Raw genomic sequence first — 57,671 nt, 5'->3', positions numbered from 1 at the left:
GAGCAATCATAGCGGAGGAATACAGGGCGGTTTGAGCAATGGTCAGGACATTTATTTCCGTGTTGCCTTTAAGCCGGTTGCTACTCTGCTGATGGAGCAGAATACGGTAGATTTGGAAGGAAATGCCACCACGCTGACTGCCCGCGGCCGTCATGATCCATGCGTTTTGCCAAGAGCCGTGCCAGTGGTTGAAGCCATGGCTGCCATGGTTATCCTGGATAACTATCTCTTGAATAAAACAGTCAGAATCAGTTAATAGTTAATAGTTTATAGTAAATAGGGCTTTCTTGCGACAAGCAGAGTTCTTATTTACTATAAACTATTATTTTTTATCAGTTTCCCTCTACTTTAAGCTAGTTTGCTATACGGCGAAGCCGCTATAAACTATAAACTATTAACTATTTCTAAAGTTTACTGTCCTTTAATAGTTTGGGGCAATAGTCATTAAAAAAGCATTTATCGCAGAGCGGTTTCGTACTCTTGCAAATATATCTGCCATGCAGCAGAATCCAATGATGCGCATTCGGAATATCCTCAGCCGGAATGTGTTTCATCAGATAATCTTCTACTTTTCGGGGCGTATCTGCCGTTTTCGGCACCAACCCCATACGATGACTCACACGGTAAACATGCGTATCCACCGCCATCGTAGCATGACCGAACCATACGGCACGAATCACATTCGCCGTCTTGCGCCCCACTCCTGCCAACTTCTCCAAATCATCCGCAGCCTCAGGCACCTCACCTCCGAACATATCAACCAGCTGGCGAGACATTTCAGCCAGATGCTTCGCCTTGGCATTCGGATAACTCACCGAACTGATCAACTCATAAATATCTTCCTCACTCGCTTGTGCCATGTGCTGCGCATCAGGATAACGGGCAAAGAGAGCAGGCGTAACCATGTTGATGCGTTTGTCGGTGCATTGCGCAGAAAGCAAGGTAGCCACCAGAAGCTGAAATGCGCTACCGAACTGCAACTCGGTAGTTACATTCGGCAGCGCACTTCTGAAATGATTCAATATAAAATCGTATCTTTCCTTACGAAGCATTTCTCTTACTTTTTAGCAGGAGCAGTTTCCTCTTTCTTCAGCTTACCCTTGTAAGCCTTGTTCAAGCCGGAAATCACCTCTTTTGTAATATCGTAAGCCTTGTCAGCATAGAGCAGATTATCGCCGCTCTTAGAGAAGATGATGCTGTACTTCTTGTCCTTGTTGTAGCGGGCAAGATAGTTAGCAATGCTGTCGTGGAGCGCCTTGTTGTACTTCTCCTGCTCAGCAGCAAACTCGTTGCTCAAGCGCTGCTGCAAGCCCTGCAGGTCGTTGTTCTGCTTCTGCAGTCCAGCCTGAATAGCCTCAGCCTGCTCGCGGGTGTAAGCATTCTGCTGAATCTTCTGCTGGAAGTTGGCTGCTGCAGCCTGGAGCTGCTGGCCCTTCTGCGCAATAGTAGCCTGAATGTTCTGACCCTTCTTCTCCAAGATAGAAGAATACTCCTTAGCAAAGGTATACTGAGTCATGATAGAGTCTACCTCTACATAAGCAATCTTCAATTCAGCAGGAGCCTTGCTCTCTGACTTAGCCTCTACCTGAGGCTGAGATTTGTTGCATGATGCCAATGACAGGGCAGCAACAGCTGCAATTGCCACTGAACTCAAAATGTTCTTTCTCATTTTTTCTATCATATTATATTATTACTATTTTCTAATACGCCTTGTTGGCTTCCCTTGCCTCGCGGTCCTGATCCACCACACAATGAATGCCCTGCTTGCGCAAGCCCGGATTGTCGTGCACATGCTGGGAAGAGAACTTGCCGTTCTTCTTAAAAATCAACTTTACGCAAAATAATGCCATGCAAATAGCAATTATTAACACGCTTAATAACATTAATTTTATCATTTTTATTACCTTTGCAGTGCCTTAGTGCACTTTTGGGTGCAAAGGTACTATTTTTTTGGGAATAACCAAAACAAAATAGCAGAAATAAATGTTTTATCAAAACAAAATAATAGAAAATAAATGAATAAAAGTGAATTGAAGCCTGCTCTCGTGTTCGAGCAGTTCGCAAAAATCAACGAAATACCTCGCCCTTCCAAGCACGAGGAGAACATGATTGAGTTTTTGAAATCTTTCGGTGAGGCTCATCAGCTCGAAACGCTGGTAGATGAAACCGGTAATGTGCTCATCCGCAAAGCTGCCACTCCAGGCTACGAGCATGCTGAAACCATCATCCTGCAGAGCCACATGGACATGGTTTGCGATAAACTGGTAGATGTTGATTTCGATTTCCACAAAGACGCCATCCAGACTTACGTTGACGGAGAATGGCTTAAGGCAAAAGGCACTACATTGGGTGCTGACGACGGTATAGGCTGCGCCATCGAACTGGCTATCCTGGCAAGCAACGATATTGAGCATGGTCCTATCGAGTGCGTCTTTACACGTGATGAAGAAACCGGACTGACCGGTGCTCACGGCATGAAGGCGGGCTTTATGACCGGAAAGATGCTCATCAACCTCGACTCAGAGGATGAGGGCGAAATCTTCGTATCCTGTGCCGGTGGTCAGACAACCCATGCCACTTTCCACTTCTCACGCGAAGAGGCTCCTGCGGGTTATTTCTTCATGGAAGCTTCGCTGAAGGGTCTCAACGGTGGTCACTCGGGTGATGACATCAACAAGAAGCGCGCCAATGCCATCAAGATTCTTGCCCGCTTCCTCTTCCTCGAAAATGAGAAACTGGATGGAAGCCTGCGCCTCGTAAGCTTCAACAGCGGCAAAATGCACAATGCGATTCCTCGCGACGGAAAGATTGTTTTCGCCGTCAAGAATGCTGATAAGGAACAGGTTCGTGCCGACTGGAACATCTTTGCATCAGAAGTAGAAGATGAATTCCACGTAACCGAACAGACTATGCAGTTCAATATGAGCAGCAGCGATGCTGCACCTGTCATCGAGAAAGCTGTAGCTGACAAGTTCGTAATGGCTCTCCAGGCTGTAGACAACGGTCCGCTTACTACCTGTCAGGATGAGGCGATTGCCTGGATGGTAGAAACCTCAAGCAATGTGGCAAGCGTGATGACCGATGAAAGCAGCATCAACATCGTAGCTTCTCAGCGAAGTAACGTGATGAGCAATCTGGCGAACATGACCAACACCGTAAAGGCAGCCTTCCTTCTGGCTGGCGCCGAGGTAACTGTAGGCGACAAGTATCCTGCCTGGAAGATGCGCGCCAACAGCGAGCTTACCGACCTGGCTGTGAAGGCTTACGAAAAGCTCTTCGGCAAAAAGCCATTGGTAAAGGGTATTCATGCCGGTTTGGAGTGTGGTCTTTTCTCAGAGCGTTATCCTGAGCTCGATATGGTAAGTTTCGGTCCTACCCTCCGCAATGTTCACACCCCAGACGAGGCTCTTCTCATTCCTACTGTAGAGATGGTTTGGGACCACTTGCTGGAGATTCTCCGCAGCGTGGCTAAATAAGCAAGCGTGCTAAATAAAGCAGCGCGGCTTAATATAAAGAAGATGTCTATGATAAAGAAAATGATGTTTGTCATGGTTTCAGGACTTGTGCTGATGTTCACCTCGTGTGGCGATCAGCACAAGGCTCAATCTCTGGTCAAGGATTTTCTTAATGAAAACCTCGTTGATCAGGACTGCAGCTATGAGCGGTTCTCCCGCCTCACTCCTACCGCCATGATCAGTTTCGGCCAGATGAAGGAGATGCGACAAAATGTCAGCAAGCTGCCTTACGTCAAGAAGAATATTGATTATAATGATGCAGCTTATCCCGACACCTTATTATATTTAAGGGCTACATACAAGCTGACCAACCATCAGGGCGAGAAGCAGGAAGTAACCCAAACTTTTTATCTTGATAAAGGTTTGACAAGAGTAATCGGGTTTAAGGAAAACTGAAAAATAGTAAAGAATTGCCTTTCAGCAAGGCAGTAAGAATAAACAGAAAGAGTTGACTAGCATTTTAACTAGCCAACTCTTTTTTCATATAATCTCTTATTTCTTTTCTAGCCAGAGTCAGACGATTCTCAGCCGCTTTATATCCGAGGTTCAGACTTTGGGCAATCTCGCTCACCTGCATTCCTTCGAAAAGGTTCAGGCGGTAAACCTTGCTTCTCTTCTCCGTGAGCCTGGCAATGCCACGCTCCAGAATCTCGTTGGTCTGCTGGGCAGAGAAAACAGATTCGCCATCAACATCATATCTTCCCATCCAGTCGGTAGCTCCCAGGAAGTGTTCATACTCCTCAATCTTATGCTTGCGACGGTAATAATCGATAATCAGATTCTTGGCAATGGTGTATACAAAACAAGGTAAAGTAACAGGCGTAATCATCTTATCGCCTCGAAGTAATCGCACAAAAGTATTCTGCACGATGTCTTCAGCCTCGTCTGCCGGAAGCGAACGGGACATGACATACAACTTCAGCTCGTTGTAGTGTTCAGAGTAATAATCAGCAATAATGCTGTAATTTGAATTTGTTTGTTCCATGATGGCGATTTTTTTAATCATGTTTTTCGTTTATCGATATTGCAAAGGTAATAAAAAAAAGGAAAGCCACCAAAGGAAAGCGAAAAAAAATGTGCTAAATGTTCGTTTTGAAACATTTAGCACATATGATAGAAACAATTTGTAACATGAAATGTTACGCATCGCAAAGTTTTATTTCTTAATTCAAACTTTTTTACAGGTTGGATTACTTAATCATGTCAACGCTTCTCTTGAGGAATGCGTCGAGCGAAGCACCCTTCAACATACCGTTCTGAAGAAGGGCGAGGTCGATGAGCTGGTGAACAATGTTGTTGTTCTTAGCATAACCCGAGATGATTTCGTTGCGTTTAGCCTTCTCATCGCTGATGGCCTTCTCTGTGTTGTGAACATCATCCTTCTCCTGCTGGGTAATCTCTTCAGGCTTCTTCTTGTTCTGCTCCTGATGGAGTACGGCAAGGCGAGCTTCCTGACCCTTGATTTCTGCAAGGATTGGCTTCAATGTTTCAGCAGTGTTGGCCTCAGCATCTTCCAATACCTTCTTTACCAGAGCATGGTCTGAGTTCAGTACTATGTTGTAGCTGTCTGGCATCTGACCGTAGAAGTTCATGCCTGCCTGGAACTGGCTCATCGCCTTCATACGGCGCATGTACTCGTTCTGAGTGATGAGCACTGGCTGGTTCTGTTCGCCCAAAGCCTGAATCTCAACAAAGAATTCTGTCTTGTCGAGTTGAGGCATCTGAGAGCGGAATACTTCTGTCAAGTTGTCAGACTGCTCTTTGCTCAAATCGGTCTTCTTAGCATCTTCCTTCACGATGAGGCGGTCGATAATGTCGGCGTCAACACGTGTAAAGCGGCACTTCTCCAACTTCTGCTCCAGCATGTTTACCATCGGCGTATCGAGCTGACCTTCCATCAGGAGTACAGAATAACCCTTCTGCTTGGCAGCTTCGATGTAAGAATACTGCTCTTCCTTATTGTTGGCATAGAGATAAACCAGGTTGCCGTCCTTATCGGTCTGATTGTCCTTAATCAGCGTCTTGTACTCCTCGAAAGTAAAGTACTTGCCCTCAACATCTTTCAGAAGTGCGAAGTCCTTTGCGCGCTCGTAGAAATCTTCCTGAGAGAGCATTCCGTAGTTGATGAAGATCTTGAGGTCATCCCATTTCTCTTCAAACTCCTTGCGGTTCTCCTTGAAGATAGAGTTCAGACGATCGGCTACCTTCTTGGTGATGTAGGTAGAAATCTTCTTCACGTTGCTGTCGCTCTGCAGGTAGCTTCGGCTTACGTTCAGCGGAATGTCCGGTGAATCGATTACACCATGAAGCAATGTGAGGAATTCTGGTACAATGCCTTCTACCTGGTCGGTTACGAACACCTGGTTGCAATAGAGCTGAATCTTGTTGCGCTGCATGTCGATGCTGCTCTTGATGCGTGGGAAGTAGAGAATACCCGTGAGATTGAATGGGAAGTCTACATTCAGATGAATCCAGAACAACGGGTCGTCCTGCATTGGATAAAGGGTGTGATAGAACTTCTTGTAGTCCTCATCCTTCAAGGTGCTAGGAGTCTTGGTCCAGAGAGGCTCCACATTATTAATAATGTTATCCTCATCAGTCTCCACATTCTTGCCGTCCTTCCACTCGGTCTTCTTGCCGAAGGCTACAGGCACTGCCATAAACTTGCAGTACTTGTTCAGAAGTTCCTCAATCTTGCTCTTCTGCAGGAATTCCTTGCAATCATCAGCAATATGGAGGATGATGTCTGAACCACGCTCAGCCTTGTCTGCATCTTCGATTTCGAAAGCAGGTGAACCATCGCAGCTCCACTTTACAGCCTTGCTTCCCTCTTTGTAGCTCTTGGTAATGATTTCTACCTTGCTGGCTACCATGAAAGAAGAATAGAAGCCGAGACCGAAGTGGCCGATGATGGCGTTGGCATTCTCCTTATATTTGTCGAGGAAGTCAGTTACGCCTGAGAATGCAATCTGGTTGATATATTTATCGATTTCCTCCTCAGTCATACCTATACCATGGTCGCTGATAGTCAAGGTTCCAGCCTTCTCATCGAGATAGACACGAACGGTTGTGTCGCCTATCTCGCCCTTGAAATCGCCCTGAGCTGCAAGAGTCTTCAACTTCTGTGTAGCATCTACGGCGTTTGAAACCATCTCACGGAGGAAGATGTCGTGATCTGAATATAAGAATTTCTTGATAACAGGGAAAATGTTCTCTGTCGTTACACCAATATTACCTTTCTGTGCCATAATATAAAATGTTTTTATTCGTATTTACTTTATTATTGTTTGGCAAGGGGGCTTACAAATAGCGTGCCAAAATAAAGGGGAAGAACAGAAAGGCTCAAAATACAACACGCCCAGCAAGAGCAAAAGCTTCATTGCATTAGGAAATATACAAAGCTTTATGCTATTGCAGGGCGTGCGAAGTAAACTTACGAAAATTGAATCTTATGATTAAATATCTCTTGGAAATCCCTTTGCCAAACCGCCTTCGCTTGTTTCCTTGTAAAGCGAAGGTAGGTCATGACCCGTCTGTCGCATCACTTCAACTACACGGTCGAAAGATACGGTATGATGGCCATCTGAGAAGGAAGCGTAGAGGTCTGCATCCAAAGCTCGGGCGGCAGCAAAGGCATTTCGCTCGATGCAAGGAATCTGAACCAGTCCGCAAACCGGGTCGCAGGTCATTCCGAGATGATGCTCCAATCCCATTTCGGCAGCATATTCTACCTGAGCCGGACTGCCTCCGAAAAGCTGACAGGCTGCAGCCGAAGCCATGGCGCAGGCAACACCTACCTCGCCCTGGCAACCTACATCAGCACCACTGATAGAAGCATTCTGCTTTACGATGTTGCCCACCAATCCGGCTGTAGCTAAGGCTCTCAAGATGCGCTGTTCACTCATATCATGAGAAGTAAACATGTGGTAGAGTACAGCTGGCAATACACCACAGGCGCCACAGGTAGGAGCTGTAACAATGGTGCCACCCGAAGCATTCTCTTCGCTCACAGCCAGCGCATAAGCATAAACCAAGCCGCGGCTCTGCAGGGAAGCACGGTAACCCTTCGCCTTTATATAATAGGTGGCAGCCTTACGCTGTAGCTTCAGCGGACCAGGCAAAACACCTTCATGGTCTAAACCATTCCTGATGCTCTGCTTCATCGTTTGCCAAACCATGTCGAGATAATCCCAGATATCTTCCGATTCGCATTTCTCAACATACTCCCAGAATGAGCGTCCGTTATCATAGCACCATTGCTTGATGTCGGCGAGCTTGTTCAGATCATAAACATCCTTGGCGCCCAGCTCTTCGTTGCCGGCAGTACCATCTGATATGGCTCCACCACCAATACTGTAAACGGTCCATTCTTCAATAATATCACCGTTCAGATCCTTGCCCACAAATTTCATTCCGTTGGGATGATAAGGCAGGAAAGTCTGTGGCTGCCAGATAATATTCACAGTTTTATGAGGTTTGAGCACTTCTTCTATTGCCACATCAGTCATGTGTCCCTTACCTGTAGCTGCCAGACTTCCATAGAGGGTTACTTCATAATAAGAAGCGTTAGGGCAACGCTCCAGAAAAAGTTTGGCTGCACGCTGAGGTCCCATCGTATGACTGCTCGATGGTCCCTTACCTATTCTATATAATTCCTTTAATGACTTCATTTTTCTCGTATTTAATATTTTTACTTATCGATTTTTCCCTTTTAATGGGCTCAGTTACTTATTTCTTCAGTTTACCATCCGAAAGTTACTTCATCTGCTTGGCTTTCAGGATGATGACATCCGTGAGAGGTCTGTCGTTGTTCGCCTTATCGGTAGCCACATTCTGAATCTTATCAACCACATCCATGCCTTCAAGCACCTCTCCGAAAACAGTGTAGCCGTTGTCAAGGTGAGGAACACCACCATGCTTGATGTAGCCCTTCTGCAACTGTTCAGAAGGAATGGCGTAATACTTGCCGTCCCGTTTCAGTTTTTCTACATAATATTCCATCTGCCGGGAAGAAAAATTTCTGCCCCAGGTGATGTAAAAATCAGTAGACGCCGAAGCTTTGGTCGGATTTTCATCATCTCCTTCGCGAGCAGCACAGAGCTGTCCGCGCTTATGATAATATTTAGGATAGATGATTTCTGCCGGAACCGTATAGTTTACATCAAACTTCTGCGGCTTTTCCATGTTCACCTTTCTGCATGAATAATCGCCACCCTGAATCATGAAATTCTTGATGACACGCTGAAAGATACAACCGTCATAATAGCCCGAATTGACAAGTTTCAGGAAATTATCCCGATGCTTGGGAGTATCGTTGTAGAGAGCCACGAGAATGTTGCCCATCGTAGTTTCCAGCAACACCTGAGGGCAAGTTGGATCGTGCGGTGTTTCCCAGTCGAGCAGAGAATCGGGCTTAGACGCCACAACTTTTCCGGCTGGTTCTGATGTGTTCTGATTGCCTTCACTCTGAGCGAATGTCGTAACAGGCACCGTAAGAAGAGCGAGTGTCAATAATCTGATGATCTTCTTCATATTTTTGTATAATTTTACATCTATTTATGTTATCGGATGCAAAGATAATGATTTTATTCTAAAAAATTGATTTTTTATGCGGGAAAAGTTCCTTTGTTTCATACATTCTTCATATCTTTGCACCAGAAGACAGAAAATGCAATCAATTATGAAGAAAAAAATATATATTATCATCGCTTTTTGCACTTTCCTCACTACAGAAGCAAGTGCACAGCAACAGGTAAGCTTCGGACCATTGCACAGTCCGGACAGTCCGCGCGAAGAATGGTTGCTGCCTGGCGATACGGTTTACCAGGCAGGAAAACCTATGATTTATCAGGGAAAACCGGTGAAGAATGCATATATGACTCCTGCCCGACTATCTGATAAGAAAGAAACTCTCGGCAAAAACGGATTGCTGGGTGATGCTTCGCTAGACAGCACCTATTATAATAATCCCATCTCCAACCTTACCAACAGTTTGAGTTATCCGTTAGGCTATGGCTGGGGGCTGCACAAGGGATTGAATCTCTCGGTAGATCTTTCTGCCTTTGCCACATTCGGCAAGAATGTGCCTCACAGAGGTGGTTTCACTCAGACGATCGATGCAACCTACCTAACGCCACTCACCAAAGATAACAAACTTTGGTTGGCTCTGGGCACTTATATCAACAACGTAAACTATGGTGGAGACAGTTATCATGACGGTGGAGTCTACGGCATTCTGGGCTACCAGTTTAATGAGCATTGGGAGGCTTACGTTTACGGTCAGCTTAGTGTAGCCAACAATTACAATTCTCTCTACGGCCGTTATGGCGGTTATGGCTATGGTCCCTACGGCTATTCGCCTTGGGGCTACGGAATGTATCCTTGGGGTATGGGAAGAGGAATCATGCCGGGTGGCTACGGAATGGGAGTACCTGGCGCCAACGTTTTAGGAGCCGGTGTAAGATACACTAATTCCAAAAAGACTTTCTCTATCGGCTTAAACGTAGAAGGAGTATGGTATGATAATAAGACACCGTCCTATTTTAAGCAATACGACTATCCTGTGCCAAAGGCGCCTGAAAAAGATTAAGGAAAAGGATAAAGCATAAAAAAAAGAGGTTCACTTTTCAATATAATCATATTGAAGTGAACCTCTAAGTTTATTCTGAAAAGAATCAGTTTACATAGCATCATCTCTCTCCATGAGATTATACCTATGAGTTTAGAATCTATTCAGCGAGAATCTGGACTATTCTTTCTGCTGAGCGGCCATCCCATCTGTCAGGAATGCCCGCTTTCTTCCATTCACCCTTCAGAAGTTTCTGCATAGTTTGCTTCAGTAACTCCGGATCTTCAGCAACCAGTTCGTTTGTACCCACCTTTACGGTTTCAATATGCTCAGTATAGCTGTTGAGCGTAATGCAAGGAACCCCATTGAAGGTAGCTTCTTCAGCCACATTACCCGAATCGGTAATCACACCTTTGGCGTGAGTTGTAAGATAAGCAAACGACAGATAATCGAGCGGCTGAACCACCTGGATTCCACTCTGATGATTACTCTCTTCCTGATAAGCCTTGAATGCGAGCACGAAGCCCAAGGCTTTACCTCGAAGCGGAGCAATCACCTTCACTCCAGCCTGGCGCGCCTCTTCATCTATGACAGAAATGAGCGATTTCATCTCATCAATGTTATTGACGATGGCCTTGCGGTTCAAGGTCAGAACCATATATTCGCCTTCTTTCAGGTGATATTCGTCCATGACTTCCGGACGCTGCATTTTAGACTGAAGGAAACGGATGTTGTCGATAAGCACATTTCCTACCATATAAACCTTAGACAATTCTGCACCTTCCTTGTTGGCGATGCTGTTGTTTGAAATGCCAGCGGTAAAGAGAATATCTGACAAGCCATCAATCACCAGACGGTTGATTTCCTTTGGCATGGTAATGTCAAAACTGCGGGTTCCGGCTGCAATATGAGCAAGCTGCACACCCTGCTTCTTGGTAACAATAGCCACAGCCATGGTTGAAGCCAGATCATCTACCACAATGACAACATCTGTAGCATTCTGCTGCAGATAGCGCTCAAACTGACCCATCACCTGTCCGGTAAGTTCGTTCATGTTTGGACAGTCTACGCCGAGATAAGCATCCGGTTTCTGAATGCCTAAGTCATCGAAAAGAGAAGATTCCAATGTCGGGTCATCCTCTTTTCCTGTGTAAACCAACTGATAGCTGATTTCGTTACCAGCTTCCTGAGCATTACGAATTGCTCTAATTACGGGCGCAACCTTGATAAAGTTAGGTCTTGCGCCTGCAACGATACAGATTTTCTTCATTTTTATCCTGTTTTATATTTTTTACTTACTGAACTTGCAGTTTACTGATATTCAGAGTGCTTTATTTCTTGAGTCAAAAGGCATTATCCCTTGACTCAGAGGTCTTTATCCCTTGAAAAGGTCTTTGATTCCTCCTATAGAACCCAAGAGATTGGTTGCCTCGTATGGCAGATAAACCACCTTATTATCCTTACCCTGTGCTACTTCCTGCATCATGCTGATGTATTTCTGGGCCAGGAGATAGTTGGCTGGATTCGTACTCTGTCCTACAGCTTCCGTAATCTTCTGAATGGCAATAGCCTCGGCCTCAGCCTTACGGATGCGGGCAGTAGCCTCACCTTCTGCATTCAGGATAGCCTGCTGTTTGGCAGCCTCAGCCTTGTTCACGATGGCAGCCTTCTCACCTTCTGAGAGCAGGCGCTGCTTTTCCTTCTCACCTTCAGAAGTCAGGATGGTAGCTCGCTTGTTGCGTTCAGCCTGCATCTGCTTTTCCATCGCCTGGAGCACACTCTCTGGAGGTGTAATATCCTGCAACTCTACTCGGTTTACCTTGATTCCCCACTTATTGGTTGCATCATCCAAAACTGCACGGAGTTTGGTGTTAATCGTATCGCGGGAGGTAAGAGTCTGGTCAAGTTCCATCTCACCTATTATATTACGCAAGGTAGTTTGTGTCAGTTTCTCTATGGCGTTTGGCAGATTGTTGATTTCATACACACTCTTGAATGGGTCCACAATCTGAAAATAGAGCAACGCATTTATCTGCATCTGGATATTATCCTTAGTGATTACATTCTGACGGTCGAAATCGTAGACCTGTTCACGAAGGTCGATGCTGTTTGTATAAAGGTATCTTCCGTTTCTCATCGCCACAATATCCTTGGCATGGTCAATGAAAGGAATGATGATATTAATACCCGGCTTGAGCGTAGCAAAATATCGTCCGAGACGCTCTATGATTTTCGTCTCACTTTGAGGGATGATGACGATGGTTTTCTTAACCACTACGAGTGCAAGTACTACTAGAGCCACCAGCACATAAATTCCTATGTTCATGATGTTTATACGATTAAGTGAATAATGTTGAATTTAAACTTTTCCTACCTAAACTTTTTCTACCTTGAGGATAATAGATTCGTGACCTAAGATTCGAACCTTATCGCCTACAGCAAGCGGTTCGGCAAGATGCGGAGCTTCCGCTTTCCAATCATCTCCATCCAGCTTCACTCTACCATATCCTCCGGCAGGAATCATCTCGGTCACTTCCCCAATCTGTCCTGCCAGCGCATCGGCGTTACTGCGGCGGTCTTCCCCACCCTTGTGTAGCGATTTCAGCAGATGCGGACGAACCAACCAGATGCTAAGCATAGAGCAGATAGCCCAAACCACTACCTGCACCCAGAAAGGTGCTCCTACTAATGCCACAGGAATGCTGATGAGCGCACCAATGGCAAAACAAGTAACATAGAAATCGCCCGAAGACAACTCTAAGATGAGGCAGATGAACATCACCGACGTCCATACCAGCCAAAGGTTATGAGATAAATACTCCATACTTAACTATTTTAATTTGATTCTTCAGATTCGAGAGATTCGAAAGAGAAGATGAATTCATTTCTTCAGATTCGAGAGATTCGGAAAATTCCTTATCTTCTGCGGGTTGTAGTCTTCTTTTTGCTACTGGTCTTCTTGGTTGTAGAAGTCTTGCTCGTAGAACCTACCTTATAAATTGTCTGAGGTTTATAATACTTCAGCGCAGTAGGCATTTCCTTCTGCAAGGCAGCAATACGCTTGGCGTCTGAAGGGTGATCACTGAAAATATCGCTCTGATTGCTGCTAGAGCCCTGCGACATTCTCTTCCAGAAAGGAATGGCCTGCTGAGGATCATAACCAGCCATGGCAGCGAAGATAAGCCCCATGTAATCTGCCTCGGTTTCATTATCACGGGAATACTTCAGATTGCGGAATGAGAAATACTGTCCGGCAACTGCACTTGCCACATTACCTACACCATTACCTACTGTCTGGTTCAACACAGTTCCCAGGATGCTTGTACCGGTTTGCTGATTCTGCTGTTTGGTGAGCTGCTCAGCACTATGTTTAGCCACAGCATGAGCTATTTCGTGACCCAAAACGATTGCCAAACCGGTATCATTCTGAGTGTAAGGCAAAAGTCCTTCATAAACCACGATTTTACCGCCAGGCATACAGAATGCATTGGCAGACTTATCTTGTACCAGGTTGAATTCCCATGAATAATTCTTCACGTCGGCTTCAAATCCATTCTGCTTCAAATAGAGTTCAACAGCATTGGCAAGTCTTTTTCCTACCCGCTGAACCATCGCCGTATTGGCTGCATTGGTCGACTTCTTGGCAGAAGCCATGTACTTTGTGTATTCCTGATTAGACAGACTGAGAACCTGCTCATCGGATACAGAGATGCGATGAGTGCGACCGGTCAGAGGCACCGTCTGAGTAGTGCCGCAAGATGACAGCGCAAGGACTGCCACAACCGTCAAAACTAAAACCTTAAACTTTTTCATCTTAACTTACTTATGTATATTAAATATGTTTATTCATTAAGTTTATGTGCTGTTTGAAACACATTTTCTCTGCAAATATACTATTTCTAGTTGAAACCACCAAAGAAAAATGAGAAAAACATGAAATATAACCTAAAAATAACACAAGATAACTGACAAAAAAGGGGTGTACGAAAAAAAGATGGCAAAAAAATAAGGTGTGGCACAATCTTTGCAGTTTCGCAAAACCGTCAGACTGCCAGATGGCAGCTGCCCGAGAAAGCAGCATTATCAGCAGACTGGGTTTAAGAAGTATAACATTAAAATATTTTAATATGAACGCAAAGAAGGAAGTGCCTGTATTGCTCTTGACAGGCTACCTGGGTAGTGGAAAGACAACCCTTCTCAACAAGATTTTAGCTAACGAAAAAGGTATTAAGTTTGCCGTCATCGTCAACGATATTGGTGAAGTCAATATTGATGCAGCCCTGATAGAAAAAGGTGGCGTAGTAGGTCAGAAAGACGATTCGCTCGTTTCTCTCCAGAATGGTTGCATCTGCTGCACATTGAAGATGGACCTGGTAGAACAGCTCAAGGAAATCGTAGACATGAAGCGTTTCGATTACATTGTCATCGAGGCTTCCGGAATCTGCGAGCCTGCTCCTATTGCACAGACCATCTGTTCTATCCCATCCCTCGGTCCTCAGTACATCGAGAATGGCATTCTGCGCCTTGACAGCATCGTTACCGTAGTAGATGCTTTGCGCATGAAGGATGAATTCTCCAACGGCAGCGACCTGATGAAGAAGAATATGGATGAGGAAGATCTGGCTTCGCTCGTCATCCAGCAGATTGAGTTCTGCAACATCATTCTTCTGAATAAGGCTGCAGAGGTTGAGCCTAAGGAGCTGGAGCACCTGAAGCAGATTATCCACGCCATCCAGCCTAAGGCAGAAATCTTTGAATGCAACTATGGTGACGTTGACTTGAATCTGATCGTCAACACTAAGAAGTTTGATTGGGAAACCGTATCCACTTCAGCCGGTTGGATTCAGGAGATTGAATCAGAAAGAAACGAAGAGCATGAAGAAGATGAAGATGATGACGAACATGAGCATCATCACGATCATGACGAGGAAGACGAACATGAGCATCATCATCATGACCACGATGACCATGACCATGACGAGCATGAACATCATCACCATCATCATCACCACGATCATGACCATGATCATGAAGGCGGAGAAGTTGAGGAATACGGAATCGGCACCTTCGTTTACTACCGCCGCAAGCCTTTCGACCTGGGTCTCTTCGATGATTTCGTAGCAAGAAAATGGCCTAGAGACGTGGTTCGCGCCAAGGGAATCTGCTATTTCGATGATGAGCGCGACATGTGCTACGTGTTCGAACAGGCTGGCAAGCAGAAGACAGTAAAGCAGGCTGGTCAATGGTTGGCTACCATGCCGAAAGACGAACTCGCCCAGGTCTTGATGAATAATCCACAGCTGCAGAAGGAATGGGATCAGGAATTGGGCGACCGCATGATAAAAATCGTATTCATCGGTCAGCATATCAAGGAACAGAAAGATGCTATCATTGCTGAGCTCGACAAGTGCTTGGCGTAGAAGCTTATTCACCCGGCTTCCTAGCATAAAGCAAAGGAAAAATAGCTCAAAATGAGCAGAAAACAAGAAAAACGGAGGAAAACGAACAAAAAAGTGAAGTTTTTCCTCCGTTTTTTAGTTTAATTCGTTTTTTTTTGTTAATTTTGCACCCGAATAATAAAAGCGTAATTAATATGAAGACAAACTTCAGACCGGCGTATATTAAGGACTTTGCTGCTTGCTGGAAAGTCATCGACCAGGCTCGCCAAAGTATGATAGAATCGGGACGTCATCAATGGACTGAGGAATATCCATCAGAAAAAGACATCAGAAAAGACATAGAAAATGGCAACGCCTTCGTTCTGACAGTAAACGAAGAGGTAGTTGTCTATGGAGCAGTCATATTGAATGGTGAACCCAAATATAAGAAATTAGTAGGCAACTGGATTACTGATGGCGATTATTATGTAATACATCGCTTTGCCACGTTGCCTAGTTTCCAGCGTGAAGGTTTGGCGCGTATTTTCATCAGTAAGGTGAACAGCATGTGCGAGGTAGAAAAAATACCTAGCATCAAGGTTGACACCAACTTTGACAATACGCCGATGATTAACCTTCTGTCTTCGATGGGTTTCTGCATCTGCGGACGTGTAAACTATGGAGGAAACAGAGGTCAGCGTTTCGCCTTTGAAAAACTCTCCATAGCCATGGAACCTGCAGATTAATTTCTGACCATCGAAAAACACAACATTTGATTAATATCCTCAAACATTCATTATGGAAGAGAAACTATTGCAGATGAAGAGCTTGGTTGAAAGACTCAACCAAGCTTCGGATAGTTATTATAACGGAAAAGGCGAACTCATGACCGACTATGAGTGGGACGCCCTTTTCGACCAGCTCAAGAGATTGGAAGAGGAAACAGGCGAAATTCTGCCTGACTCCCCTACTAATCGCGTGTCAGAAGATTCTATCGTAGGAAAGAAAGAGGAGCATGAATTTGCCGCCCTCTCTCTGGCAAAGACCAAACAGGTAAGTGATCTTGTTAAATGGGCAGAAGACCGCCCTATCTGGATTTCATGGAAACTGGACGGACTGACCCTCGTAGTAACCTATGACGGCGGAAAACTCACCAAAATCGTTACCCGCGGTAACGGACACATCGGCACCAACATTACCCACTTGGCTCCAGCCATTTCAGGCATTCCTGCTACCATTTCAGAGAAAGGACATCTTGTAGTAAGAGGAGAAGCCGTCATTTCGTATGCTGATTTCGAACAGTTCATCATCGAAAGCGAAGGCGATTACGCCAATCCACGAAACCTCGCTTCAGGCTCACTCACGCTGAAGGATATTGATGAGGTGAAGCAGCGCCACATCCAATGGATTCCGTTCACCTTGGTTTATACTGAGCGGGAACTTACCTCATGGGGCGAACGCATGCAGATGCTGAAAGACCTGGGAATGAATCCTGTAGAACGTGAGCGTATTGACCACCCTACCACAGAAAATATCCAGCTGGAAATAGACAAGTTTACGGAGAAGGTGACAAGCAAGAAGAATCCTTTCCCGGTAGACGGACTGGTGATTTGCTACGATGATACGGCTTATGCAGCTACGGGGTCGGTTACTGGCCACCACGCTACGAGGGCAGGATTTGCCTTTAAATGGCAAGATGAACATGCTGACACCGTACTCGACCACATCGAATGGTCGTGCGCAGCCAGCACCATCACGCCTGTAGCTGTTTTCAAACCGGTAGAACTTGAAGGAACCACCGTGCAGCGTGCCTCGCTCTGCAATGTAAGCGAATGCGAGCGTCTGGGCATTGGCGACAAGGGAACCAGACTGCAGGTCATCAAGGCCAATAAGATTATCCCGAAGGTAATCAATATTACAGAGGTTGTGGGGAGTTTTGTCATTCCCAACGAATGTCCGGTTTGCCATGCGCCAGCCGTAGTGCGCGAGAGTGAGAGCGGCACCAAGACTCTCCATTGCACCAATGCAGCCTGCCCAGCCAAACAACTTAAGAAATTTGCCCGCTTCGTCAGCAAGGAAGGAATCAATATTGACGGAATCTCAGAACAGACTGTCTGGAAATTCATCAATCATGGTTTTATCAGGGAATATGCAGATTTCTACAAACTGAAGAATTATGCGTTCGAGATTTCCTGTTTCGAAGGATTTGGCAAGAAGAGCGTAAGCAATCTTCTGGAGAGTGTAGAGAAAAGCCGCCATACTGATGGCCGTCATCTGCTCTACGCTTTGAATATTCCGCTCTGCGGCGGCGATGTGGCTAAAAAACTGCTCAGCCGTTACAAGGTAAAGGAACTGATAGAAACGGCGCGTCTGAGCATGTTCGATGATGAGTTTGCAAGCATTGATGGTATTGGACCTGAAAAGAGTGCCAAGTTTATCGCCTGGTTCAAGGATGATGTTCATTTCCAGCATGTGCAGCATCTGCTGTCCGAGCTGATTATCGAGGAGCAGGAGCCTGTAGAAACGGGAAATAAATGCCAGGGACTGACTTTCGTCGTAACGGGAGATGTGCATCATTACAAGAACCGCAACGAGCTGAAAGCTTACATTGAAAGCCAGGGCGGCAAGGTTACGGGAAGTGTGAGCAAGAGTACTAACTTCCTGATTAACAACGATGCTGCTTCGCAGAGTTCGAAGAACAAGAAAGCACATGAACTCAATATTCCGATTATCACAGAGGATGAGTTCATTGAAAAGTTTCAGGAGTAAACAAGTGAATTAAGCGAAATAAAAAGCGAAAGCCAGATTCCGGATTACGGACTTGGCTTTCGCTTTTCTAGTTTTAAGAACCTGCAAATTCTCTGTTATTATTCTCCCAGGAACTGACCCATGAATAGAATGGCGCCACTATTACGTTCTGTAATGAAATAAACGAATGGACGGTTGGCATGAAATTCTACACGCTTCATCTCGTGAGGACCTAGTGAGGTCAGCATCACAGCAGCTGTTACGGCAGCAGCCTTTGTTCCACGCTCGCTTACCTCAATCTTTGCCTTCTGCAACATCTTCGATACGTAGAAGCTGCCATTGGCAAAACGGCTGAAATCTGCCGTGCCTGACTGGAAGATGCTTGGAGCTCCCAATTTACTGATAATCTGGTTGAGCGACAAATCCATCTCTGTGGTAAACTTAGGGAATTTTAAATCTACCTGGCAACGGTCCATGTCATTACTCAACTTCTGAAGTTTATCAGCATCCATCTCCTTCATCACCTCGCTGATGCTCTTGCCAGCCTTAGGAAGAAGAACGGTCATCTGATAACTTCCATTTCCGTATGGCAGCTCTACAGCCTGCAACATATCATTTTCAGTATAGGCAAACTTCTTGTTCTGGTGCATCATGTTCACCTTCTTAATATCGCGGGTGTAACCGCTGAAGTTCTCGAAGTGGGTATTCTTCGCATCAAACTTCTCCTGCCAGGTTCCATTAAAATAAATAGCATTCAGGAGGTAAGAAACAGCTGCAGGGTCTACCTGGTCGATGATGCTAGGAATCATGCCTTTAGTCTGCTTCTTGCACCAGTCATTAATGCGAGTGGCAGATTTAGAATTGGTAAAGTCCATGCTCTCAACGCCAGCCTGATAAGAATCGGCTACGGTGTGAGCGAAATCGCTGTTCAATGTGAAATTCTTATTGATGGCAATAAAGTTGGCAATGTTTACGGTTGTCTGCTTGTCGAGCTTGCCAGCCGAAAGCATCAGCGCCTTATAACAGTCGTTGAGTTCCTTCACGCTCACGCCCTCGCAACCGATTGCCTTCAGAATCTCCTGCTGAGTCTTGCCGTCGGCACCATTTGCAAGCATTCCCATCAGATAGGCGATACTCATTGGCGAAACCACCTCAGAATCCATGCCGCTAATCTGCTGATAGAGTCTGAAAGCGAAATCGTTGTTCTTCTTCACGATGTTCTGCTGAGCCTCTGAGAGGACAAGATAACTCTCGTCCATTTCCTCATCTGCCGACGGACGGGCAGCCTCTGCCTCTGTTATCTTCTCAGCCTTTGTTGCGTTCTCATTTTGTGCATTCTTGCTTGAGCTGCAAGAAGTCATTGCCATTGCAGCTGAAGCTAAAATAGCTGCACTAAATACTTTCTTGTTCATATTTCTCTAATTTATTGGTTCATTTTAATGACTCAACGCTCCTGAACCCAAAGGGACTGTTCCTCTTTAAAAGGCTGTTCCCGAATCGGAATCAGAATCGTGAGTTCTGAAGATAAAATGAAAAATAGGCTAATCCTTGCATGGGAAAAGCCGATTTTACTATTTCTTAACAAAAAATATCGACCTGTACGGTTTAAATTACCCAATACGCCCTGAAAGGGCAGAAGCTCCTAGCCCAGGGCATCGCCCTGGGTAATTATGAGCGCAAACCCTTCGCCCTGTAAGGGCAAAAGCTTTAAAGAACCAAGCAATAAACAAAGCTTTTGCCCTTACAGGGCGTCTTATTGATTGCTATTATACCCAGGGCGATGCCCTGGGCTAAGAGCTTTTGGGCTTTCAGCCCGTTTCAACCATACAGTTAGAAAAAAAAACTATGTTCTTTACAAAAATAATCAATGCAGCGGTGCCTCTTCCGAAGGTCTGCCAGGCTTTATTCTGAGATGATATCTGTTTCCATCATATTCCACGCGCATGATGTTCGTCCTGTTGGTCTTCATCTCATCGCTCGAATTAGCCACAAGATGTTCGTATAGATCGATTGCCACATGACCCATCGTTCTGCGCAGATTAATTTCGATGCAAGGAACCACGCCCAGTCCGGTTCTGTTTACGTCCTCACCTTCCTGATTCAGCACAGCCTCGCAGAATTCATCCTTCTCCCCTTTCGTGCAGATCATCATGTCAACGCCGAACGGACCACTGTAAATATCCTTCAGCGCCGGCTCCATTACCTCGATGATGCGCTGTCTGATTCCGGCAAGCTGCGCCTCGCTAATGAGCGGTTTCATCATTTCCACCTTATCATCTTCAGAGCAGAGCACATTGCCCGAATAGGCATTCTTGATCGTATCGAATAGCGAAAGACCGCGATAGAGCGCCTTGCCATCTTTCATTTCAAACTCCATGGCGAAATCTCTCACCTTATTATATAGGGGTTCTACGGTTACGCCGCCCTGATGATAAATCATGTTTGCCACCCATCTTTCGAAGGTAGGATAATCTCCGGCAGTTCTGAAGTCCTCAGCACTCACATATTTCACTCCCCTCCCGCTGCTGCTCCAGGGAGCCTTGACAACGGCTTTGCCGTGCTGGAGAATGAGTTCTTTGACGCGAGCCGTCTCAGTAACATATTCCACGCCATGCTGCAGATGAAGGGCAGCCCATTGCCTGCTGCTCACCTCGCGTACCTTATTTAATACAGCATCAGTCGGCAACATAATCTCCAATATTCCCAAACGCTCCAACTCACCTTTCAGCGACAGGTTCCATCCCCAGGGATGAACACTGTCCAGAAATTCAGTCTTGAGCAGATGCTTCAGCTGAGGCTTGGTGATGAATTCAACCTTGCTGTTCAGTTCAGCCCCAAAATGGCGCACCCTGTTCTTCGCAAAATCAATATCATCCACAAGTACGAGGTCGCCCTCTTCCGCCCAAAGAGCCGGAATGAAAGCAAGATCACTTCTAAGTTGTCTACCCGCATGAGGCGCGGTGAACTGTTTCAGATTTGCAGCCAAAGCCAAATCATGTTCTGGATTGAAAATATGTAACTTCATGGTGCAAAGATATAAAGAAAAGTGCAAAAAAGGGCAGAAAATCCCCATTTTTACTTAGACAAGTGCTAAATAATGAAAAAAAAGTTACTTTTTGCTATCTAGAGTTTGCAAATTAGAAATATTTAATTACCTTTGCATCGTAAAAACAATTAGAAACGATATAAACTCATGGAAGAAGCATTCTTCAGAACACATACATACCTCGTAGAGCATACGGACGCACCAGTAAGACGCACTCTGATGGACGAAATCGACTGGAGCGACCGTTTGATTGGCATAAAGGGAACACGCGGTGTAGGAAAGTCTACATTCCTCCTTCAATATGCCAAGGAGCACTTTGGCCCTACTGACCGCAAGTGCCTGTATGTGAATATGAACAATTTCTATTTTCAAAGCAGAGGAATCGCAGATTTTGCAGGCGACTTTGTTCGCCACGGCGGCAGAACCCTTCTCATCGACCAGGTCTTCAAGCAGTCGGACTGGAGCAAGGAGCTGCGCAAATGCTACGACCTCTATCCAGAGTTAAGAATCGTGTTCACAGGTTCCAGCGTGATGAGACTGAAGGAAGAGAATCCTGAGCTCAATGGAATCGTGAAAAGCTATAATTTGCGAGGCTTCTCTTTCAGAGAGTTTATCAACCTGCAGACTGGCAACAGTTTCCAGCCTTATACACTCGATGAAATTTTGCGCAATCACGAGCACATCATCAAGCAGATACTGCCTAAGGTGAGCCCGATGAAGTACTTCCAGGACTACTTGCATCATGGATTCTATCCATTCTTCCTGGAGAACCGCAACTTCACAGAGAATCTACTAAAGACAATGAACATGATGACCGAGGTAGACATCCTCCTCATCAAGCAAATCGAACTGAAATATCTCACCAAGATCAAGCGGCTCTTTTATCAGCTAGCTGTAGAAGGTGCCAAGGCTCCCAACGTGAGCCAGCTTGCCGAAGAGATCAACACCAGTAGAGCTACGGTAATGAACTACATCAAGTATCTTGCTGATGCGCGACTCATCAACATGATTTACCCTACCGGGCAGGAGTTCCCAAAGAAACCATCCAAGGTGATGATGCACAACTCCAACCTGATGTACGCCATCTATCCTATCAAGATAGACAAGCAGGAGGTAATGGAAACATTCTTCGTCAACTCGGTCTGGAAAGACCACAAGGTAAGCCAGACCGGCAAGGACCACTACTTCATTGTAGACGGTGAGAAGAAGTTCAGAATCTGCGATGCGCAATCTCCAAACAAGGTGCGCAACAATCCCGACATCATCTACGCCCGATACAATACCGAGGTAGGCAAGGACAACAGAATTCCGTTATGGCTTCTGGGTTTCCTATATTAGGGAATGTTGAATGTGGAGTGTTGAATGTTGAATTGCCTAACGGCATCTGCAAGAAGACACATAAGGGCGCAAGCCTAACTCAACACTCAACATTCAACACTCAACATTAGAATAAGTTAGAATAAGAATGAATTAAATACAAAACATTTTTAATATTTTATCTAAAAGTAAAATGGCTAAAGAGAAAAAATTTATCACTTGTGATGGTAACACAGCTGCCGCACACGTAAGCTACATGTTTACTGAGGTTGCTGCTATCTACCCTATTACTCCATCATCACCAATGGCGGAGCATGTAGATGAATGGGCTGCCAAAGGTCGTAAGAACCTTTTCGGTCAGCGAGTTTCTATCCAGGAAATGGAATCAGAGGCTGGTGCTGCCGGTGCAGTTCACGGTTCTCTCCAGGCTGGTGCCTTGACTTCAACTTACACTGCTTCTCAGGGTTTGTTGCTGATGATTCCTAACATGTACAAGATTGCTGGTGAGTTGCTCCCTTGCGTGTTCAACGTATCAGCTCGTACATTGGCTTCTCACTCACTTTGTATCTTCGGTGACCACCAGGACGTAATGGCTTGCCGCCAGACAGGTTTCGCTATGTTCTGCTCAGGTTCTGTTCAGGAGGTTATGGACCTCTCTGCAGTTCCTCACTTGGCTACATTGGAGACAAAGGTTCCTTTCATTAACTTCTTCGACGGTTTCCGTACTTCTCACGAGTACCACAAGATCGAGGAGATGGATATGGAAGACATCCGTCCATTGGTTAAGGAAGAGTTCATCGAGGACTTCCGTAACCGTGCTTTGACTCCTGAGCGTCCTGTTACTCGCGGTACCGCTGAGAACCCAGAGACATTCTTTACTCACCGTGAGGCTTGCAACACTTACTACGATGCAATCCCTGAGGTAGTAGAGAAGTACTGCCAGGAGATGACTAAGATTACTGGTCGTGAGTACCACCTCTTCAACTACTATGGTGCTGAGGATGCTGAGAACATCATCATCCTGATGGGTTCTGCTACAGAGCCAGCTCGCGAGGCTATCGACTACTTGAACAAGCAGGGCAAGAAGGTTGGTATGGTTGCAGTTCACCTCTTCCGTCCATTCTCTGTTGACTTCCTGAAGAAGACTATCCCAGCTACAGTTAAGCGCATCGCTGTTCTCGACCGTACTAAGGAGCCAGGTGCAGAGGGTGAGCCATTGTACCTCGACGTTAAGTCAGCTCTCTACGATGACGAGCGCAAGCCATTGATCGTTGGCGGTCGCTACGGTCTCGGTTCTTCTGATACAACTCCAGCTAAGATTGTTGCTGTATTCAAGAACCTCGAGTTGCCACAGCCAAAGAACCACTTCACTGTAGGTATCGTTGATGATGTTACATTCACTTCTCTCCCAGAAGAGGAGGAAATCCCAATGGGTGGCGACGACTTGTTCGAGGCTAAGTTCTATGGTTTGGGTGCTGACGGTACTGTTGGTGCTAACAAGAACTCAGTTCAGATCATCGGTAACAATACTAACAAGTATTGCCAGGCATACTTCTCTTACGACTCTAAGAAGTCTGGTGGTTTCACCTGCTCTCACTTGCGTTTCGGCGACAGCCCTATCCACAGTGCTTATCAGGTAAATACTCCTAACTTCGTAGCTTGCCACGTACAGGCTTACCTCCACATGTACGATGTAACACGTGGTTTGCGTAAGAATGGTTTCTTCCTGTTGAACACTATCTTCGACGGTGAGGAGTTGGTTAACTTCATCCCTAACAAGGTAAAGCGTTACTTCGCTCAGAACAACATCACTGTTTACTATATCAACGCAACTAAGATTGCTCAGGAGATTGGTCTCGGTAACCGTACCAACACCATCCTCCAGTCTGCATTCTTCCGTATCACAGAGGTAATTCCTTTGGATCTCGCTGTAGAGCAGATGAAGGCATTCATCGTTAAGTCTTACTCTAAGAAGGGTCAGGACGTTGTTGACAAGAACTTCGGCGCTGTTGACCGTGGTGGTGAGTACAAGCAGTTGACAGTAGATCCAGCTTGGGCTAACCTCGCTGACGATGAGGCTAAGGAGGATAACGCTCCAGCATTCGTTAAGGAGCTCGTTCGTCCTATCAACGGCCAGGCAGGTGACCTCTTGAAGGTTTCTGACTTCGTTAAGCACGACACAGTTGACGGTACATGGCAGAACGGTACTGCTGCATTCGAAAAGCGTGGTGTTGAGGCATTCGTACCAGTATGGAACGTAGAGAACTGTATCCAGTGTAACAAGTGTTCATTCGTTTGTCCTCACGCAGCTATCCGTCCATTCGTATTGACCGATGAGGAGCTCGCAGGCATCGAGGGTCTCCAGACTCAGGATGTGAAGGCACCTAAGGCTTTGGCTGGAATGCACTTCCGCATCGAGACTTCAGTACTCGACTGTCTTGGTTGTGGTAACTGTGCTGACGTCTGCCCAGGTAAGAAGGGCGAGAAGGCGTTGACAATGGTTCCATTCAACGTAGACGCAGAGGATATGGTCAAGGAGGCAGCTAACTGGGAGTACCTCGTACACAAGGTAGCTTCTAAGCAGGATCTCGTTGACATCAAGCAGAGCCCTAAGAACTCTCAGTTCGCTCAGCCATTGTTCGAGTTCTCTGGTGCTTGCTCTGGTTGTGGTGAGACTCCATACGTTAAGTTGATTTCTCAGCTCTTCGGTGATCGTCAGATGATTGCTAACGCTACTGGTTGTTCTTCTATCTACTCAGCTTCTATCCCATCTACTCCATATACAAAGAACGCTAAGGGTCAGGGTCCTGCATTCGACAACTCATTGTTCGAGGACTTCTGCGAGTTCGGTCTCGGTATGGTAATGGGTAACAAGAAGATGAAGGAGCGCATCGCTCACTTACTCGAGGAGGCTAAGGCTCAGGAGCATGTTCCTGCTGAGTTCGTAGCTGCTGCTGACAAGTGGATGGCTAACATGAACGATTCTGAGGGTTCTAAGGAGGCTGCTGCAGAGTTGAAGCCTCTCATCGCTGCCGGCGCTGAGAAGGGTTGCCCTATCTGCAAGGAGCTCAAGACTTTGGATCACTACCTCGTTAAGCGTTCACAGTGGATCATCGGTGGTGACGGTGCTTCTTATGATATCGGTTACGGTGGTCTTGACCACGTATTGGCTTCTGGTGAGGATGTTAACATCCTGGTACTCGATACTGAGGTTTACTCTAACACTGGTGGTCAGTCTTCTAAGTCTACTCCGCTCGGTGCTATCGCACAGTTCGCTGCTCAGGGTAAGCGTATCCGTAAGAAGGATCTCGGTCTGATGCAGACTACATACGGTTACATCTACGTAGCTCAGGTAGCTATGGGTGCTGACAATGCTCAGACATTGAAGGCTATCCGCGAGGCTGAGGCTTATCCAGGTCCATCACTCATCATCGCTTACGCACCATGTATCAACCACGGTTTGAAGCGTAAGGGCGGTATGGGTCGTTCACAGCACGAGGAAGAGTTGGCTGTTGAGTGCGGTTACTGGCACTTGTGGCGTTACAACCCACTGTTGGCTGATGAGGGTAAGAACCCATTCACACTCGACTCTAAGGCTCCTAACTGGGAGAACTTCCGCGACTTCTTGCTCGGTGAGGTTCGTTACCTCTCTGTACAGAAGGCATTCCCTAAGGAGGCTGATGAGCTCTTCTCTCAGGCAGAGAAGATGGCTAAGCTCCGTTACCAGACTTACGTTCGTAAGAGCCAGGAGGACTGGAGCGAGCAGATCTAATCTAGCGAGATTTCAATAGGTTAAATATATCATCTCCGAAGACCTTGGTTGCGTTCTGCAATCAAGGTCTTTTTTGTTTAAAAATGCTCCATATTCATGTAAAAATTGGAAATAAGTGATGAAACATAGGGAAAAATCGTGATTTTGGGATTGAGTTCTTCAGGGGCAATTCTAATTGTTTTGTAAAGATAAAATTTCTGTTTTGGCAGTTTACCTATTCCATCTGTTCCGGAAATTATTCTCATTAAGTTCAGGCAGATTTGCAATTCACCGCTGTACAGCAAACTATTATGGATTTTTAATCCGCTAAAAGAAACAGAGCAAGAAGCGCAATCAGGCTGAGTAATGTAAATTATCCTTACCTACACAAAACAGAAAACAAAAGAGGTAAAAATCAGTGTTTTTTAGTGAGTTTTCGAAGAAAAAATGCAAAATAAGAGGGTTAGAAAGGTGTTTTACCCCCTCTACTAAGGGTGAAAAATGCCCCTCCTCGGACATAAAAACAGCCTCTGAGATGATATATTTTTAACAAAAGCAAAATAAAACAAGGATAAAAATGCAGAATTGAACAGTATAATAGCTAACTTAAGTGACTTAATATGTAGATAATTATTATACACAGAACGTTAGAGTAGAAATATAATAAAACGCACATAATATACTGACAACCAATACATTCAGGAATACACACAACCTATATCAGGTAAAACTCACAAGTTCATCTATCGTGTCATTAAGGGTCAAGGTCATTAAGGGTCATTTTCATTTTCGGGGGAGAAGAATCCCCTATAGTATATATATAAATAAATATTTATATATACTATAGCTCAAAATGACACTTTCATTTTTCTAAATGACCCTTAATGACACTGACCCTTAATGACACGCTGGCTTTTTATCCTTACACCTCACCATTAGATTGTTCTGTAACAAAGTTCAGCTAGAAAGCCAATAGAAATCAGTATCAATCAATCACTTACACTACTTCTCCGAAAGAAAGTCAGGGTAAAAGCTTGCATTCTGCCCAAAAATGTTGTATCTTTGCACCGGCAATCGAAAGAACAGCCTTTTGTGCCTTGCTCGGGTCTTCTCTTAAGACCAACACGGGTCATAAATGATGGCAGGCGCTGGTCATCAATGAAGACCCCGAAAACGGCAGGAACGGGGCATTCTGGGGAGTTGCTTAGAGAAACAAAAATTTGAACAAGAAGAAAATAATATGATTACAGTTGATGGATTGACCGTAGAATTTGGCGGCACCACCCTATTCAAAGACATTTCCTTCCAGATCAACGAGAAGGACCGTATAGCCCTGATGGGAAAGAATGGCGCAGGAAAGAGCACATTGCTTAAGATCATCGCCGGTGTGAGAAATGCTACTCGTGGCACCGTTTCCGCTCCCAAGGATTGCGTCATCGCCTATCTGCCTCAGCATCTGATGACCGAAGACGGCAGAACCGTATTCGAGGAAACCTGTCAGGCGTTTGCCCATCTGCACGAAATGCAGGCTGAGATTGACCGCATCAACAACGAACTCACCACCCGTACCGATTACGACAGCGATGATTACATGCAGCTCATTGAGAAAGTATCCTCTCTCTCAGAGAAATTCTACGCCATCGACATGACTCATTTCGAGGAAGATGTAGAGAAGACGCTGCTCGGTCTCGGTTTCGAGCGCTCTGATTTCAACCGCCCTACAAGCGAGTTTTCGGGAGGATGGAGAATGAGGATTGAGCTGGCAAAACTGCTTTTGAAATCGCCAGACGTACTGCTGCTCGATGAGCCAACCAATCATCTCGACATCGAATCTATCGGCTGGCTCGAAGACTTCATCATCAACAGTTCGAAAGCAGTAGTTGTCATCAGCCACGACCGAAAATTCGTTGACGACATTACAACAAGAACCATCGAAGTAACCATGGGGCGCATCTACGACTACAAAGCCACTTACAGCCAATATCTGGAACTGCGCAAGGAACGCCGCGAACAGCAGATGAAGAAATATGAAGAACAGCAGAAGATGATTGCTGAAACCAAAGACTTTATAGAACGCTTCAAAGGCACTTATTCTAAAACCTTCCAGGTGCAGAGCCGCGTGAAGATGCTAGAGAAACTGGAACTTATCGAAGTGGATGAAGAAGATACAAGTCGCCTCCGACTCAAGTTCCCGCCGAGCCCACGAAGCGGTGCTTATCCGGTTCAGATGAGCGATGTGGCGATGTCGTTTGATGGCAAGAAGATTTTCAGCGGCGTAAATCTTACCGTAGAAAGAGGCGACAAGATTGCCTTCGTGGGAAGAAACGGAGAGGGTAAGTCAACACTCGTGAAATGCATCATGGGTCAGCTTCAGAACGAAGGAAAGTTGGAATTGGGACATAATGTGCAGATAGGTTATTTCGCCCAGAACCAGGCTTCTCTGCTCGATGGCGAACTTACCGTATTCCAGACCATTGATGATGTTGCCAAGGGTGAAATCCGCAACAAGATACGCGATTTGCTTGGAGCATTCATGTTTGGCGGAGAGGATTCTACCAAGAAGGTGAAAGTATTGTCGGGAGGTGAGCGCACCCGCCTTGCCATTCTCAAACTGCTGCTGGAGCCGGTGAATCTGCTGATTCTCGATGAGCCGACCAACCACCTCGACCTGAAGACCAAGGATGTGCTGAAACAGGCCTTGCTCGATTTCGACGGAACACTCATCGTGGTTAGCCACGACCGTGATTTCCTCGATGGTCTTGTCAGCAAGGTTTATGAGTTCGGTCATGGTCGCGTCCGCGAACATCTCTGCGGCATTTACGAATTTTTGGAATCGAAGAAGATGGAAAATCTTCAGGAACTGGAGAAGAAGCAATAACCCTGATTCTTTTGTTTCCTTATCAAAAAATATTTCAAGCATAAAATAAAAAGTCCTGATGTTTCAAACATACGAAACATCAGGACTTCATTTTTTCTATCTATTCGGGGGAAAACATTCCCCGCAAAATTCTATTCGGAAAAATTTCCTTCCGGGAATTACCAAAGCTCCAGGCGCTGGTTCTTAGGAATGAACAGCTTGTCGCCCTGCTTTACACCAAATGCCTCATACCATGCATCGATGTGAGGAAGCGCACCATCAACACGCCACTTGCCGAGAGAATGAGGATCATTCTTTACGCGGTTGCGGATTTCCTTATCAGTAATGTTCTGTCCCCAAACACCTGCATAGGCAAGGAAGAAACGCTGGTCAGGAGTGAAACCATCCTTGTTCTTCAATGGCTTCTTGGCTGTAGCATTCTTGAAGGCATTGTATGAAACCATCAAACCACCGTGGTCGGCAAGGTTCTCGCCGAGGGTGAAACGGCCGTTGGCATTCAGATCAGGCAATACCTTGATGTTGCTGAAGAAATCAGCATACATATCAGCACGCTTGTTGAAACCTTCTGCATCAGCAGGAGTCCACCAGTCCTTCAGATTACCGCTAGCATCATACTGACGACCCTGATCATCGAATCCGTGAGTCATCTCATGGCCGATTACTACGCCGATAGCACCATAGTTGAATGCTGCATCAGCCTTAGGATCGAAGAAAGGATACTGGAGAATACCAGCTGGGAAGCAAATCTCATTGGTAGTAGGATTGTAGTAAGCGTTCACGGTCTGAGGAGTCATGAACCACTCATCCTTATCTACTGGCTTTCCTGCCTTCTTTGCAATCTCCTTATCGTTGGCAAACTTGCGGCAAGCCAATACGTTCTCATAATAGCTCTTAGATGGGTCGATGCTGAGCTTGCTGAAATCAGTCCACTTGTTAGGATAACCAATCTTTACATAGAACTTGTCGAGCTTGTTGTGAGCAGCTTTCTTTGTTACATCGCTCATCCAGGTCTGAGCATCGATACGCTGACCGAGGCTGATCTGAAGATTCTTCACGAGTGTCTCCATCATCTTCTTAGAGCTTTCTGGGAAATAGCGCTTGCAGTAGATGCGACCGAGTGCCTCGCCCAACTGAGCCTCTACCTGAGTAGTAGCGCGCTTCCAAAGAGGATAATCCTCCTTACGGCCACTCATAGTCTTGCCGAAGAATTCGAAACGGGCTTCGCGAATCTCATCGCTGAGGTAAGAAGCAGAACTACTGATGATGTCCCACTCCATCAAAGCCTTCAATGTGCCTGCACATTCTGCAGCTGCCACCTTGTCATAACCGGCGAAGAAAGCAGGCTGACCTACGATCATCTCCTTGAGATTTTCGCTCTTGATTCCCTCGGCGTTGGCAAGTGCCTCGAGAGGAATGTTAGGATAATTCTCCTTGAATTCTGCCAAGGTCATCTTGTTGTAGTTGGCCTGAGGATCACGAAGTTCGGTACGGCTCTTTGAGAAAGTAGCGAGCGTTGTTTCGTGAAGGAATACGGCAGAAGCCTTCTTGGCAGCTTCATCAGCAGAGAAACCGTAGAGCTGGAACATCTTGCTGAGGTAAGTCTTATAAGCCTCACGGATAGCTACAGTTGCAGCATCGTTGTTGAGGTAATAATCCTTGGCACCGAGAGTAAGACCGCCCTGCATCAGGATGTATATGTTCATGGTTACGTTCTTCTCATCAGCATCGAAACCTGAGACATAGCCCAAACCGAGACCCATCCATGCATACTTAACCTGAAGCTTCTGAAGCTCTTCCTTGGTCTTGGCAGCTTCAATCTCATCCAACAGAGGCTTTACTGGAGCGATTCCAGCCTTGTTGCGGCTGTCAACATCCATAGAGAGTTTGTAGAAATCAGACAATTTCTGCTCAATGGTTCCAGCCTTGTAAGTCTTCTTCTGGAGTTCAGAAAGAATGGTGTTGATGCGCTTGTTGTTGTTCTCAGCCAGCTGGTCAAAACTGCCATAACGGCTGTAAGCGGCAGGAAGAGGATTGTTCTTCTGCCATCCGCCTGTAGCAAACTGATAGAAACTGTCTGCTGGCTTCACTGTCTGGTCGAGATTGCTCATGACAAGACCCGATTTATTCTGAGCATCAGCGCCTAATGGCAGAGCTGCGATCAGCATCATCGGTAAGATCATTTTCATTTTCATTTTCTTCTCTTTATTTTATATTAATGTTACTATTATTTCGAAACTTCTTCCAGTTCTTCCGAAAGGAGCATCCAGCGCTCGTTCTCCTCATCGAGACCCTTCATGAGTTCGGTGTATTCAGTCACGAGTTCCATGTTGGTTGCATTTTCCGGTTTCATCAGGAGTTCATCAATCTCCTTCTTTCTCGCTTCCAGTTTCTCAATCTTCGCCTCACATTCCTTCACGGCTTTCTCAGCCTTACGGATCTTCTTCTGCTGTTCCTTATGTTCAGCGTAGCTCTGCTTGCCGGATGTGGCAGAGGCAAGACTGTCGGCTGTAGAACCGGATGCGACAGAAGAGCCGGAAGTATTGGCAGAAGGCGAACCGGCAGAAGCCATGCTCTGGTTGGCAAGAGCCTGATTGATGTTCTCGGCATTATGGGCACGGAGATAATCGTAAATACCACCGAGATGCTCACGAACCTTGCCGCCGCCAAACTCATAGACCTTATCTACCAGACCATCGAGGAATTCACGGTCGTGGCTCACGATGATGGCTGTTCCATCGAAAGCCTTGATGGCTTCTTTCAGCACATCCTTCGACTGCATGTCGAGGTGATTGGTAGGCTCATCGAGAATGAGGAGATTCACCGGTTCGAGCAGGAGCTTGATCATAGCCAGTCGGCTGCGTTCTCCTCCACTCAGAACCTTGACAAACTTCTCGGAAGTCTCGCCGCCAAACATGAAGGCGCCCAGGAGATCGTTCACCTTCAGACGCATTTCGCCTGTTGCCACATTGTCGATAGTCTGGAAGATGGTAAGATTCTCATCCAAGAGCTGCGCCTGGTTCTGGGCGAAATAACCAATCTGCACATTATGACCAATCTTGAGAGTTCCGGTGAAAGGAATCTCACCCATGATACATTTTACCAGGGTAGACTTACCTTCGCCGTTCTTACCCACGAAAGCCACCTTTTCGCCACGCTTGATGGTAAAGGTAACATGGTCGAAGACGGTGTGTGCGCCGTAATCTTTGCGCACCTCATCACAGATAATAGGATAATCGCCACTTCTGAGACAAGGAGGGAATTTGAGGTGCATCTGCTTGTTGTCAACCTCATCCACCTCGATAGGCACGATTTTCTCGAGCTGCTTGATTCTGCTCTGCACCTGAACCGCCTTGGTAGGCTTGTAGCGGAACCGCTCGATGAAATCCTTGATGTCGGCAATTTCCTTCTGCTGGTTTTCGTAAGCACGGAGCTGCTGCTCGCGGCGTTCGGCACGCAACACCACATACTCATCGTATTTCACCTTATAGTCTTCTACCCTTCCGCAAGTAATTTCGAGGGTACGGTTAGTTACATTGTTGATGAAAGCACGGTCGTGGCTCACCAGAACCACAGCCTTGGCACTCTGCGCCAGGAACTGCTCCAACCACTGGATACTTTCAATATCAAGGTGGTTGGTAGGCTCATCGAGGAGCAGGACATCAGGTTTCTGCAACAGAATCTTGGCAAGTTCGATACGCATTCGCCAACCGCCGGAAAACTCCTTGGTTGGGCGCTCGAAATCATCGCGCGTAAAGCCAAGACCGCTTAAGGTGCGCTCTATCTCAGCCTCATAGTTTTCGCCACCCATCATCATGTAGCGTTCATGTTCCTGGGTAAACTTCTCTACGAGCTGAGCATAGCTTTCGCTCTCATAGTCGGTGCGGTCGGCCATTTCTTGCTGCATCTTGTCCAGACGCGCCTTCATCTCGGTATTATGGGCGAAAGCCTTGCGGGTTTCCTCCTTCACGGTCGTATCGTCCTGCAGTTTCATCACCTGTGGCAGATAGCCGATAGTGGTTTCGTTAGGAATAGCCACAACGCCAGCTGTAGGTTTCTGCAAACCGCAGAGAATCTTGAGCATCGTAGATTTTCCGGCACCATTCTTACCCACCAGGGCAATGCGGTCGCGGTCGTTGATGACGAAACTTACATCATGAAAGAGAGGCTTGACGCCAAACTCTACTTTCAGTCCTTCTACTGAAATCATCTATTTTAATTTATAATTTACAATTAATAATTTATAGTTTTCCTAACTCCTTTTACGGAATGAGCAGGGATGAATCTCCATAGCTCAGGAAACGGAAATCATGCGAAAGAGCATAATCGTAAACCTTCCTCCAATCGCCCTTGAGGAAAGCACTCACCAGAAGCAGGAGCGTACTCTGAGGCTGATGGAAATTGGTGACCAGCATCTTCACAATCTTATACTGATAGCCAGGAGCAATAATAATCTGCGTGCTGGAATGGAGAGCCTCCAAGCCGTTGCGGTCCAGATAATCGATGATTGCCTGGATAGCCTGCATCGGAGTGATTCCATCAACCAGATTGCCATCTTCAGAAAGCTCGTAAGGATCCCACTGTTTTACGTGCAGATCTTCTTCGTTTGCCTCAGGATGCTTCAGCAGATGAACGCCCATGTAATAGAGGCTCTCGATGGTACGGACGCTGGTGGTTCCTACGGCAATGACCCGGCACTCGTGCTTGATGAGTTTTTCCAGACTGCGACGATGAACAACAATGTATTCCGTATGCATCTGATGACCTTCGATTTCAAGACTCTTCACCGGTTTGAATGTGCCGGCTCCTACATGTAGGGTTACTTCTTCGCGGTCGATTCCATGCGCATCAAGATCCTTGAGAACTGCATCGGTAAAATGAAGTCCAGCAGTTGGAGCAGCCACACTTCCCTTGATTTTAGAATAAACCGTCTGATAGGTGGTCTTGTCGCTCTCCTCAGTCTTGCGGTTGAGATATGGAGGAATAGGCAACTCGCCTACTGCTTCGAGAATCTCAGCGAAAGACACCTTGTCGTTGTCCCAATCGAAGTCAACCCAATAGTTGGTTCCTCCGCCTTTGGCAACCATTTTCTGCGCCTCAGAACCGAGAGCATCTCCGCGTCGCATAGTAGCGCTGAGCGTAAGCTTGTGGCCCTTGATTTCGAAATCACGCTTCAGGGTGCCCTCTTTCCATTTCTTCAGATTACCGATCATGCAGAGCCAGGAACAATGTCCGGTGGTCTGGAACATGAGTTCATAATCAGTAGGTTCTGCAGGCTCCATCAAGAAAACCTCAATAAGCGCACCTGTTTCCTTGCGGAAATGCAGACGCGCTTGTATCACCTTGGTATTGTTGAATATCATCAAGGCTCCTTGAGGGAGATATGTGGGAAGATGATGGAAAACATCATCGCTTACCTCGCCGTGCTTATAGACCAGCAGTTTGCTGTGGTCGCGCTGGGCGATAGGGAATTTTGCGATGCGCTCATCCGGTAAATCATAGTTATAATCACTAATCTTAATGTGTTTTGTATCCATTATTTATTTTACTTTTTGAACTTTCTATTTTGAACTTTTATTTCTGTACTAAAGATATGCCATCTGGCAGGTGGCATAAAACACAACCATGATAAGGGTAAATATCACTACAGTCATGATTTTATCTACATCATCATAGTCGTACCCCGTACTCGTATACTGGTTGGAAATATACTTAATCTTTGGGGAGATGCGGTAATACATCTTGTTGTAGATAAGATAAACGACAACTCCTACCACAGCTCCGATAGCCAGACCGCAAAGAATGTCGACCGGATAATGAACACCCAGGTAAAGACGGGTCCAACAGTTCACGAGCGACCATAATAACAGGGTCCACGTTACCAGTTTGCTGCGGATGAGCAACGAGAAGAAGATGGCTAACGAAAGCGTATTGGCTGCATGAGCCGAACAGAAGCTGAAACTCTTGAGGCGCATATTGTCAACCACCTGAACCGTATACTTGAACATCGGGTCGCTGGAAGGTCTGCATCTTTCAGCCAGCGGTTTAATGATTCCATCCACCAGTCCATCAGCCAGAAAGATACAGAGCAATGCTCCTCCTACCACGAGCGCAATCTGGCCCATCATCTCGTTGTTTCTTATCACAACAACGAAGAGGACGATATAAAGCGGAATCCATGTCCAGCCCGACGTAAGCGCCATCGCCATCTGATCGAGCCAGACATTCTCGCTGCCGTTAAACACATGCAACAGCTGCATGTCAAAATCTTGTATCCTACTAAAATCCATTCTCTTTATTTTAATCAGATTTCCTCTATTGCCTTGGTTTCAATCCAGCCTTCTCTGCCATCTCCTACCTTGATTCCACGCCAGCCTTTCATCGCCTTATCGGTAATATCAACTCGGGTTCCTTCATGCAGCAGGAAGAGGTCAACGCTCGTCTTGGCTGGAGTCTTCTTCACATTGACAGAAGGAGCAATGATGATGGCTCCCGTACGGTTGATGAGCATCTGCCGCTGCTGGTAAGCAAAGAGATTGCTCAGCAGGAAGACTGCCACGAAGAAGATTCCACCGAAGAAACCAATCTTGCGCAAAACGATATGCGAACCGAAGAGATAAACCAAGACCAAAACCAGTGCCATGATGATGGCTATGATGCCTGTCTTAGCCCAACAGTCAACACTCGTAAAGTTAACCAGCGCCTTCCACCAGGTTACGAAGAACATCTCGCTTTCCGGAGTAATCTTATCGATGGTCTTGCTACGTGCAAACTGCAGGTTGAAGCTGATGTCTTCATCGCCTGGCGAGAGCAGATGGGCACGCTCATAATTGAGCACAGCCTTGGTAATATTGTCTGTACGGTAATAAGCATTGCCCAAGTTATAGTAAACTTCGGCAGAAACACCATAGTTGTTCAATATTTCCTCATAGTCGCGTATGGCCTGCTGATAGTTACCTTTCTGATATTCCGTATCAGCATTGTTCTTGGTTACAGCGCCTGCAGAAACCGAGCAGCCCAACAGCATCATGATCATCAAGACGAAAGAATATCCGGTTGCACTCTTCTTACGCTGCTTACGCGTTGCATTGATAGCATTTTCTATATCCATAATAGCAGTCATTGCTGATTCGAATGTACGGTTCATATTGCCGGCAGGGTCGCCCGGCGCATAGCGTTCAAACTCACATTCATCGAGCGCAGTTGTAAACTTCTCAATAGTTCTCTCCTCTACACAATGTTTTTCGAGCATAGCCTGAATGTTTTCACGTGAGAGCTTTTCGGCAGGCATGTTGAGCTTGTAGCTTACATAGCCCCACAAAGCACGGAGCACTTCATCGTAGAATTCTTCCTGCTTGCCACCGAGCATCAGCAGATGAGCCTTCTTCAGGCGCTTGGTTGCTATCTTGTTTGCCTTGTTGGAACGGACCTTCACCAAGTCGGCATTCTCGAGAGCACGGCGGCGGAAAACAATGAGCAGGGCAAAGAAGGCTGCCAATGGAACCAGCAGACTGGTCCAGTAGCCGAAGCTTCCGTAGAACATATCGTCAATATCATGGAGCTTAGACTTGCCCAGTTTCAGCGCATGAATGTCCTTATCCTTGTTGCTGAAATCTGAGGTTTCATTGTCTGAAGTTCCATCGCCCTTATCTACATTCAGCGTAAACGGCTGGGTCTTAATTGTCTTGTACTTGTTAGCCGAAGTATCATAATAGGTGAATTCTACCGCAGGAATGGTATAATTTCCCTGATTACGAGGCACAGCCAGGAAGTCATAAATCATATTGCCTTCTACGCCATTGGCTGTAAGGCGGGTCTTGTCTGTCACCTTCGCATCGTACTTGTCAAAATCCTTAGGGAAGGTAATGACAGGCTGCTTGAGCAACTTCAGGTTTCCGATTCCTCCTACCACTACACGAATGGTGATTGGTTCGCCAGCCTTTACTTCCTTCTTGTCGATGGAAGCACTAATATTAAATTTACCTACACCGCCCGAGAAGTTGGCAGGGCGCTGAGGCAATGGATCAACCTGAATTTTCACACTAGGAGCAATAATATCTTTCTTTACTTCAACATAGCCAGAACCGCCATTGAAGAAAGCTTCCATCGGGTCAACGTTTCTGTTCTGCTGAACTACGATTCCCTTGAAGGTAATGGCTGGAATAGTGAGGTTTCCCGTCATCTGCGGATACATGACATACTGGCTCCATGTAACGCATCGGTAAGGTCGGCCGTTTACGGTTTCAGTATGGAAAGTCTTCTGCTGAGGCAGCGGAACTTCCTGGTTGTGGAATCCCTTCAGGTCAGGCATCTTGCCTTCCAGCTGGGTAAGGTCTACCTGCGTATAAACCTTATAAGTAAGGAGCACCGGTTCCTGTTCGTGAACACGTCGCTTGTTGGCTGTCACCTTGATGAAGAGGTCGCTGCCTGATATTCTTGATCCGGCTGTTCGCATGCGTGGTTCATTATAATCATTCTGTCCGTGCATGGAAGGAGCGCCGTTGTTGCGTGCAGCATGGCCAGAAACCGTAATCTTAACCGGATGGGAAGAGAGTTTCTTACCATTTACGATGGCATGAGAGGCACCAATGCCAAAGGTTCCGTTCTTAGCTGCGTAGAGCGTATAGGTAATGGTTACCGACGATGAAGAGGAAGTATGGCCATTGATCATCTGATAACTGGACTGCGATGAGGTGTAAGGACCTGCGATTACCTCAAGTCCTTCTCCTACTCCGCCCAGGCGGAATTCCTCTACATCACGTGTATTGATGGTATAGGCCACACGGAAGTTTTCTCCCGCCGCCACGTGTGTTGGTGCCGACACACTGATATGCTGGGCTTTCAGCTGCAAACTGAAGCCCAGAAGCATTGCCCATATAATAATAAACCAACCTATATGTTTCATCTTCTAAATTTATTATGCTCGTTGTATTATTTTACTTTTTACCAGTTTTTCTCATATTGCTTTCTGCGAGGCTGACTCATCGCTTTCTGCATCTTGCGCTTCGTATCCTTCTCCTGCTGGATGGCAGCGTTCAAGAGTTGTTCAGCATTATCTTTGCTCATCTTGTCCTGATTGTTCTGATTCTGCTGATTGTTCTTATTCTGGTTGTTCTTGTTTTTATCGTTCTTATTCTTGTCTTTATTCTGATCTTTGTTCTGATCCTTATTCTGCTTGTTCTTGTCCTTGTTTTTATCCTTTTTGTTCTTGTTCTTATCGTTCTGCTTGTTCTGCTTCTGGTTTTTAAGCAGTTTCTTGCAGAGGGCAAGATTATATCGGGTTGCATTGTCCTGCGGATTGCAGCGCAGGGCGTTCTCATAACATCCTATGGCCTGCGCATATTGCTGATGCTGCTGCATGACCACACCCATGTTGTGGTAACTTCTGGCGCGTCGCATCTTGTTCGTTTCCAGTTTCGAAGCATTCTCAAACTGTATCATCGCCATAGAATCCTTCTGCTGCATCATCAGGGCGCAACCCAGATTATAGACAGCCTGCGCATTCTTCTGGTTCTTGGAGATAGCCTTGCGATATTGCGTTTCGGCTGCAGACCACTTCTGTTTATGATAGGCGCGGTTTCCCTGGCGGATGAAGTTGCGGTCGTTCTGCGCTCCCACCTTCGCCAAGCCCAGCACCATCAGGGCAAAAACCAATATATATCTTAAATATCTCATTCCTATTATATAATAATGTATAAACGTTTATCAGAAAGGCTTCCTGATGTCTTTCTTAAAAAACTTGATGTTTCTGAGCAGAGGATTCTTTACCTCAAGCAGACAGATTTCGATGATAAGCAACAGGATGACGAGAATACCTACAGCCTGGAACTGTTCATCATAGGCGCTGTAAACCACACTCGTTACATCACCTTTCTGCAATTTGGCAATATCATCATTCAATGCTCTTTCCGCATCGCTGGTATTATCTACATGAATGTACTGACCCTTGCCAGCCTGGGCAAGTTCCTTGCACATCTGCTCATTCAGGGCGGTCATTACGGTGTTGCCCGCATTGTCCTTCAGATAAGAGCCGTCGCCCATAGGGATTGGCGCTCCCTTGGTGTTTCCTATGCCCAGTATAAAGACATTGATTCCTTTCTTGTTGGCAGCAGCCGCTGCCTCCTGTGCGCCAGGCTCATGGTTTTCGCCATCAGTAATAACGATGATGGCTCTGCCCACATTCTCCTGCTGGGTGAAACTCTTGGAAGCCAAATCGATGGCTGCTCCGATATTGGTTCCCTGGGTCTGGATAAGACCAGGGGTTATGTTCTGGAGAAACATCTTTGCCGAAACATAATCGGTGGTGATTGGCAACTGCACGAAAGCATCGCCTGCAAAGACGATAAGTCCAATCTTATCGTTATTAAAGTTGTCGACCAGATTTTCGATAAGCATCTTACTCTTGTCCAAACGGGATGGAACCACGTCCTGACAGAGCATGGAATTTGAAATATCGAGGCAGATGATGGTTTCAATACCATGTCGCTTATCGTGAGAAATCTTGCTGCCCATCTGCGGGCGAGCTACCATCACGATGAGAAGCGCCAAGGCTGCGAGCATCAGCACAAACTTAACTGTTGGGCGATATTTGGAGATGTTGGGCATGAGCTGTTTCAGAAGTTCCGGATCGCCGAGCTTCTTCAGTTTAGCCTTTCTTCTTCTCCATCCTATCAGTCTGATCAGAATCAGTACTGGTATAATCCACAACAGCCAGAGAAATATAGGATCTTCAAATCTTAACATTTTCTATTCTAATTATATCTTCTATTCGATTATCCGATAATCAGTAAAATATCTCCGATAACTGGTAAAATATCTCCGAAAGATAGCAAAATATCTCCGAAAGATAGCGGAATATCTCCGATAATCAGTAATGGCTCAGTATCCGGATTACGGAATTCTTCTGAACCAGGTGATGCGGAGCAGGATTTCTACCAGCAATACCAGGAGAGCTGCCAGGGCGAATGGCTGATAAGCTTCATATCGCTTAGCGAAATGCTTGACATTAAACTTGGTTTTCTCCAGTTTATCAATGTCCCTGTAAATCTTCTTCAGCTCATTATTGTTCGTTGCGCGATAGAAATTACCATCGGTTGTCTGCGCAATATCACTCAGCGTCTTCGTATCTATCTCTACCGGAATGTTGACGTACTGTACTCCTCCTGCCACAGGCATTGGATAAGGAGCCACCTTGTTGGTTCCTACACCGATGGTGTAAACGCGGATTCCGTAGCTCTTGGCAATCTCTGCAGCGGTCATTGGCGAGATTTCGCCCATGTTGTTACTGCCGTCGGTAAGAAGAATCACAACCTTCGATTTTGACTTAGAATCCTTCAGGCGGCTCACGGCATTGGCGAGTCCCATTCCCACTGCAGTTCCATCGTCAATCAGTCCCCGGGCGGCAATATCCGTACGGGTTGCCTGCAAGAGGCGCAACAGACTGGCATGATCGGTTGTCATCGGGCACTGAGTGAAGGCTTCACCGGCAAAGATAGTCAGACCGATGTTGTCGTTCGGTCTTCCCGAGATGAATTCTGTTGCCACATCCTTAGCCGCTTCCATACGGTTCGGTCTCAAATCTTCGGCAAGCATAGAGGTGGAAACGTCCATCGCCAACATAATGTCAATGCCTTCCACCGTCTTGTTGTCCCAAGCCGTATGCGTCTGCGGACGAGCCATCGCACAGACGATGAGCACGAAACAGATGCATCTCAGCACCATCGGCAGATGGATGAGACGCACACGCAGGCTCTTCGGAGCATATTGATACTTTTTCGTGTCGCTCATGCGCATGGTTGGCGCATTCTTCTTCCTGTAGAGGAAATACCATAATATATAAGGTATCAGCAACAGGAGCAACAGAAAATAGCCTTTACTTGCAAATTCCATTTCTATATTTTTCTATTTATAGCCAGGCAAAGAGTTTCGGAATAAACCGCTTTGCCCGGCGAAACGTTTCATAAGAACACCCTGCTTTACATCAGCAGCATGGCTGACTGATAAATGATGTAACCCAACAGAGCCAGACCTACGATGGCTCCTATCCAGAGGAGCGACTTGATGAGGCGGCGCTGAGATTGCGTCTTCTGCTCTTCATTGGTCAGTTGTGGAACCACCTTTTCTTCAGTAGGTTTCTCATCCGTCTTGGTCTGGTCGATGAAGTTGATGGCATTCACCAGGTTTGCATCGTTCTCATTCACCAGGGTTTCATATTTGGCAAACTTCACGAGATCGGCAGTCTGGAAGAGTTCCTTCAGTTCATCAATCATCTTCTGGTCGCCTGCTTCGCGCAAACGTTCGATGATTTCCATACTGGTCATTTCCATCGCATTGAATCCGAAACGGCTCACGATATATTCTCTCAGCGTATTGGTAAGCTGGGTGTAGTAAGCCTTCTGTGTTTCCTGATTCTCAACGTGCTGCTGCTTGATTACGTTGATTTGATTCAGCGCCTTTTCATGAGCCGGAACACGTTTTACGATGCGGATATGGGTGATAATCGGCTTGTTATTCTTTAATCTGTTGCGCAGATAAAGCCATGCGCCACAGAGGATTAACAGCAATAGGCTCAACCAAAACATCGCACTCCATTCGCTCCAAGAGAAAGGATTGTCCTGAACATCCTTAGGCGGATAAAACTGGTTGGGATGAACCGTATCTACGGGCACGGTGAGCACCTTCAGCGCAAGCTGATTGCCATGAAAGTTCTTGCCGTTTACCTTCACATTGAGCGCAGGAATCGCATACACCTTTTCATCAAACGATGTCAGCGTATAGTCGCGGCTCACCACCATGCGGTCGTCGCCAATGTGCGAAGTGTCGCCTTTACTCTGCTCAACCACTTCCACTCCCGGCGTAATTTGCTGCTGCGGCTTGAAAGATGGCAATTCTACCTTATCGCCCTGCTTTACCGAAGCCTTCAGATGCAGCACAGTCTGCTGTCCTATCAGTATCTGCAGCGAGTCGATGCGTTGCTCTACCTGCTGGGCTTGAGCTAAGCCTGAGCACCCCAGGAGAGCGAGCGACAATATGATATTCTTTACTTTAAACATAGTTTCTTTACTTTGAGCTTTGAACTTTCGGTTTCCAAGCCATAGAGCAATGTGTTTCAGATAACTGAGCATCATCAGCCTCTCTGCTTGAAAAGCAACAGGAGCGCCTTCGAGAAGTCCTCGTTAGTGGCAATCGAAGTCCAGTCGACCTTGCTTTTGGCAAAGTCGGTTTTCAGATTCTCCTGCTGCATCAGCCATTGCTGGGTATGAGCCATTCGCAGTTTCTTCGAACTTGTATCAATATACATTTCGTGTCCGGTTTCTGCGTCCATCACCTTGAGCAGTCCTACATCCGGCAGCACCTTGGCACGCGGGTCGTAAACCTGAATGGCTACTACATCATGCTTCTGGTTGGCAATCTGCAGCTGATGCTGGAAATCCTTATGATCGTAGAAGTCGCTGATTACGAAAGCTGTGCAGTGGCGTTTCATCACGCGGGTGAAATATTCCAGGGCGCAACCGATGTCGGTACGCTGGCTTTGCGGCTGGAAGTTGAGCATTTCTCTGATGATATAGAGAATATGCTTTCTTCCTTTCTTAGGCGGAATGTACTTCTCGATACGGTCAGAGAAGAAGATGACACCTATCTTGTCATTGTTCTGAATGGCACTGAAGGCGAGTGTGGCAGCAATCTCAGTAGCCAGATCGCGCTTCATCTGCTTCATCGTACCGAAATCGAGCGACCCGCTGACGTCTACGAGCAGCATCACCGTCAGTTCCCTTTCCTCTTCAAACACCTTGACATAAGGCTTATGAAAGCGGGCGGTCACGTTCCAGTCGATGTCTCTCACATCATCGCCATACTGATATTCACGCACCTCGGCAAAGGCCATTCCCCTACCCTTGAAGGCAGAATGATACTGACCTGCGAAGATGTTCTGACTCAGTCCGCGAGTCTTGATTTCTATCTTCCGAACCTTTTTTAAGATATCTTGTGTATCCAAAATCCTAAACTATTAACTATAAACTATCAACTGTTAACTATAAACTGTTAACTATAAACTGTTAACGATCAAGGCACTTCCACCTTATTAATGATGCGGCTTACGATTTCCTCGCTTGTCACATTGCTTGCCTCAGCCTCGTAAGAAAGGCCGATACGATGGCGCATTACGTCATGGGCTACAGCTCTTACATCCTCTGGAATCACATAGCCGCGATGCTTGATAAATGCATAGGCTCTGGCTGCCTTGGCAAGAGAGATGCTGGCACGAGGACTGCCGCCGAAGGTAATCATGTCTTTCAGCTCGCCCAGTCCGTAGCGCTCAGGATAACGTGAAGCAAAGACGATATCGGCAATATACTGCTCAATCTTCTCATCGAGATAAACCTCGTTTACAATCTTGCGGGCCTTCAGAATCTCCTCGGCAGATGTTACAGGTGTAACCTCAGGAAGTCCGCCCTGGATATTCTCACGGATGATGAGCTTCTCCTCTTCCAGTGTAGGATAATCGATGATTACCTTCAGCAGGAAACGGTCTACCTGTGCTTCAGGCAACTGATAGGTTCCTTCCTGCTCGATAGGGTTCTGTGTAGCCATTACCAGGAACGGACTAGGCAGTTTGAAGGTTTCATCGCCAATGGTAACCTGATGTTCCTGCATGGCTTCGAGCAGCGCACTCTGCACCTTGGCTGGGGCACGGTTAATCTCATCTGCCAAGACGAAATTGGCGAAGACAGGACCGCGCTTTACATGAAAAGCCTCGTCTTTCTGTGAATAAATCTGAGTACCCACCACATCGGCAGGCAACAGGTCAGGAGTAAACTGAATGCGGCTATAGTCGGAGCTGATAAGCTGTGACAATGTCTTGATTGCAAGTGTCTTCGCCAGACCAGGTACACCCTCAAGCAGGATATGACCATCAGAGAGAAGACCGATAAGAAGGCAATCTACGAGGTGTTTCTGACCTACGATTACCTTATTCATGCCCATTACCAGGTTGGTAACAAACTGACTTTGTTGTTCTATCCGGATATTCAATTCGCGGATATCAATAGCTTCTGCCATAATTCTATATTTTTACGTTTAATTTCTTAATTCAAACAATATATTTCCAAAACTAAACGCAAAAGTACTCAAATTAAGCCACAAAAGCGAAAAAACCTATCTAAATAATATTAAAAATGTTTCATAAAAGCTATTTTTAGGTTCTTTTAAAGAATAGCTTTTATGAAACAAACGAGATTTCAAATATTTTATCTGTTTTTATGCTTCATGTACCAAGGATGAACCAGAAAATTGTACACCAGCAACGATACGATTGTAAAAAGAAGCGCATAGTGTAACATCCCTGATTCAATCATATTATATACAGGATGATCTACGTCAAAATGCGCTCTCGCAGGAAGATTATGGAACAGGAATCCGAGACCGAGTCCCAAGCTCAATCCCAATTCCCAAGCCAGGAAGAATGAGTTCACGCTCGTGCCGCGCTGGCAATGTTTGGCAAGCTTGATATAGAAGAGCAGAAAACGGCTTCCGATGATTCCCAAGCTGAAACCCAGCAAGGTTGGAACCACGATTTCTACAGCAAACTCCTGACTTCCGAACGAAATCAATTCAGCAGAAGCCAACAATATCAGACCTACGATTATCTGACTCTTCAGATCTGCATCAGCAAAGACAAACTTTTCTGCCAGAAACGCCAAGACCAATCCTCCGAAAATCATCAGAAAGTTACCAGTAGAATGAGGCACAGAAAAGTATAATCCCGCAGAAAAAGTAATCAGGATGATGTTGATAAACAGTGGAGTTCCCTGTGGCAGATAGAAGCGGTCGAGGCTGAAAGCCTTAATTCCTTCGGCAGGTGCCTTAAAAGGAAACTTGGCGCGAGAAACCAGCACGAAGGCTCCCAAAGCCAGCAACGAAGCCGTAGGGAAAACATAGGCCATGCCGAAATAGTTGTAAACAAAATATGCCACCAAGGGGCCTATGGCTATCGAAAAGCGGGCAAACCAGGAGGTAATGTAATTAGCCTCGGTGCGCTGGAACGACTCGCAGGAATCAATAACCAGCGTACTGGCAAGCGACATCTGAGCCAGCCCCAGAAATGCTCCCAACAGGAAACGGACCGCCAGGAGAATCTCAAAAGGAAACCTGATGTTCCAGAACGTATCCAGATAGTAAAGAACCGAAAGGCAAACAACCACACCTAAAATGGAAAGCTGACAGACCATATTCCTGCGGTAGCGCTGCACCAGATAAGAGCAGAAGCCGCCAAACAGAAACAGTCCAAATCCGTATGCAAGAAGCACACACCCTATCTGCCACATCTGATACTTCTCCTGAATCAGGAAATAAGGAATGGCAAAAACGAGCATGTACACACTCGACATCAGCAAGAGGTTGGCAAAGCATAACCGCCAGAAGTCCTTGTGCCACAGCTTGATATGTACTGGTGTATTTTGTGTATCCATTATTCTAAACTCTTTTATGAATCTATCGTATTTATACTCTCTTACACTTCGGTAAAAAGAGAGTTAATGTTAATAACTCTCTTCAGCGCTAGGATAATCTACGGTCTTCACCGCATCAATATAAGCCTTCACACCCTTGGTCATTTCCTCGCCTACCTGAGCAAAGTGGCGCAGGAACTTAGGCTTGAAACCCTGTGTCATTCCAAGTGCATCAGCATAAACCAGCACCTGTCCGTCGCAGCCGTTACCAGCACCGATTCCAATCGTTACAGCCTTCACCTTCTTGCTTACTTCAGCAGCGAGCTTAGCAGGAACCTTCTCCAGTACGATGGCAAAGCAGCCTGCTTCGTCCAGCGCAATGGCGTCGCTGATAAGCTTCTGTGCCTCAGCCTCTTCCTTGGCACGAATGCCATAACCGCCAAACTTGTTCACGCTCTGCGGGGTAAGTCCGAGATGACCATGAACCGGGATTCCGGCATTAACCAGCGCCTTAACCGTGTCGCAGATTTCTACGCCGCCTTCCAGTTTCAGAGCATCTACACCCGTCTCCTTCATCATGCGGCAAGCATTGCGCAGCGCCTCTTCCTTGCTGACCTGATAGCTGCCGAAAGGCATGTCGCAAACCACGAAAGCATGCTGGCAGGCACGGGCCACGCTGCGGGCGTGATAAATCATCTGGTCTACGGTAATCGGCAATGTGTCTGCATTTCCTGCCATCACATTGCTGGCCGAATCACCTATTAATATAGAGTCAATTCCTGCAGCATCTATAATTCCGGCTGTTGTAAAGTCGTATGCTGTCAGCATGGTTACTTTCTCGCCAGCCTTCTTCATTTCTGCGAAGGTCTTGGTGGTAATTTTCTTCTTGTCAGTAGATAAATATCCCATTTTTTTATTTTGATTTATTTATTGTTCTGCGTTGAATCTATTTCGCATCCTCCACGATGCGCTGCAAATCAGCAAATCCGAAACCTCTGTAATCATCTATTACATAGTCGGATAGCGGCTCTATGGCTTCTCTGCTGTTCGTTGTGGCAAGACCTAAGGTAAAGGCTCCTGAGGCTCTCACCGCCTTCAGTCCGTTGAAGCTGTCTTCCAGTCCTACACAGTCCTCCGGTTCTACACCGAAATAGGCTGCACCTTTCAGATAGCAGTCTGGATGAGGCTTGCTTTCGGCGAAATCCTCGCTGGTCAGCACGCGGTCGAAATAAGCCTTGAATTCCGGGTGACGGTCGTAGACATTCAGCATCTTCTGAATGTTGCTGCTCGTTACCACAGCGCATTTTACGCCATGCTGCTTCAAGTCGCTGATGAAGTCTTCGAACCCTGCAATATATTCATACTGCATGGTCTTTTCAAACTCATCCAGTCGGGCTGTAATCTTAGCCTGTTCCTCCTTTGCGCCTGTAAAACCTTCGATGTGGGCGAAGACGGCTTCATCAGTGAAATACTTGTCGTAAATCTGAACCAGAGTCTGTCCTTTGATGCGATATTCGAAATCGGGCATTTCCGGATGATACTCCCTGCCTATCATTCCCCAAAAGATGGAGTACTGTGATTCTGTATCGAAAACCACGCCATCCAGATCGAAGAGTGCTGCTTTTATCATATTTTCTTGTCTGTTTTTATCTATTTTTGCTTAAATTATATTGAAAACGGGTGCAAAGTTACGCAAAAAACTTAATATACGAGCATAATCTGACAGATTTTGATGTTTTTATTACGTGTTTTCCGATTTTTTACACTACCTTTGCAGAAAAATAACAGAAAATCAGTAGAAATAAAGAAGAATACATATAATTATATGATAGAAATAATAGAGAAATACTTCCCGAACCTCACGGAAGAGCAGAAAAAGCAGTTCGAGGCACTCGATGCATTATACCGCGACTGGAACAGCAAGATCAATGTCATCAGCCGCAAGGACATCGATAATCTGTACGAGCACCACGTGCTCCATTCTCTGGCAATAGCCAAGGCCATCCATTTCCGTCCGGGCACGGAGATTCTCGATTTCGGCTGCGGCGGAGGTTTCCCGGGCATTCCGCTCGCCATCCTTTTCCCTGAATGCAAGTTCAAGCTGATAGATGGAACGGGCAAGAAAATCAGAGTCTGCAACGAGGTGGCTACGGCAATCAATCTGCAGAATCTCAAGGCTGAACATCTGCGCGGAGAAGACGAAAAAGGCAAGTACGATTTCGTGGTAAGCCGTGCGGTAATGCAGCTTCCTGACCTGATGAAGATTATCAAGAAAAACTTTAAGCAGAAGGGGCAAAACGCTCTGCCTAACGGACTTCTGTGTCTGAAGGGCGGTAATCTGAAAGAAGAACTGAAGCAATACTTCAAGATTTCAGAAATCACTCCGCTCAGCACTTTCTTCGATGAAGAATGGTTCAGTCAGGACAAGCAACTGGTTTACGTTCCGGCGTAGTAGAAGTGAAGAGTGAAAAGTAATCATAAAGTTCAAAGTAAGAAATGTTACATATAGAAAGATTTCAAGTAAACATGTTGCAGGAAAACTGCTACGTGGTGAGCGATGAGACCAAGGAATGCGTCATCATCGATTGCGGTGCCTTCTATCCGGAAGAGCGCAAAGCTATTACACAATATATTAAGGAGAACCAGCTCAAGCCCGTTCACCTGCTCGTAACCCATGGACATCTTGACCATAACTTCGGCAACAACACCATCTACCAGGAGTTCGGACTGAAACCTGAAGTATCGGCAGCTGATGAAAACCTGATGAAGGGACTCGCCAAGCAGGCAGAAACCTTCTATCAGATGCAGCTCGATTACCAGTTTCCGCCTATTGGCAGATTCTTCGAAGATGAAGAGGTCATCAAGTTCGGCAACCACGAGTTCCAGGTCATCGCCACTCCGGGCCACAGCAGCGGTTCCGTCACCTTCTATTGCGAGGCAGAGCACGTAGCCTTCACCGGCGACACCCTCTTCCACAACTCTATCGGCAGAACCGATTTCCCTGGAGGCAGCATGTTCCGCATCATCAACAGCCTGCGCCATCTCGGTCAGTTGCCTGACGAAACCCAGGTTCTACCGGGTCATGGCGAATACACCAGCATAGGCGAAGAGCTCGCTCACAACCCATATATGGACCGCTAGAACAAGCGTCTTTTTAAAAAGTCAGGAGATTTATTTGTGATGATCAAGAAATCGAATACAGAGAAGATTATTCTCGGCATTGACCCCGGAACCAACGTGATGGGCTATGGCGTAATCCGCATCATCGGCAACAAGGCAGAACTGGTGGTGATGGGCGTCATCGACATGCGCAAAGAGAGCGATCCCTATCTCCGGCTGGGCAAGATCTTCGACCGCGTAACCGGCATCATCGACAGCTATCTGCCCGACGAGATGGCCATAGAAGCTCCCTTCTTCGGCAAGAACGTGCAGTCGATGCTCAAGCTGGGCAGGGCGCAGGGAGTAGCCATCGCAGCAGCCATTCATCACAGCGTTCCTATCCACGAATATGCGCCGCTCAAAATCAAGATGGCCATTACCGGACAGGGACAGGCTTCAAAAGAACAGGTGGCGGGAATGCTGCAGCGACTGCTCCATATTCAGCAAGACGAAATGCCGAAGTTCATGGACGCTACCGATGCGCTGGGGGCAGCCTACTGCCACTTTCTGCAGATGAACCGCCCGGAGACCGATGCCAAGCACTACAGCAGCTGGAAAGACTTTGCAACAAAGAATCAGAGTAGAATAAAAAAATAAGAGAGATGCAAAAGATTATTAGCATTAAAAACGGTGTTACCCGTATGCCCGAATGGCGTATGGCAGAACCCGTAAACTTCGAGGCGTGCGATGGTGAACACATCGCTGTCGTAGGTCCGAACGGTGGAGGAAAATCAATGTTTGTCGACATCATCGTAGGTCGCCACCCACTCCTGATGCACGACCCTGATTACGATTTCTCACCTAGTCAGAAAACAATGGTGAGCGACAACATCAAGTATATTACCTTCCGCGACACCTACGGAGGCGATAACGACCGCACTTATTTCCTGCAGCAGCGCTGGAACCAGCTCGAGATAGACGAGAACACGCCTGTCGTAAAAGACAAGCTGGAAGAAGCCTACCAGATGGCTGGTGAAGACACACCGGAGCGCAGAGCCCTGCAGCAGCACATCTACAAACTCTTCCACATGCAGCACCTGATGGACAAATACACCATCCTGCTCTCAAGTGGCGAGCTCCGCAAGTTCAAACTTGCCTCTACCCTCTTCTCAGAGCCTCGCGTGCTCATCATGGACAATCCGTTTATCGGACTCGATGCTGAAACCCGCGACCAGCTCAAGGAACTGCTCAAGACCCTCTCTTCAGAGCGAGCCCTGCAGATTATCCTCGTACTGAGCAAGAGCGATGATATTCCCGACTTCATCACCCACGTGGTAGAAGTGAAGAATATGAAGGTTCTGCCTAAGGTAACCCTCGCCGAATATCTTGCCGGCAGAGAATCCGTGCCTGCCCATGTGCTGAGCCCGGAGCTGGAACAGGCCATCGTAGACCAGCCTTACAGCGACCGCGAATATCATACCCAGGAAGTGGTGAAGATGAACAAGGTGCGCATACAGTATGGCGAGCGAATCATCCTCAATGACCTCGACTGGACCGTGATGAACGGCGAGCGATGGGCTTTGAGCGGACAGAACGGAGCCGGAAAGAGTACGCTCCTCAGTCTGGTCTGTGCCGATAATCCGCAGAGTTACGCCTGCGACATTACCCTCTTCGACAATCCTCGAGGCAGCGGCGAAAGCATCTGGGACATCAAGAAGCACATCGGCTACGTATCGCCTGAGCTTCACCGCTCTTACCAGCGCGACCTGCCAGCCATCCGCATCGTAGCAAGCGGCCTGATGGATTCCGTAGGTCTCTATGTAAAGCCGAAGGAAGAAGATATGGACAAGTGCCGCTTCTGGATGAAAGTATTTGGACTGGAAGGTCTTGAAGACCGTGGTTTCCTGAAGCTCTCCAGCGGCGAACAGCGCCTCGTTCTCCTGGCTCGTGCCTTTGTCAAGGATCCGGAACTGCTGATTCTCGATGAGCCGCTCCACGGACTCGACAACCGCAACCGCCGTCTTGTAAAAGACGTCATCGAAGCCTTCTGTCGCCGCCAGAACAAAACCATGATCATGGTAACGCATTATAAGGAAGAATTGCCAGCGTGCATCGACCACAGCATCTTCCTCATGCGCCACACCAACGATTAAAAAGAATTGATAATTAATAATTTCAGAAAGATGAGATACATAATATTATTATTTGCGCTCACCCTCAGCATAGCTAAGGCAAGCGCCCAGGATGTATTAAACGAGGTGCTCCGCACTTCTGATGCAATCATCAACGACACCACGAAGAGCATGGACGAGCGCCGTACAGCCCTCTTCAAGTTTGACGCAATGACCTACATGCGCAGCAAGATTCTGCCACCGTATGTAATGCTCGACAAGAATCTGAGCAAGGACACCTTGAACATCAAGGTTCGCTATCTCAACGAGCAGGCCTATGCCATGAGCGTTTATATTACGCTCTATCAGAGGCGACTGAAGGAGGCTTCAAACAAGAACAAGCCGCTCGTAACCCAGTTTTTCAAGCAGGCAACCATCGACCACAAGGCATTTAAGGATGCAGATACAGAGTTTACCCTGGCTTATTACAACACCCCGGATGTTCCTACTCCTTTCTGCCTCGACTGCGATTGGGTTTCAACCTTGGCATTTATCCGCAGCATCGACTGGTCAAAGCTTTAAGAACGTTTTCAGTCAGAAAATATATAAAAACAGATTAGCAGCATCCCTTATGCAGGGATGCTGTTTGTCTATAGGATGGTTATCCAGATACTTTCGTCTCGGTCGCGCGCCGCTGTCATGGCGTTGATAAGCCGCTGCAGCCAGATACGGGAGTTCACTACCATGCCCTCGAACTTGTTCTCCCCAACAAGGATGCAGCCTTGCGTATCGTCAGGATAATTGCCTGCATGGATGCGGATGCCCTCGAAATTCGGCACACCCACCAGCAATGGCAGCCAACGCTTGAATCTTGGCGAATACGATATAACCACTGGATAAGTGCCCTCAGGAATGGCAGTATGGTCAGGTATCTTACGCGCCTTCACGCCGCTCTTGCGGCTATAGCGTGCATCCACTTCCTCTGGCTTTAGCTTGATACCCAACAGATTGCGCCAGGTAGGCTCCAAGGTATCACAGAGATATGTATCTTTGGACAGCAGCTGGCTGTCAAAGGTATGAATCAATTTGGACTTGTCGTCTTTCTTCTTGCCCGGCAGCGAGTTACGACTTACGCTTGCATCGGTCAGCAGATAGAGTCTGCCGATGGTATAAGTTCCCTTTTTAGCTATACGCTTTAATACTATTTCCATTTTGTTTGAATGTTAAGTGTTAAACTATTTTGCGTTAAAACATCTCAGGTCGAGTCCGTCAGAACGAAATAATAGCTTCTTAAAACTGAATAACTGAATACTGAACACCTTTCCGCCCTGCTTTCCGTCAGCTCCGTCGGCATTTACTCCCTTCGGAGGGATTTTCTCGATATAATGGCGGTTCACCCAGTTTCTCAGCATCGTCACCGTACCCTTCTTGCCGAAGTCGTTATGCAGACGTACCATTTCAGCCTGTGCATAAGTGAATGTGTCAGGCAATTGCTGCAGCAGGTTGGTAGGTCCTCGCTTGCTCGATTTCTCTCCTACCTCATTAGCCTTGGCTATGCTGGCACCAAAGAAAATCATCTTGCACCACAGGTCGTAGCTCTCGCTCCATCTGATGAACTCTTCTATTTCGGGTTCCCATTTGCAGCCGTTTGCCACGTATAGCACGCAAGCCTTGAGGAAGGCAATAACGTTGCCACGGAAGGAGAGATTCTCGAACACCCTGTTTTGCGACATGCGCGAAAAGTCGGCGTTCTCATCCTTCAACTTTTCTGCCAGGGCGAAAGCCTCAGCACAGTCTATCCTACCCGACGCCTTGCACAGATTCTCTATGTACGGTCTGAGCGCCTCCCTGAAGGCATCGTCATATTCGCCGTATACTGGCATTTCGGCACCGATTTCCCGCTCTGGGATGGTACAGAAGTTGATGCGGCTGATAGGTCCGTCGGTGAGCACCTTTGAGAAATATCGCTGCCCCAGCTGGACGGTGGTCGATGCATTCCAGTTGAACCGGATGGTGATGCGCTCGGTGATACTCGATGTGCCCACGCGGGTCTGGCCGTATGAGTTGCCTGGATCAAAGGCAAGGCACATAATCTTGAACTGCTGGTTGCCCTGTCCCTTGAGGGCGTCGAACTGGTCTATCTCGTTGAGCGTTGTATAGAGGAAATGTTCCTGAGCCTCAGCCGTGCGCATCACGAATGCCGGGTTGGTCATATCGGCGTCTATCTCCTGTATGATGAGGTTTTCCGGACGCTTGCGCTTATCCTTGTTGGCACCCTTGCGTGTCACCTCTTCTTTCCATTCCTTCTCCCGTTGCAGGTTCTCACGGTCGCGCTGTCTGATGTCCTCCATAATCATGTTGATGGGCATCTGCACACAGTTCTTGCCTGCGCCCGTGCCCGCCAGCAGACAGCACATCAGGGTAGCCTCGTGCTCCACATTGTCGATATACTTGAAGGTGGTCTTACAGAGGTGTGTAGCAAGTGGCGGGAAGATGGCGTGTGCCACGGCTGGCTTGTATACGTCCGGTGTCTTCGATAACAGCAGCTCCACGAGTTTTGGGAGATGTTCGGGCATCGGAGGCGGAGTTAATTTATCATCTTCCGCATTGGAATCCGTGCCGCCTTCGGAACCCACAGAACTTGCGGATTTGAATGCCACGGCATCCTTCTGGGATGACTTCTCAGCCTGAGCATTGATGCGGATTACGGCTTGCGACATCGGCTTCGAACTGTCGCCATATTTCGCATAAAAATCGTGGATGAGCTGCTGGCAGTCACGCTCCTGCGAAAAGGCAGGCATCTTCTGCGCCACCACCGCCTTCAGTTCCTCTTCAGGCATCACTCTCGATGCGCCTGCGCTCATGATAGCCAGGAGCGATGAGTGGCGCGAGCCTGGGGTGTTGATGTCTACGTCCTTCAAGCCAGCCGCATTGCGGAAGAGGTCGAAGGCTGCTAGGTTCTTGACGGTTGCCACTGCGACAGCATCCTGATGAGCTCCAGCAGGGCTGAGATGAGCAGCATGAGCAGCATTGCTATCACAAGGTTGGGCAGGCTGAATAGCAGAGCCAGAAGAAACAGCGTGATGGCTGTCAGAGCCCGAAAGTCGATGGTCTTGAACAATTTGTTGAGTGTTGAGTTTTGAATGTTGAATGTTGAGTGGTTTTGGCTGGGTGCCTTGCTGGATTCGTCCGTCGATGGTAAGTCCACGGTCCAGGTAGGCTTGTCTGCGCCTCTTCAGTTCTTCCTGTGGCAGCACTTCGTACCAATGGGGCGAGCGATAGATTTCCGACTCCTTGTCGGTGACGAAGAGCATGCGTTCTGGCGTGATGCAGCTCTCGTCGTAGGGCACGCCCAGCGCCTCGCAATAGGCTCGCTGCGTCTCCTCGATAGTCATGCCGACTGGCATGCGGATGTCGATGTGCAACTTCTTGCGGGCTGAGTACTCCAGGTGCAGCAGGGCTCCATTCCAGATGGTGTCGCTGCAGTTCAACTCCCGTGCCTTCTCTATCGCCTTATCCACATATTCCTTGTCGTCCACGTCGATGGTGGTTTGGAAGAGGAAGCTTTCGGGCACGGCATTTTTCTGCGAGCGTCTGTTGTCTCGGAACTGGTAGTAGTGAGCGCAGCGGAAGGGCAACTGCTTCTTCAGTTCATCGTTACCCCCACGGATGGCAGCTACCAGTTCTGCCATCCAGGGATAAGCGATGGTCTTGTCGTAGACCGAGAGTGGCTGGGAGCTTACGCTCCCCTTATTGCCATTCTTGTACGGATTATATGCTATAATATGTTCCATTTTTTTGAATGTTGAATGTTGAGTGTTGAATGTTGAATTTAATGTTGAATGTTGAGTGTTGAATTTAATGTTGAATGTTGAATTGCCTAACAGTCGCAAAGGCGCTAGCCTAATTCAACATTCAACACTCAACATTCAACATTCTCCTTAAATCCGGCAATCAGTTCCTTGTGCTCTACCTTGAGGTAGCGCAGCATGTCCTGCTTGTCCAGGTCACGGCTGAAGGTATAGTTCACCTGCACCGTGCGCTTGGTGGTGCGCACCACGGCATGCTTGGTCTTGAAGATTTCCTCGAAAAGCTTCTCGCCCGTACGCTCATAAGGCTTGAAGTCGAACTCATCGCCTCCCTTCTCGCCAGAGCATACCATTCTGCCCGGTATCACCTTAGGCTGTTCGCAGATAACCTCGGTATCGTTCCATGGCGCCTTGCGGAAGGCGATGGTACCGTTTTCCTCACTGATGATGGCTCCGTCCACCTTCTGGGCGTTGAGGAGCTGCTTCTTTGCTGCTTGTTTCATAATCGTAATAACTTGTTTAAAAGATGAATAATGTCAGTTGATTCTCATATCGTTGATATACAGGCCGTCGGCAGCATATCGGATGTCCATCGGCTTGTCTAGAGGGTAATAACAGACTCTTTTCATCATGACACATTCATAACACCAACATCTGTCCTCGTCCTCCATCACAGGCTGGATAAAATCCTTGACCCACTTGTAAAACAACTTACGCTCAGGATCTTTCGAACAGCCTATGGTCATATCTCTCACCACCTGAGAATCTACGAATATCATACTTCTCCAAGCTATTTTACTTTTTTGTTTCACCTTGTCAGCATTGCCAAAGAATTCACCGAAAAACAAACGTTGTTTATAAGCCTTCGGAACTTTTTTTGTTTCCGCTTCCACATATATTTCTACCACTTTCCCCTCCGTATCGGCTAATACTGGGAACAATTTATCTCTGCCAATATCAGTGATGGCAATCAGGTCCTCGATACAAAAGAACAATCCTTCTTCGTTGTTCACCACTCTCAATCCGCCATACTGCGGATGATAAAATACATAAGCATTTTCTGCCATATCAATATATCATATTAAAGGGTTGGACTGCGAGTTATTCGCCAAATTTCAGTTTCAGGAACGGTACCGGATTCCTATAACAAAAAACGCCCGCAACCAGACTTTACTTGTCTGATTACGGGTGCAAAGATAGGGCAAAAACACCTTTGGGAAAAATAGGATAAATAGGATTAATATTTGTCCCATAAAAAAAAATCATCTATGGGCAAAGAATTCAGCCACTTTATCATCCATTTCCTGATTTTTTATGTCCTCACAATGATTGAAGACATTGTTGAACGATTTTATCGTAACATCTCTTCTTATATGACAATCCTCAGTAAGAAATCTATAAATGGCATTGGCACTGACGATGTGCTGCGGTGCCAAGATCCCCCTTCTTCTCCAATATCTGATAAACGCAAATATGGCGATATTCATTGGTGAAGACTTGCTAGCACTGGTAGACATAGAATTTAGGCCATTTAGGGTGAGAAATTCTATAAATAAAGAGGCTTGCTCGGCGGTCGTCTCTTCATCTTTTAAAGAAGATGCTTCATCAGACACAAAAAGGTATTCTTTTTTTCGGCCGATTCTGATACCATTATCCAATGGCTTTCTATTCCTTTGCTCCAGGTATTCATAATAGCCATCCAGAGTGGCGATATAGGCATCAAGCCTAGGAAGTTCAGCTTCAACCAAATGATTGTCTATTCTGTTAAAGGTCTCCAAGAAGCGACGTAATACGAGTACATCATGATAATCTCTTTCCTGCATGGCAACATCTACCAGTAATTGTACGTGTATGCTCATATCCATAGGAGGGAACGCCTCAAATTGTAAGAATACTCAATATACTTGCTGTTGCCATCCAATTGAATGACCACGCAAAAAAGGCCGAATCGCCCATACTTCAGTATCAAGCGCAAGAGCTTGATTATAAATCTCCCCATAATTCGAAATTTATAATAGTTAGCAATAAGTTCTTTGTCGCTCGTTCCTTAGTAGAGGACGTTAGAATTTGTTTGCACTAACAATTTTGCTGGTACAAGCAAATGCCAGGAGAGCTATAAGGGAATACACCCTTAGGGGACAGTTGGTCTCCGATTTCATCATATTTTACTTTCTTTTTTTTAGGTATTTATTTATAGATTAGAATTAGCCTCAAAATGAGTTCGCTAACACATAGTGAGGCGGAAAAACTCACTTATATTTACTTCATAAAAGCCAGCAAGTCCTTTCCCTTATGCATGAGGTTGAGAACCACTGCGGCTTGCATTCCGTAATTTTTCTTATAAACCACATAGGCATGGAGGTGGGCATTGAAGGGTCTTTGGTTATCTGTTGCGCCATTGCCCTTGCACTTATCTATGATACGACGATGGTGGTCCCAAGGAATAAGAAAAAGAAATTTGAAATCGTCCGCAAGCTGCGGACAATTTGCCTGTAATGGTGCATAGAGCTTATAAAAGTAGCCATTGGTGGCACATGACGCTTTGAGGCGATGGCTGTAGAACCGGTCGCAATTTGCGACCAGTTCTCCTTTATCTTGATGTTCTATATTATCTGCCATATTTCTATCTTTATTTTTGAGATCACAAATTGTGACTTTGAACATTACCATATTTAACAGCATTCAAAGGTAGTGCTTTTAGCCTTTAAGCCACTATTGCACAACCCTTTTTTTTGAAAAGAACGTAAAATTAATAGTTTTATTGCGGTGATTGTCGTTTTATTAACTCACCAGCTTACACTCTCGTTAACACACACTAATTCTTGTAGAACCATAATAAAAAACTCCCCATAGAGTTTACTTTTGAATAGAATTTACGTAAATGACAAGATTTTTTGCCTGATTGACAAATATAGAATCTCCTTTTGCTTCATAAGAAAATAATGTATTATTATCCAAAAGTTTATCCTTACTAATCACAACAATTCTAACCAAAGGAATCCCTAA

General features: G+C 46.4%; 48 protein-coding genes (1 of these 48 running past the window's edge). 15 read left to right on the top strand and 33 right to left on the bottom strand.

Annotation, left to right across the window (positions count from 1 at the left end):
- Positions 1 to 256: the 3' portion of a chorismate synthase gene (gene aroC / locus NNC77_RS11295; protein ID WP_254971055.1), read on the top strand. 872 nt of this gene lie to the left of the window's left edge; the window shows 256 of its 1,128 coding nt (coding positions 873-1,128); the start codon falls outside the window, past its left edge; its stop codon occupies positions 254 to 256.
- A gap of 148 nt (positions 257 to 404) precedes the next feature.
- Here aroC and nth read toward each other — a convergent pair whose 3' ends face one another.
- Genes nth through NNC77_RS11280 form a run of 3 tightly spaced genes read right to left on the bottom strand, consistent with a single transcriptional unit; the run spans position 405 to position 1,895 of the window.
- The gene (gene nth, locus NNC77_RS11290; RefSeq protein ID WP_254971054.1) at positions 405 to 1,052 is read right to left on the bottom strand and encodes an endonuclease III; all 648 of its coding nucleotides are present in this window, start codon (positions 1,050 to 1,052) and stop codon (positions 405 to 407) included.
- A 5-nt stretch (positions 1,053 to 1,057) separates the two neighbouring features.
- On the bottom strand, positions 1,058 to 1,669 hold the full coding sequence (locus NNC77_RS11285) for an OmpH family outer membrane protein (protein WP_117694835.1): 612 nt from the start codon (positions 1,667 to 1,669) through the stop codon (positions 1,058 to 1,060).
- Between the two features lie 31 nt (positions 1,670 to 1,700).
- Entirely contained in the window at positions 1,701 to 1,895 is a 195-nt protein-coding gene (locus tag NNC77_RS11280) for a hypothetical protein (protein WP_006846653.1), read from the bottom strand.
- Positions 1,896 to 2,015: 120 nt separating this feature from the next.
- Between NNC77_RS11280 and NNC77_RS11275 the strand changes: the two genes are divergently transcribed.
- Together NNC77_RS11275 and NNC77_RS11270 are read left to right on the top strand one after the other, a co-directional pair.
- Complete coding sequence (locus NNC77_RS11275; protein ID WP_218458297.1) at positions 2,016 to 3,476, top strand: aminoacyl-histidine dipeptidase; 1,461 nt, start codon at positions 2,016 to 2,018, stop codon at positions 3,474 to 3,476.
- 48 nt (positions 3,477 to 3,524) lie between these two features.
- Complete coding sequence (locus NNC77_RS11270; RefSeq protein ID WP_254971053.1) at positions 3,525 to 3,911, top strand: hypothetical protein; 387 nt, start codon at positions 3,525 to 3,527, stop codon at positions 3,909 to 3,911.
- A 64-nt stretch (positions 3,912 to 3,975) separates the two neighbouring features.
- Here NNC77_RS11270 and NNC77_RS11265 read toward each other — a convergent pair whose 3' ends face one another.
- From NNC77_RS11265 to NNC77_RS11250, 4 genes are all read right to left on the bottom strand, one after another.
- Positions 3,976 to 4,521: an RNA polymerase sigma factor gene (locus NNC77_RS11265; protein WP_194253321.1), complete on the bottom strand. Its 546-nt coding sequence runs from the start codon at positions 4,519 to 4,521 to the stop codon at positions 3,976 to 3,978.
- A 184-nt stretch (positions 4,522 to 4,705) separates the two neighbouring features.
- On the bottom strand, positions 4,706 to 6,763 hold the full coding sequence (htpG, locus tag NNC77_RS11260; protein WP_254971052.1) for a molecular chaperone HtpG: 2,058 nt from the start codon (positions 6,761 to 6,763) through the stop codon (positions 4,706 to 4,708).
- A 207-nt stretch (positions 6,764 to 6,970) separates the two neighbouring features.
- Entirely contained in the window at positions 6,971 to 8,185 is a 1,215-nt protein-coding gene (locus NNC77_RS11255; protein WP_217746147.1) for an L-serine ammonia-lyase, read from the bottom strand.
- Positions 8,186 to 8,270: 85 nt separating this feature from the next.
- Positions 8,271 to 9,047, bottom strand: a complete 777-nt coding sequence (locus NNC77_RS11250; protein ID WP_254971051.1) for a peptidylprolyl isomerase — start codon at positions 9,045 to 9,047, stop codon at positions 8,271 to 8,273.
- Positions 9,048 to 9,195: 148 nt separating this feature from the next.
- On the opposite strand from NNC77_RS11250, the gene NNC77_RS11245 reads away from it, so the two are divergent.
- Positions 9,196 to 10,104, top strand: coding sequence for a hypothetical protein (locus NNC77_RS11245; RefSeq protein ID WP_254971049.1), 909 nt, complete (start codon positions 9,196 to 9,198; stop codon positions 10,102 to 10,104).
- A gap of 139 nt (positions 10,105 to 10,243) precedes the next feature.
- On the opposite strand, the gene NNC77_RS11240 is transcribed toward NNC77_RS11245, so the two are convergent.
- The 4 genes from NNC77_RS11240 to NNC77_RS11225 all read right to left on the bottom strand — a co-directional run bounded on the left by NNC77_RS11240 (position 10,244) and on the right by NNC77_RS11225 (position 13,896).
- Complete coding sequence (locus tag NNC77_RS11240) at positions 10,244 to 11,353, bottom strand: UDP-N-acetyl glucosamine 2-epimerase (RefSeq protein ID WP_254971048.1); 1,110 nt, start codon at positions 11,351 to 11,353, stop codon at positions 10,244 to 10,246.
- A 105-nt stretch (positions 11,354 to 11,458) separates the two neighbouring features.
- Positions 11,459 to 12,409: an SPFH domain-containing protein gene (locus NNC77_RS11235; RefSeq protein ID WP_254971046.1), complete on the bottom strand. Its 951-nt coding sequence runs from the start codon at positions 12,407 to 12,409 to the stop codon at positions 11,459 to 11,461.
- Between the two features lie 48 nt (positions 12,410 to 12,457).
- A complete protein-coding gene (locus NNC77_RS11230; protein WP_022120198.1) occupies positions 12,458 to 12,907 on the bottom strand; it encodes an NfeD family protein in 450 nt (149 codons plus the stop codon).
- 92 nt (positions 12,908 to 12,999) lie between these two features.
- Positions 13,000 to 13,896 carry a M48 family metallopeptidase gene (locus NNC77_RS11225; protein ID WP_254971044.1) on the bottom strand — a complete coding sequence of 299 codons (897 nt, stop codon included), beginning with the start codon at positions 13,894 to 13,896 and terminating at the stop codon, positions 13,000 to 13,002.
- Positions 13,897 to 14,210: 314 nt separating this feature from the next.
- On the opposite strand from NNC77_RS11225, the gene NNC77_RS11220 reads away from it, so the two are divergent.
- The 3 genes from NNC77_RS11220 (at position 14,211) to ligA (ending at position 18,230) form a co-directional block, all read left to right on the top strand.
- A complete protein-coding gene (locus NNC77_RS11220; RefSeq protein WP_254971043.1) occupies positions 14,211 to 15,503 on the top strand; it encodes a CobW family GTP-binding protein in 1,293 nt (430 codons plus the stop codon).
- Between the two features lie 173 nt (positions 15,504 to 15,676).
- A complete protein-coding gene (locus NNC77_RS11215) occupies positions 15,677 to 16,207 on the top strand; it encodes a GNAT family N-acetyltransferase (protein ID WP_254971042.1) in 531 nt (176 codons plus the stop codon).
- Between the two features lie 52 nt (positions 16,208 to 16,259).
- Entirely contained in the window at positions 16,260 to 18,230 is a 1,971-nt protein-coding gene (gene ligA / locus NNC77_RS11210) for an NAD-dependent DNA ligase LigA (protein ID WP_254971040.1), read from the top strand.
- A 98-nt stretch (positions 18,231 to 18,328) separates the two neighbouring features.
- Here ligA and NNC77_RS11205 read toward each other — a convergent pair whose 3' ends face one another.
- Together NNC77_RS11205 and NNC77_RS11200 are read right to left on the bottom strand one after the other, a co-directional pair.
- Entirely contained in the window at positions 18,329 to 19,621 is a 1,293-nt protein-coding gene (locus NNC77_RS11205) for a serpin family protein (RefSeq protein ID WP_254971038.1), read from the bottom strand.
- A 452-nt stretch (positions 19,622 to 20,073) separates the two neighbouring features.
- Complete coding sequence (locus tag NNC77_RS11200; RefSeq protein WP_254971037.1) at positions 20,074 to 21,234, bottom strand: hypothetical protein; 1,161 nt, start codon at positions 21,232 to 21,234, stop codon at positions 20,074 to 20,076.
- Between the two features lie 168 nt (positions 21,235 to 21,402).
- Between NNC77_RS11200 and NNC77_RS11195 the strand changes: the two genes are divergently transcribed.
- From NNC77_RS11195 to NNC77_RS11185, 3 genes are all read left to right on the top strand, one after another.
- Complete coding sequence (locus tag NNC77_RS11195) at positions 21,403 to 22,593, top strand: ATP-binding protein (RefSeq protein ID WP_117727939.1); 1,191 nt, start codon at positions 21,403 to 21,405, stop codon at positions 22,591 to 22,593.
- A 172-nt stretch (positions 22,594 to 22,765) separates the two neighbouring features.
- Positions 22,766 to 26,344, top strand: a complete 3,579-nt coding sequence (gene nifJ, locus NNC77_RS11190) for a pyruvate:ferredoxin (flavodoxin) oxidoreductase (protein ID WP_254971035.1) — start codon at positions 22,766 to 22,768, stop codon at positions 26,342 to 26,344.
- A gap of 1,219 nt (positions 26,345 to 27,563) precedes the next feature.
- The gene (locus NNC77_RS11185; protein WP_022121988.1) at positions 27,564 to 29,201 is read left to right on the top strand and encodes an ABC-F family ATP-binding cassette domain-containing protein; all 1,638 of its coding nucleotides are present in this window, start codon (positions 27,564 to 27,566) and stop codon (positions 29,199 to 29,201) included.
- A 158-nt stretch (positions 29,202 to 29,359) separates the two neighbouring features.
- Here NNC77_RS11185 and NNC77_RS11180 read toward each other — a convergent pair whose 3' ends face one another.
- The 14 genes from NNC77_RS11180 to NNC77_RS11115 all read right to left on the bottom strand — a co-directional run bounded on the left by NNC77_RS11180 (position 29,360) and on the right by NNC77_RS11115 (position 47,276).
- On the bottom strand, positions 29,360 to 31,393 hold the full coding sequence (locus tag NNC77_RS11180) for a M13 family metallopeptidase (RefSeq protein WP_254971034.1): 2,034 nt from the start codon (positions 31,391 to 31,393) through the stop codon (positions 29,360 to 29,362).
- Between the two features lie 32 nt (positions 31,394 to 31,425).
- The gene (locus NNC77_RS11175; protein ID WP_254971032.1) at positions 31,426 to 33,408 is read right to left on the bottom strand and encodes an ABC-F family ATP-binding cassette domain-containing protein; all 1,983 of its coding nucleotides are present in this window, start codon (positions 33,406 to 33,408) and stop codon (positions 31,426 to 31,428) included.
- Positions 33,409 to 33,460: 52 nt separating this feature from the next.
- Positions 33,461 to 34,735, bottom strand: a complete 1,275-nt coding sequence (locus NNC77_RS11170) for an S-adenosylmethionine:tRNA ribosyltransferase-isomerase (protein ID WP_254971030.1) — start codon at positions 34,733 to 34,735, stop codon at positions 33,461 to 33,463.
- 48 nt (positions 34,736 to 34,783) lie between these two features.
- Positions 34,784 to 35,488, bottom strand: coding sequence for a phosphatase PAP2 family protein (locus NNC77_RS11165; protein WP_254971028.1), 705 nt, complete (start codon positions 35,486 to 35,488; stop codon positions 34,784 to 34,786).
- A gap of 14 nt (positions 35,489 to 35,502) precedes the next feature.
- A complete protein-coding gene (locus tag NNC77_RS11160) occupies positions 35,503 to 38,103 on the bottom strand; it encodes a BatD family protein (protein WP_254971026.1) in 2,601 nt (866 codons plus the stop codon).
- A gap of 38 nt (positions 38,104 to 38,141) precedes the next feature.
- The gene (locus NNC77_RS11155) at positions 38,142 to 38,873 is read right to left on the bottom strand and encodes a tetratricopeptide repeat protein (protein WP_254971024.1); all 732 of its coding nucleotides are present in this window, start codon (positions 38,871 to 38,873) and stop codon (positions 38,142 to 38,144) included.
- A 30-nt stretch (positions 38,874 to 38,903) separates the two neighbouring features.
- The gene (locus NNC77_RS11150; protein WP_006846683.1) at positions 38,904 to 39,941 is read right to left on the bottom strand and encodes a vWA domain-containing protein; all 1,038 of its coding nucleotides are present in this window, start codon (positions 39,939 to 39,941) and stop codon (positions 38,904 to 38,906) included.
- Positions 39,942 to 40,088: 147 nt separating this feature from the next.
- Positions 40,089 to 41,087 (bottom strand): vWA domain-containing protein, encoded by a 999-nt coding sequence (locus tag NNC77_RS11145; protein WP_006846684.1) that lies wholly within the window; start codon positions 41,085 to 41,087, stop codon positions 40,089 to 40,091.
- 86 nt (positions 41,088 to 41,173) lie between these two features.
- A complete protein-coding gene (locus NNC77_RS11140; protein WP_254971023.1) occupies positions 41,174 to 42,250 on the bottom strand; it encodes a BatD family protein in 1,077 nt (358 codons plus the stop codon).
- A 74-nt stretch (positions 42,251 to 42,324) separates the two neighbouring features.
- Positions 42,325 to 43,194 carry a DUF58 domain-containing protein gene (locus NNC77_RS11135; RefSeq protein ID WP_254971022.1) on the bottom strand — a complete coding sequence of 290 codons (870 nt, stop codon included), beginning with the start codon at positions 43,192 to 43,194 and terminating at the stop codon, positions 42,325 to 42,327.
- Between the two features lie 68 nt (positions 43,195 to 43,262).
- On the bottom strand, positions 43,263 to 44,258 hold the full coding sequence (locus NNC77_RS11130) for an AAA family ATPase (RefSeq protein ID WP_117586534.1): 996 nt from the start codon (positions 44,256 to 44,258) through the stop codon (positions 43,263 to 43,265).
- A gap of 188 nt (positions 44,259 to 44,446) precedes the next feature.
- Positions 44,447 to 45,667 carry an MFS transporter gene (locus tag NNC77_RS11125; RefSeq protein WP_254971016.1) on the bottom strand — a complete coding sequence of 407 codons (1,221 nt, stop codon included), beginning with the start codon at positions 45,665 to 45,667 and terminating at the stop codon, positions 44,447 to 44,449.
- 69 nt (positions 45,668 to 45,736) lie between these two features.
- A complete protein-coding gene (gene panB, locus NNC77_RS11120; protein WP_117694810.1) occupies positions 45,737 to 46,555 on the bottom strand; it encodes a 3-methyl-2-oxobutanoate hydroxymethyltransferase in 819 nt (272 codons plus the stop codon).
- Between the two features lie 37 nt (positions 46,556 to 46,592).
- Complete coding sequence (locus NNC77_RS11115; protein ID WP_254971013.1) at positions 46,593 to 47,276, bottom strand: HAD family hydrolase; 684 nt, start codon at positions 47,274 to 47,276, stop codon at positions 46,593 to 46,595.
- Between the two features lie 195 nt (positions 47,277 to 47,471).
- Between NNC77_RS11115 and rsmG the strand changes: the two genes are divergently transcribed.
- From rsmG to NNC77_RS11090, 5 genes are read left to right on the top strand one after another with little or no spacing between them, the layout of a single operon-like run.
- Positions 47,472 to 48,098 (top strand): 16S rRNA (guanine(527)-N(7))-methyltransferase RsmG, encoded by a 627-nt coding sequence (gene rsmG, locus NNC77_RS11110; protein WP_040552760.1) that lies wholly within the window; start codon positions 47,472 to 47,474, stop codon positions 48,096 to 48,098.
- A gap of 44 nt (positions 48,099 to 48,142) precedes the next feature.
- Positions 48,143 to 48,787, top strand: coding sequence for an MBL fold metallo-hydrolase (locus NNC77_RS11105; RefSeq protein WP_118080403.1), 645 nt, complete (start codon positions 48,143 to 48,145; stop codon positions 48,785 to 48,787).
- 39 nt (positions 48,788 to 48,826) lie between these two features.
- Positions 48,827 to 49,402, top strand: coding sequence for a crossover junction endodeoxyribonuclease RuvC (ruvC, locus tag NNC77_RS11100; protein WP_006846693.1), 576 nt, complete (start codon positions 48,827 to 48,829; stop codon positions 49,400 to 49,402).
- A 5-nt stretch (positions 49,403 to 49,407) separates the two neighbouring features.
- Positions 49,408 to 50,898: an ATP-binding cassette domain-containing protein gene (locus tag NNC77_RS11095; RefSeq protein ID WP_254971011.1), complete on the top strand. Its 1,491-nt coding sequence runs from the start codon at positions 49,408 to 49,410 to the stop codon at positions 50,896 to 50,898.
- A 30-nt stretch (positions 50,899 to 50,928) separates the two neighbouring features.
- Complete coding sequence (locus tag NNC77_RS11090; protein ID WP_119229470.1) at positions 50,929 to 51,438, top strand: hypothetical protein; 510 nt, start codon at positions 50,929 to 50,931, stop codon at positions 51,436 to 51,438.
- A 68-nt stretch (positions 51,439 to 51,506) separates the two neighbouring features.
- On the opposite strand, the gene NNC77_RS11085 is transcribed toward NNC77_RS11090, so the two are convergent.
- The 6 genes from NNC77_RS11085 to NNC77_RS11060 form a co-directional block, all read right to left on the bottom strand.
- Positions 51,507 to 52,067, bottom strand: coding sequence for a DUF5675 family protein (locus NNC77_RS11085; protein ID WP_254971009.1), 561 nt, complete (start codon positions 52,065 to 52,067; stop codon positions 51,507 to 51,509).
- 24 nt (positions 52,068 to 52,091) lie between these two features.
- Positions 52,092 to 54,650: a hypothetical protein gene (locus NNC77_RS11080; RefSeq protein WP_254971008.1), complete on the bottom strand. Its 2,559-nt coding sequence runs from the start codon at positions 54,648 to 54,650 to the stop codon at positions 52,092 to 52,094.
- A gap of 128 nt (positions 54,651 to 54,778) precedes the next feature.
- Complete coding sequence (locus NNC77_RS11075) at positions 54,779 to 55,168, bottom strand: hypothetical protein (protein WP_118064139.1); 390 nt, start codon at positions 55,166 to 55,168, stop codon at positions 54,779 to 54,781.
- A 33-nt stretch (positions 55,169 to 55,201) separates the two neighbouring features.
- Positions 55,202 to 55,732: a hypothetical protein gene (locus tag NNC77_RS11070; protein ID WP_254971006.1), complete on the bottom strand. Its 531-nt coding sequence runs from the start codon at positions 55,730 to 55,732 to the stop codon at positions 55,202 to 55,204.
- Positions 55,733 to 55,927: 195 nt separating this feature from the next.
- On the bottom strand, positions 55,928 to 56,524 hold the full coding sequence (locus tag NNC77_RS11065; RefSeq protein ID WP_254971005.1) for a hypothetical protein: 597 nt from the start codon (positions 56,522 to 56,524) through the stop codon (positions 55,928 to 55,930).
- A 400-nt stretch (positions 56,525 to 56,924) separates the two neighbouring features.
- Positions 56,925 to 57,284 (bottom strand): hypothetical protein, encoded by a 360-nt coding sequence (locus tag NNC77_RS11060; RefSeq protein WP_147350889.1) that lies wholly within the window; start codon positions 57,282 to 57,284, stop codon positions 56,925 to 56,927.
- Positions 57,285 to 57,671: the final 387 nt, after the last annotated feature.

The organism is Segatella copri (genome assembly GCF_024330485.1).
Taxonomy (GTDB): Bacteria; Bacteroidota; Bacteroidia; order Bacteroidales; family Bacteroidaceae; genus Prevotella; species Prevotella copri_L.
Note: the sequence above shows the minus strand (reverse complement) of the source record. Positions and strands in the feature narration are given on the sequence as shown.

What these genes read in the sequence shown, in the direction of transcription:
- NNC77_RS11090 (WP_119229470.1), top strand. Translation starts at nt 50,929, where the DNA reads ATGAGATACATAATATTATTATTTGCGCTCACCCTCAGCATAGCTAAG.
- NNC77_RS11150 (WP_006846683.1), bottom strand. Translation starts at nt 39,941, where the DNA reads ATGTTAAGATTTGAAGATCCTATATTTCTCTGGCTGTTGTGGATTATA.
- NNC77_RS11175 (WP_254971032.1), bottom strand. Translation starts at nt 33,408, where the DNA reads ATGATTTCAGTAGAAGGACTGAAAGTAGAGTTTGGCGTCAAGCCTCTC.
- NNC77_RS11205 (WP_254971038.1), bottom strand. Translation starts at nt 19,621, where the DNA reads ATGAACAAGAAAGTATTTAGTGCAGCTATTTTAGCTTCAGCTGCAATG.
- NNC77_RS11125 (WP_254971016.1), bottom strand. Translation starts at nt 45,667, where the DNA reads ATGGATACACAAAATACACCAGTACATATCAAGCTGTGGCACAAGGAC.
- htpG (WP_254971052.1), bottom strand. Translation starts at nt 6,763, where the DNA reads ATGGCACAGAAAGGTAATATTGGTGTAACGACAGAGAACATTTTCCCT.
- NNC77_RS11165 (WP_254971028.1), bottom strand. Translation starts at nt 35,488, where the DNA reads ATGGATTTTAGTAGGATACAAGATTTTGACATGCAGCTGTTGCATGTG.
- NNC77_RS11245 (WP_254971049.1), top strand. Translation starts at nt 9,196, where the DNA reads ATGAAGAAAAAAATATATATTATCATCGCTTTTTGCACTTTCCTCACT.
- NNC77_RS11195 (WP_117727939.1), top strand. Translation starts at nt 21,403, where the DNA reads ATGGAAGAAGCATTCTTCAGAACACATACATACCTCGTAGAGCATACG.
- NNC77_RS11140 (WP_254971023.1), bottom strand. Translation starts at nt 42,250, where the DNA reads ATGTTTAAAGTAAAGAATATCATATTGTCGCTCGCTCTCCTGGGGTGC.
- NNC77_RS11130 (WP_117586534.1), bottom strand. Translation starts at nt 44,258, where the DNA reads ATGGCAGAAGCTATTGATATCCGCGAATTGAATATCCGGATAGAACAA.
- NNC77_RS11215 (WP_254971042.1), top strand. Translation starts at nt 15,677, where the DNA reads ATGAAGACAAACTTCAGACCGGCGTATATTAAGGACTTTGCTGCTTGC.
- NNC77_RS11250 (WP_254971051.1), bottom strand. Translation starts at nt 9,047, where the DNA reads ATGAAGAAGATCATCAGATTATTGACACTCGCTCTTCTTACGGTGCCT.
- panB (WP_117694810.1), bottom strand. Translation starts at nt 46,555, where the DNA reads ATGGGATATTTATCTACTGACAAGAAGAAAATTACCACCAAGACCTTC.
- NNC77_RS11085 (WP_254971009.1), bottom strand. Translation starts at nt 52,067, where the DNA reads ATGGAAATAGTATTAAAGCGTATAGCTAAAAAGGGAACTTATACCATC.
- NNC77_RS11285 (WP_117694835.1), bottom strand. Translation starts at nt 1,669, where the DNA reads ATGAGAAAGAACATTTTGAGTTCAGTGGCAATTGCAGCTGTTGCTGCC.
- NNC77_RS11240 (WP_254971048.1), bottom strand. Translation starts at nt 11,353, where the DNA reads ATGAAGAAAATCTGTATCGTTGCAGGCGCAAGACCTAACTTTATCAAG.
- NNC77_RS11160 (WP_254971026.1), bottom strand. Translation starts at nt 38,103, where the DNA reads ATGAAACATATAGGTTGGTTTATTATTATATGGGCAATGCTTCTGGGC.
- ruvC (WP_006846693.1), top strand. Translation starts at nt 48,827, where the DNA reads ATGATCAAGAAATCGAATACAGAGAAGATTATTCTCGGCATTGACCCC.
- NNC77_RS11280 (WP_006846653.1), bottom strand. Translation starts at nt 1,895, where the DNA reads ATGATAAAATTAATGTTATTAAGCGTGTTAATAATTGCTATTTGCATG.
- NNC77_RS11185 (WP_022121988.1), top strand. Translation starts at nt 27,564, where the DNA reads ATGATTACAGTTGATGGATTGACCGTAGAATTTGGCGGCACCACCCTA.
- NNC77_RS11225 (WP_254971044.1), bottom strand. Translation starts at nt 13,896, where the DNA reads ATGAAAAAGTTTAAGGTTTTAGTTTTGACGGTTGTGGCAGTCCTTGCG.
- NNC77_RS11070 (WP_254971006.1), bottom strand. Translation starts at nt 55,732, where the DNA reads ATGGCAGAAAATGCTTATGTATTTTATCATCCGCAGTATGGCGGATTG.
- NNC77_RS11075 (WP_118064139.1), bottom strand. Translation starts at nt 55,168, where the DNA reads ATGAAACAAGCAGCAAAGAAGCAGCTCCTCAACGCCCAGAAGGTGGAC.
- NNC77_RS11270 (WP_254971053.1), top strand. Translation starts at nt 3,525, where the DNA reads ATGATAAAGAAAATGATGTTTGTCATGGTTTCAGGACTTGTGCTGATG.
- NNC77_RS11060 (WP_147350889.1), bottom strand. Translation starts at nt 57,284, where the DNA reads ATGGCAGATAATATAGAACATCAAGATAAAGGAGAACTGGTCGCAAAT.
- NNC77_RS11115 (WP_254971013.1), bottom strand. Translation starts at nt 47,276, where the DNA reads ATGATAAAAGCAGCACTCTTCGATCTGGATGGCGTGGTTTTCGATACA.
- NNC77_RS11220 (WP_254971043.1), top strand. Translation starts at nt 14,211, where the DNA reads ATGAACGCAAAGAAGGAAGTGCCTGTATTGCTCTTGACAGGCTACCTG.
- NNC77_RS11200 (WP_254971037.1), bottom strand. Translation starts at nt 21,234, where the DNA reads ATGAAGTTACATATTTTCAATCCAGAACATGATTTGGCTTTGGCTGCA.
- NNC77_RS11275 (WP_218458297.1), top strand. Translation starts at nt 2,016, where the DNA reads ATGAATAAAAGTGAATTGAAGCCTGCTCTCGTGTTCGAGCAGTTCGCA.
- NNC77_RS11235 (WP_254971046.1), bottom strand. Translation starts at nt 12,409, where the DNA reads ATGAACATAGGAATTTATGTGCTGGTGGCTCTAGTAGTACTTGCACTC.
- NNC77_RS11255 (WP_217746147.1), bottom strand. Translation starts at nt 8,185, where the DNA reads ATGAAGTCATTAAAGGAATTATATAGAATAGGTAAGGGACCATCGAGC.
- NNC77_RS11080 (WP_254971008.1), bottom strand. Translation starts at nt 54,650, where the DNA reads ATGGAACATATTATAGCATATAATCCGTACAAGAATGGCAATAAGGGG.
- NNC77_RS11065 (WP_254971005.1), bottom strand. Translation starts at nt 56,524, where the DNA reads ATGAGCATACACGTACAATTACTGGTAGATGTTGCCATGCAGGAAAGA.
- NNC77_RS11105 (WP_118080403.1), top strand. Translation starts at nt 48,143, where the DNA reads ATGTTACATATAGAAAGATTTCAAGTAAACATGTTGCAGGAAAACTGC.
- nifJ (WP_254971035.1), top strand. Translation starts at nt 22,766, where the DNA reads ATGGCTAAAGAGAAAAAATTTATCACTTGTGATGGTAACACAGCTGCC.
- NNC77_RS11230 (WP_022120198.1), bottom strand. Translation starts at nt 12,907, where the DNA reads ATGGAGTATTTATCTCATAACCTTTGGCTGGTATGGACGTCGGTGATG.
- nth (WP_254971054.1), bottom strand. Translation starts at nt 1,052, where the DNA reads ATGCTTCGTAAGGAAAGATACGATTTTATATTGAATCATTTCAGAAGT.
- NNC77_RS11170 (WP_254971030.1), bottom strand. Translation starts at nt 34,735, where the DNA reads ATGGATACAAAACACATTAAGATTAGTGATTATAACTATGATTTACCG.
- NNC77_RS11155 (WP_254971024.1), bottom strand. Translation starts at nt 38,873, where the DNA reads ATGAGATATTTAAGATATATATTGGTTTTTGCCCTGATGGTGCTGGGC.
- rsmG (WP_040552760.1), top strand. Translation starts at nt 47,472, where the DNA reads ATGATAGAAATAATAGAGAAATACTTCCCGAACCTCACGGAAGAGCAG.
- ligA (WP_254971040.1), top strand. Translation starts at nt 16,260, where the DNA reads ATGGAAGAGAAACTATTGCAGATGAAGAGCTTGGTTGAAAGACTCAAC.
- NNC77_RS11265 (WP_194253321.1), bottom strand. Translation starts at nt 4,521, where the DNA reads ATGATTAAAAAAATCGCCATCATGGAACAAACAAATTCAAATTACAGC.
- NNC77_RS11180 (WP_254971034.1), bottom strand. Translation starts at nt 31,393, where the DNA reads ATGAAAATGAAAATGATCTTACCGATGATGCTGATCGCAGCTCTGCCA.
- NNC77_RS11145 (WP_006846684.1), bottom strand. Translation starts at nt 41,087, where the DNA reads ATGGAATTTGCAAGTAAAGGCTATTTTCTGTTGCTCCTGTTGCTGATA.
- NNC77_RS11095 (WP_254971011.1), top strand. Translation starts at nt 49,408, where the DNA reads ATGCAAAAGATTATTAGCATTAAAAACGGTGTTACCCGTATGCCCGAA.